The sequence below is a fragment of the Proteus penneri genome (assembly GCF_022369495.1).
GTDB classification, from domain to species: Bacteria; Pseudomonadota; Gammaproteobacteria; order Enterobacterales; family Enterobacteriaceae; genus Proteus; species Proteus penneri.
This window is the reverse complement of record NZ_CP059690.1, coordinates 1,153,115-1,210,785: the sequence shown is the minus strand read 5'-3', so window position 1 is coordinate 1,210,785 and position 57,671 is coordinate 1,153,115. Positions and strand designations below refer to the sequence as shown.

Annotated in this window: 58 protein-coding genes and 6 pseudogenes (2 of these 64 running past the window's edge); 27 read left to right on the top strand and 37 right to left on the bottom strand. The window is 33.8% G+C overall.

The genetic code is table 11. The features are described from left to right. Positions 1–1,513: the 5' portion of a threonine--tRNA ligase gene (gene thrS, locus H1225_RS05525; RefSeq protein ID WP_072062583.1), read on the bottom strand. 416 nt of this gene lie to the left of the window's left edge; 1,513 of the gene's 1,929 nt are visible here — the first part of the coding sequence; the start codon lies at positions 1,511–1,513; its stop codon lies off the left edge, out of view. Between the two features lie 368 nt (positions 1,514–1,881). Here thrS and H1225_RS05520 point away from each other — a divergent pair, with 368 nt between their 5' ends. Next, complete coding sequence (locus H1225_RS05520; RefSeq protein WP_006537118.1) at positions 1,882–2,322, top strand: PACE efflux transporter; 441 nt, start codon at positions 1,882–1,884, stop codon at positions 2,320–2,322. 4 nt (positions 2,323–2,326) lie between these two features. Here H1225_RS05520 and H1225_RS05515 read toward each other — a convergent pair whose 3' ends face one another. Both H1225_RS05515 and H1225_RS05510 read right to left on the bottom strand, forming a co-directional pair. Then, a complete protein-coding gene (locus tag H1225_RS05515) occupies positions 2,327–3,016 on the bottom strand; it encodes a helix-turn-helix transcriptional regulator (protein ID WP_109847628.1) in 690 nt (229 codons plus the stop codon). Between the two features lie 96 nt (positions 3,017–3,112). Next, entirely contained in the window at positions 3,113–3,451 is a 339-nt protein-coding gene (locus tag H1225_RS05510; protein ID WP_006537121.1) for a tRNA-binding protein, read from the bottom strand. A 252-nt stretch (positions 3,452–3,703) separates the two neighbouring features. Here H1225_RS05510 and H1225_RS05505 point away from each other — a divergent pair, with 252 nt between their 5' ends. After that, the gene (locus tag H1225_RS05505) at positions 3,704–4,300 is read left to right on the top strand and encodes a GNAT family N-acetyltransferase (protein WP_109847712.1); all 597 of its coding nucleotides are present in this window, start codon (positions 3,704–3,706) and stop codon (positions 4,298–4,300) included. 98 nt (positions 4,301–4,398) lie between these two features. Next, the gene (locus tag H1225_RS05500; RefSeq protein ID WP_072062586.1) at positions 4,399–5,112 is read left to right on the top strand and encodes a MarC family NAAT transporter; all 714 of its coding nucleotides are present in this window, start codon (positions 4,399–4,401) and stop codon (positions 5,110–5,112) included. On the opposite strand, the gene H1225_RS05495 is transcribed toward H1225_RS05500, so the two are convergent. After that, positions 5,109–5,780 carry a transglycosylase SLT domain-containing protein gene (locus H1225_RS05495; protein WP_161723873.1) on the bottom strand — a complete coding sequence of 224 codons (672 nt, stop codon included), beginning with the start codon at positions 5,778–5,780 and terminating at the stop codon, positions 5,109–5,111. The two genes, H1225_RS05500 and H1225_RS05495, sit on opposite strands and share 4 nt — an antisense overlap. Before the next feature lie 636 nt (positions 5,781–6,416). Here H1225_RS05495 and H1225_RS05490 point away from each other — a divergent pair. From H1225_RS05490 to H1225_RS05470, 5 genes are all read left to right on the top strand, one after another. After that, a complete protein-coding gene (locus H1225_RS05490) occupies positions 6,417–7,274 on the top strand; it encodes a metal ABC transporter substrate-binding protein (protein ID WP_229096578.1) in 858 nt (285 codons plus the stop codon). Then, positions 7,271–8,158: a manganese/iron ABC transporter ATP-binding protein gene (locus H1225_RS05485; protein WP_006537128.1), complete on the top strand. Its 888-nt coding sequence runs from the start codon at positions 7,271–7,273 to the stop codon at positions 8,156–8,158. The genes H1225_RS05490 and H1225_RS05485 overlap by 4 nt, the downstream gene beginning before the upstream one ends. Positions 8,159–8,160: 2 nt before the next feature. Next, positions 8,161–9,072 carry a metal ABC transporter permease gene (locus H1225_RS05480; protein WP_072062589.1) on the top strand — a complete coding sequence of 304 codons (912 nt, stop codon included), beginning with the start codon at positions 8,161–8,163 and terminating at the stop codon, positions 9,070–9,072. Next, positions 9,069–9,926, top strand: coding sequence for a metal ABC transporter permease (locus H1225_RS05475; RefSeq protein WP_006537131.1), 858 nt, complete (start codon positions 9,069–9,071; stop codon positions 9,924–9,926). The genes H1225_RS05480 and H1225_RS05475 overlap by 4 nt, the downstream gene beginning before the upstream one ends. A gap of 154 nt (positions 9,927–10,080) precedes the next feature. Continuing rightward, on the top strand, positions 10,081–10,953 hold the full coding sequence (locus tag H1225_RS05470) for a fructosamine kinase family protein (RefSeq protein WP_161723875.1): 873 nt from the start codon (positions 10,081–10,083) through the stop codon (positions 10,951–10,953). Positions 10,954–11,085: 132 nt separating this feature from the next. On the opposite strand, the gene H1225_RS05465 is transcribed toward H1225_RS05470, so the two are convergent. Continuing rightward, on the bottom strand, positions 11,086–11,625 hold the full coding sequence (locus tag H1225_RS05465; protein ID WP_006537133.1) for a YniB family protein: 540 nt from the start codon (positions 11,623–11,625) through the stop codon (positions 11,086–11,088). 199 nt (positions 11,626–11,824) lie between these two features. Between H1225_RS05465 and hxpB the strand changes: the two genes are divergently transcribed. From hxpB to H1225_RS05445, 4 genes are all read left to right on the top strand, one after another. Further along, positions 11,825–12,493: a hexitol phosphatase HxpB gene (gene hxpB / locus H1225_RS05460; protein WP_072062592.1), complete on the top strand. Its 669-nt coding sequence runs from the start codon at positions 11,825–11,827 to the stop codon at positions 12,491–12,493. A gap of 311 nt (positions 12,494–12,804) precedes the next feature. After that, on the top strand, positions 12,805–13,371 hold the full coding sequence (locus H1225_RS05455; RefSeq protein WP_006537135.1) for a metal-dependent hydrolase: 567 nt from the start codon (positions 12,805–12,807) through the stop codon (positions 13,369–13,371). A gap of 243 nt (positions 13,372–13,614) precedes the next feature. Beyond that, complete coding sequence (locus tag H1225_RS05450; protein ID WP_072062594.1) at positions 13,615–15,006, top strand: L-cystine transporter; 1,392 nt, start codon at positions 13,615–13,617, stop codon at positions 15,004–15,006. 138 nt (positions 15,007–15,144) lie between these two features. Further along, a complete protein-coding gene (locus tag H1225_RS05445) occupies positions 15,145–16,008 on the top strand; it encodes a hypothetical protein (RefSeq protein ID WP_239739543.1) in 864 nt (287 codons plus the stop codon). A gap of 85 nt (positions 16,009–16,093) precedes the next feature. On the opposite strand, the gene htpX is transcribed toward H1225_RS05445, so the two are convergent. From htpX to H1225_RS05420, 5 genes are all read right to left on the bottom strand, one after another. After that, on the bottom strand, positions 16,094–16,972 hold the full coding sequence (htpX, locus tag H1225_RS05440) for a protease HtpX (RefSeq protein WP_023582403.1): 879 nt from the start codon (positions 16,970–16,972) through the stop codon (positions 16,094–16,096). Between the two features lie 426 nt (positions 16,973–17,398). After that, positions 17,399–18,751: an OprD family outer membrane porin gene (locus tag H1225_RS05435; RefSeq protein WP_109847630.1), complete on the bottom strand. Its 1,353-nt coding sequence runs from the start codon at positions 18,749–18,751 to the stop codon at positions 17,399–17,401. 900 nt (positions 18,752–19,651) lie between these two features. Continuing rightward, complete coding sequence (gene prc, locus H1225_RS05430; protein ID WP_161671583.1) at positions 19,652–21,712, bottom strand: carboxy terminal-processing peptidase; 2,061 nt, start codon at positions 21,710–21,712, stop codon at positions 19,652–19,654. Positions 21,713–21,731: 19 nt separating this feature from the next. Then, on the bottom strand, positions 21,732–22,427 hold the full coding sequence (gene proQ, locus H1225_RS05425) for an RNA chaperone ProQ (RefSeq protein ID WP_006537148.1): 696 nt from the start codon (positions 22,425–22,427) through the stop codon (positions 21,732–21,734). A gap of 95 nt (positions 22,428–22,522) precedes the next feature. Further along, positions 22,523–23,020: a GAF domain-containing protein gene (locus H1225_RS05420; RefSeq protein ID WP_072062597.1), complete on the bottom strand. Its 498-nt coding sequence runs from the start codon at positions 23,018–23,020 to the stop codon at positions 22,523–22,525. Positions 23,021–23,298: 278 nt separating this feature from the next. Between H1225_RS05420 and yebS the strand changes: the two genes are divergently transcribed. From yebS to H1225_RS05405, 3 genes are all read left to right on the top strand, one after another. Then, positions 23,299–24,555 (top strand): membrane integrity lipid transport subunit YebS, encoded by a 1,257-nt coding sequence (gene yebS, locus H1225_RS05415; RefSeq protein ID WP_072062598.1) that lies wholly within the window; start codon positions 23,299–23,301, stop codon positions 24,553–24,555. Next, positions 24,497–26,815 (top strand): PqiB family protein, encoded by a 2,319-nt coding sequence (locus H1225_RS05410; RefSeq protein WP_109847633.1) that lies wholly within the window; start codon positions 24,497–24,499, stop codon positions 26,813–26,815. The genes yebS and H1225_RS05410 overlap by 59 nt, the downstream gene beginning before the upstream one ends. Positions 26,816–27,020: 205 nt before the next feature. After that, the gene (locus tag H1225_RS05405) at positions 27,021–27,263 is read left to right on the top strand and encodes a DUF1480 family protein (protein WP_006537154.1); all 243 of its coding nucleotides are present in this window, start codon (positions 27,021–27,023) and stop codon (positions 27,261–27,263) included. Between the two features lie 323 nt (positions 27,264–27,586). Here the strand turns inward: H1225_RS05405 and H1225_RS05400 are convergent, their stop codons facing one another. The 4 genes from H1225_RS05400 to ftnA all read right to left on the bottom strand — a co-directional run bounded on the left by H1225_RS05400 (position 27,587) and on the right by ftnA (position 30,208). Further along, a complete protein-coding gene (locus H1225_RS05400) occupies positions 27,587–27,931 on the bottom strand; it encodes a YebY family protein (RefSeq protein WP_072062600.1) in 345 nt (114 codons plus the stop codon). A gap of 47 nt (positions 27,932–27,978) precedes the next feature. Continuing rightward, the gene (gene copD / locus H1225_RS05395) at positions 27,979–28,875 is read right to left on the bottom strand and encodes a copper homeostasis membrane protein CopD (RefSeq protein ID WP_072062601.1); all 897 of its coding nucleotides are present in this window, start codon (positions 28,873–28,875) and stop codon (positions 27,979–27,981) included. Then, positions 28,875–29,267 (bottom strand): copper homeostasis periplasmic binding protein CopC, encoded by a 393-nt coding sequence (copC, locus tag H1225_RS05390; RefSeq protein WP_006537158.1) that lies wholly within the window; start codon positions 29,265–29,267, stop codon positions 28,875–28,877. Before copC ends, copD begins: the two co-directional genes overlap by 1 nt. A 437-nt stretch (positions 29,268–29,704) precedes the next feature. Further along, the gene (gene ftnA, locus H1225_RS05385) at positions 29,705–30,208 is read right to left on the bottom strand and encodes a non-heme ferritin (RefSeq protein WP_006537159.1); all 504 of its coding nucleotides are present in this window, start codon (positions 30,206–30,208) and stop codon (positions 29,705–29,707) included. A 684-nt stretch (positions 30,209–30,892) separates the two neighbouring features. On the opposite strand from ftnA, the gene H1225_RS05380 reads away from it, so the two are divergent. The 4 genes from H1225_RS05380 (at position 30,893) to H1225_RS05365 (ending at position 35,184) form a co-directional block, all read left to right on the top strand. After that, positions 30,893–31,327, top strand: a complete 435-nt coding sequence (locus H1225_RS05380; protein WP_072062602.1) for a universal stress protein — start codon at positions 30,893–30,895, stop codon at positions 31,325–31,327. 312 nt (positions 31,328–31,639) lie between these two features. Next, positions 31,640–32,020, top strand: a complete 381-nt coding sequence (locus tag H1225_RS05375; RefSeq protein WP_161727418.1) for a DUF2628 domain-containing protein — start codon at positions 31,640–31,642, stop codon at positions 32,018–32,020. Between the two features lie 232 nt (positions 32,021–32,252). After that, positions 32,253–32,804 carry a class IV adenylate cyclase gene (locus H1225_RS05370; protein ID WP_109847635.1) on the top strand — a complete coding sequence of 184 codons (552 nt, stop codon included), beginning with the start codon at positions 32,253–32,255 and terminating at the stop codon, positions 32,802–32,804. Between the two features lie 781 nt (positions 32,805–33,585). Beyond that, positions 33,586–35,184: a methyl-accepting chemotaxis protein gene (locus tag H1225_RS05365; protein WP_239739542.1), complete on the top strand. Its 1,599-nt coding sequence runs from the start codon at positions 33,586–33,588 to the stop codon at positions 35,182–35,184. A gap of 74 nt (positions 35,185–35,258) precedes the next feature. Here H1225_RS05365 and H1225_RS05360 read toward each other — a convergent pair whose 3' ends face one another. Beyond that, positions 35,259–35,996, bottom strand: coding sequence for a phosphatase (locus tag H1225_RS05360; protein ID WP_161723877.1), 738 nt, complete (start codon positions 35,994–35,996; stop codon positions 35,259–35,261). 314 nt (positions 35,997–36,310) lie between these two features. Between H1225_RS05360 and H1225_RS05355 the strand changes: the two genes are divergently transcribed. Continuing rightward, complete coding sequence (locus H1225_RS05355) at positions 36,311–36,748, top strand: type II toxin-antitoxin system HicB family antitoxin (protein WP_109400288.1); 438 nt, start codon at positions 36,311–36,313, stop codon at positions 36,746–36,748. 76 nt (positions 36,749–36,824) lie between these two features. On the opposite strand, the gene H1225_RS05350 is transcribed toward H1225_RS05355, so the two are convergent. From H1225_RS05350 to H1225_RS05340, 3 genes are all read right to left on the bottom strand, one after another. Beyond that, on the bottom strand, positions 36,825–37,688 hold the full coding sequence (locus tag H1225_RS05350) for a lipase family alpha/beta hydrolase (RefSeq protein ID WP_109400289.1): 864 nt from the start codon (positions 37,686–37,688) through the stop codon (positions 36,825–36,827). A gap of 318 nt (positions 37,689–38,006) precedes the next feature. Beyond that, positions 38,007–38,783, bottom strand: coding sequence for a type I methionyl aminopeptidase (gene map, locus H1225_RS05345; protein ID WP_109400290.1), 777 nt, complete (start codon positions 38,781–38,783; stop codon positions 38,007–38,009). Between the two features lie 13 nt (positions 38,784–38,796). Continuing rightward, on the bottom strand, positions 38,797–38,994 hold the full coding sequence (locus tag H1225_RS05340; RefSeq protein WP_036913277.1) for a ParD-like family protein: 198 nt from the start codon (positions 38,992–38,994) through the stop codon (positions 38,797–38,799). 396 nt (positions 38,995–39,390) lie between these two features. Between H1225_RS05340 and H1225_RS05335 the strand changes: the two genes are divergently transcribed. Further along, on the top strand, positions 39,391–39,930 hold the full coding sequence (locus tag H1225_RS05335) for an AAA family ATPase (RefSeq protein ID WP_161707056.1): 540 nt from the start codon (positions 39,391–39,393) through the stop codon (positions 39,928–39,930). 164 nt (positions 39,931–40,094) lie between these two features. Here H1225_RS05335 and H1225_RS05330 read toward each other — a convergent pair whose 3' ends face one another. From H1225_RS05330 to H1225_RS05315, 5 genes and pseudogenes are all read right to left on the bottom strand, one after another. Next, positions 40,095–40,316 (bottom strand): DUF465 domain-containing protein, encoded by a 222-nt coding sequence (locus tag H1225_RS05330; RefSeq protein WP_072062611.1) that lies wholly within the window; start codon positions 40,314–40,316, stop codon positions 40,095–40,097. A 222-nt stretch (positions 40,317–40,538) separates the two neighbouring features. Further along, positions 40,539–40,649, bottom strand: coding sequence for a hypothetical protein (locus H1225_RS18405; RefSeq protein WP_420910163.1), 111 nt, complete (start codon positions 40,647–40,649; stop codon positions 40,539–40,541). 689 nt (positions 40,650–41,338) lie between these two features. Continuing rightward, entirely contained in the window at positions 41,339–41,494 is a 156-nt protein-coding gene (locus H1225_RS05325) for a hypothetical protein (RefSeq protein ID WP_006537179.1), read from the bottom strand. Between the two features lie 520 nt (positions 41,495–42,014). Then, positions 42,015–42,473: pseudogene (locus H1225_RS05320) on the bottom strand (anti-virulence regulator CigR family protein). A gap of 523 nt (positions 42,474–42,996) precedes the next feature. Next, a complete protein-coding gene (locus H1225_RS05315) occupies positions 42,997–43,332 on the bottom strand; it encodes a c-type lysozyme inhibitor (protein WP_275585127.1) in 336 nt (111 codons plus the stop codon). A gap of 622 nt (positions 43,333–43,954) precedes the next feature. Here H1225_RS05315 and H1225_RS05310 point away from each other — a divergent pair. Then, a complete protein-coding gene (locus H1225_RS05310) occupies positions 43,955–44,947 on the top strand; it encodes an acetyltransferase (RefSeq protein WP_174704108.1) in 993 nt (330 codons plus the stop codon). Positions 44,948–45,131: 184 nt separating this feature from the next. Here H1225_RS05310 and H1225_RS05305 read toward each other — a convergent pair whose 3' ends face one another. The 3 genes from H1225_RS05305 to H1225_RS05295 form a co-directional block, all read right to left on the bottom strand. Further along, positions 45,132–45,281, bottom strand: coding sequence for a bacteriocin immunity protein (locus tag H1225_RS05305; protein WP_006537186.1), 150 nt, complete (start codon positions 45,279–45,281; stop codon positions 45,132–45,134). A gap of 215 nt (positions 45,282–45,496) precedes the next feature. After that, on the bottom strand, positions 45,497–46,006 hold the full coding sequence (locus tag H1225_RS05300; protein ID WP_161671587.1) for a lipocalin family protein: 510 nt from the start codon (positions 46,004–46,006) through the stop codon (positions 45,497–45,499). A gap of 24 nt (positions 46,007–46,030) precedes the next feature. After that, a complete protein-coding gene (locus tag H1225_RS05295; RefSeq protein ID WP_161723884.1) occupies positions 46,031–47,026 on the bottom strand; it encodes a YbgA family protein in 996 nt (331 codons plus the stop codon). A 69-nt stretch (positions 47,027–47,095) separates the two neighbouring features. Between H1225_RS05295 and H1225_RS05290 the strand changes: the two are divergent. Continuing rightward, a pseudogene (locus H1225_RS05290) lies at positions 47,096–47,348 on the top strand (integrase); the annotation flags it as partial. A gap of 278 nt (positions 47,349–47,626) precedes the next feature. Here H1225_RS05290 and H1225_RS05285 read toward each other — a convergent pair. The 3 genes from H1225_RS05285 to H1225_RS05275 form a co-directional block, all read right to left on the bottom strand. Beyond that, positions 47,627–47,785 carry a colicin E3-like toxin immunity protein gene (locus H1225_RS05285; protein WP_338051117.1) on the bottom strand — a complete coding sequence of 53 codons (159 nt, stop codon included), beginning with the start codon at positions 47,783–47,785 and terminating at the stop codon, positions 47,627–47,629. Between the two features lie 149 nt (positions 47,786–47,934). Continuing rightward, entirely contained in the window at positions 47,935–48,330 is a 396-nt protein-coding gene (locus H1225_RS05280; protein WP_147280389.1) for a subtilase family AB5 toxin binding subunit, read from the bottom strand. A gap of 62 nt (positions 48,331–48,392) precedes the next feature. Further along, positions 48,393–49,052 carry a class I SAM-dependent methyltransferase gene (locus H1225_RS05275; RefSeq protein ID WP_161723886.1) on the bottom strand — a complete coding sequence of 220 codons (660 nt, stop codon included), beginning with the start codon at positions 49,050–49,052 and terminating at the stop codon, positions 48,393–48,395. A 300-nt stretch (positions 49,053–49,352) separates the two neighbouring features. On the opposite strand from H1225_RS05275, the gene H1225_RS05270 reads away from it, so the two are divergent. Together H1225_RS05270 and H1225_RS05265 are read left to right on the top strand one after the other, a co-directional pair. After that, complete coding sequence (locus tag H1225_RS05270) at positions 49,353–50,579, top strand: phosphoadenosine phosphosulfate reductase (RefSeq protein WP_006537192.1); 1,227 nt, start codon at positions 49,353–49,355, stop codon at positions 50,577–50,579. A 12-nt stretch (positions 50,580–50,591) separates the two neighbouring features. Then, entirely contained in the window at positions 50,592–51,233 is a 642-nt protein-coding gene (locus H1225_RS05265) for an IbrB-like domain-containing protein (protein ID WP_006537193.1), read from the top strand. A gap of 130 nt (positions 51,234–51,363) precedes the next feature. Here the strand turns inward: H1225_RS05265 and H1225_RS05260 are convergent, their stop codons facing one another. From H1225_RS05260 to H1225_RS05240, 5 genes and pseudogenes are all read right to left on the bottom strand, one after another. After that, positions 51,364–51,822: an Hsp20 family protein gene (locus tag H1225_RS05260; RefSeq protein WP_161723888.1), complete on the bottom strand. Its 459-nt coding sequence runs from the start codon at positions 51,820–51,822 to the stop codon at positions 51,364–51,366. Between the two features lie 182 nt (positions 51,823–52,004). Next, positions 52,005–52,145, bottom strand: coding sequence for a cold shock small protein YmcF (gene ymcF, locus H1225_RS05255; RefSeq protein ID WP_374189502.1), 141 nt, complete (start codon positions 52,143–52,145; stop codon positions 52,005–52,007). Between the two features lie 7 nt (positions 52,146–52,152). Then, on the bottom strand, positions 52,153–52,365 hold the full coding sequence (gene cspE / locus H1225_RS05250; RefSeq protein ID WP_004244726.1) for a transcription antiterminator/RNA stability regulator CspE: 213 nt from the start codon (positions 52,363–52,365) through the stop codon (positions 52,153–52,155). 324 nt (positions 52,366–52,689) lie between these two features. Next, on the bottom strand, positions 52,690–53,211 hold the full coding sequence (locus H1225_RS05245; RefSeq protein ID WP_072062621.1) for a YagU family protein: 522 nt from the start codon (positions 53,209–53,211) through the stop codon (positions 52,690–52,692). A 310-nt stretch (positions 53,212–53,521) separates the two neighbouring features. Beyond that, positions 53,522–53,707, bottom strand: a pseudogene (locus tag H1225_RS05240) (antiterminator Q family protein); the annotation flags it as partial. 1 nt (position 53,708) lies between these two features. Here H1225_RS05240 and H1225_RS05235 point away from each other — a divergent pair. Both H1225_RS05235 and H1225_RS05230 read left to right on the top strand, forming a co-directional pair. After that, positions 53,709–54,026 (top strand): annotated as a pseudogene (locus H1225_RS05235) (HD family hydrolase); the annotation flags it as partial. Between the two features lie 2 nt (positions 54,027–54,028). Then, a pseudogene (locus H1225_RS05230) lies at positions 54,029–54,415 on the top strand (tyrosine-type recombinase/integrase); the annotation flags it as partial. Between the two features lie 109 nt (positions 54,416–54,524). On the opposite strand, the pseudogene H1225_RS05225 reads toward H1225_RS05230, so the two are convergent. The 3 genes and pseudogenes from H1225_RS05225 to H1225_RS05215 form a co-directional block, all read right to left on the bottom strand. Then, positions 54,525–54,692: pseudogene (locus tag H1225_RS05225) on the bottom strand (isocitrate/isopropylmalate family dehydrogenase); the annotation flags it as partial. A 452-nt stretch (positions 54,693–55,144) separates the two neighbouring features. Continuing rightward, on the bottom strand, positions 55,145–56,287 hold the full coding sequence (locus tag H1225_RS05220; protein ID WP_161748460.1) for a reverse transcriptase family protein: 1,143 nt from the start codon (positions 56,285–56,287) through the stop codon (positions 55,145–55,147). A gap of 236 nt (positions 56,288–56,523) precedes the next feature. Then, positions 56,524–57,671: the 3' portion of a phosphoribosyltransferase-like protein gene (locus tag H1225_RS05215; protein WP_161748461.1), read on the bottom strand. Its footprint extends 82 nt past the window's final position; the window shows 1,148 of its 1,230 coding nt (coding positions 83–1,230); its start codon lies off the right edge, out of view; the stop codon is at positions 56,524–56,526.

Here is a 57,671-nt window from a genome sequence, read left to right as displayed (position 1 = left end):
TACGCTCGTTGTTTTCGGCAACATAAGACGCGCCTAAACGACCTGGTAGTGAGAAGTCTAATTGTACTGTACCACACTGCCATGCACGATCTAAACAATCGTAAAGTGTAAATTCAATTTTAGGGCCATAAAACGCCCCTTCGCCTGGCTGATATTCAAATTCAATATTGTTATCAGTTAAGGCTTTTGCTAAGTCTGCTTCAGCAATATCCCATAATGCATCTTCACCGATACGTTTTTCTGGGCGAGTAGACAGCTTAACAACAATTTTTTCAAATCCAAAAGTAGAATATACATCATAAATCAATTTGATGCAGTCATTTACTTCACTTAAAATTTGTTCTTCTGTACAGAAGATATGCGCATCGTCTTGTGTAAAGCCACGAACACGCATTAAACCATGTAATGCACCTGATGGTTCATTACGATGGCAACTACCAAATTCAGCCATACGTAATGGCAAATCGCGGTAAGAACGTAAACCTTGTTTGAAGATTTGTACATGACCTGGGCAGTTCATTGGTTTGATACAATATTCACGATTCTCTGACGATGTTGTGAACATATTTTCTTTGTAGTTTTCCCAGTGACCTGTTTTTTCCCAAAGAACACGATCCATCATAAATGGACCTTTTACTTCTTGGTAATCATATTCTTTTAATTTACAACGTACAAATGTTTCTAACTCACGGAAAATAGTCCAACCATCATTATGCCAGAAAGCCATACCTGGTGCTTCTTCTTGCATATGATATAAGTCAAGCTGTTTACCAATTTTACGGTGGTCACGTTTTGCAGCTTCTTCTAAGCGATCTAAGTAAGCTTTTAACTGTTTTTTATCAGCCCAAGCTGTACCATAAATGCGTTGTAACATTTTATTATCGCTGTTACCACGCCAATATGCACCTGCGATTTTCTGTAACTTAAAGTTATGGCAGAAACGCATATTTGGAACATGTGGTCCACGGCACATATCAACATATTCTTGGTGATGATAAAGACCAGGTTGAGAATCTTGGCTAATATTTTCGTCAAGAATAGCAACTTTATAGTCTTCACCACGAGAAACAAAAGTTTCACGAGCTTCAGCCCAGCTTACGCGTTTTTTAATAACGTCATAATCTGTTTTCGCCAACTCTAGCATGCGTTTTTCTAGAGTTTCTAAATCTTCCTGTGTGAGAGAATGGTCTAAATCCACATCGTAGTAGAAACCATTTTCGATAACAGGACCAATCGCCATTTTGGTTTGTGGCCATAATTGTTTAATTGCATGTCCCAATAAGTGGGCACAAGAGTGACGAATAATTTCAAGACCTTCATCATCTTTTGCGGTGATAATCGCCAGATTTGCATCATGTTCGATTAATTCACAAGCATCCACTAGCTCACCATTAACACGGCCAGCAATACATGCTTTCGCAAGTCCTGGGCCGATATCTGCAGCGACATCCATGACAGAAACTGCATTTTCAAATTGACGTTGGCTTCCGTCAGGAAGAGTAATAATTGGCATTTAAAATCCTTATTTACAGTGGTGACCCATACGCAAGATCACTTGTAAGCTTTTTATTTCGTATGTATTCAGTACGTTACGACAATTTTCTCACTTTACCTCGCGAGGTTTGCACATAGAGATGAACACTTACTTATCAAGTAAATATCTATAATATCGCTGAGCCTTATCGTAACTCGGGGGGAATTTTATCACAGACAGCAAAGATTTATAGCTTTATCTCATAGGTAATTTTAACGTTTATTTTTAATACACAGAGAGATAGAAATTTTTATTTAATTTGTCTACCATAATAAATAAGCGGAAACCGCGGCTTTAAAAAAACTTATTCTGGGGCGGTCCAGATTTTTATTATAAAAGGTATATGCATGTTTTATCTAAAACCCCGCCCTCGTAAATTAGTTTATGCTATTACTTTTGAAACTCTCGCGATTTTATTAAGCACTGTTTTACTGACCATATTAAGCCAAAGTCAATCACATAATTCACTCCCTGTTGCAATTGCGGTTTCTGTTATTGCTTTGATTTGGAATTATATTTTTAATTCTTTCTTTGAATTAATTGAGTTAAAATTAACAATAAAAAAACGGACTGTCATAGTACGACTAATCCATGCAATAAGTTTTGAATTAGGTTTATTTTTCTTTACCATTCCACTTTATATGTGGTGGTATAATGTAGGTTTTATCAAAGCAATAAGTATGGAAATAACTATATTAATCTTCTTCTTTATCTATACTTATTTATTCACGCTTGCCTTCGATAAATTATGTCCACGAATTTATTCAGTAGGAAATAAAGTGGGATAATCGCTTAATCCTGTCTATACTCAGTAGGACTTTTATTAAAGTATTGGCGAAATGCCTGACTAAATGCAGAATGCGAGTCATATCCTACTGCTAAAGCAATATTTTCAATATTTAGTGGTGTGTATTTTAATAATTCAGCGGCTTTGCTAAGCCGCTGTTGAGTAACATATTGCATCACAGACACCCCAACCTCTGCTTTCATTTTTCGTTGTAGTGTACTCGCTGATGTATTAAAAGCGAAAGCGATATCATGTGTTGTTAATGGTATATGTAATTTATTCGCTAACCAAGCATCCAAACTATCGCGCCAACCTTTTTGTATTTTCATTTGGGCAAGTAAAAGCCGTGTTATGGTTGAATATTGATCTGGAAGTTGAGGATATTGATGTATCCACTCTAATAAACTAATGGCAGCCGGTGATAACGCAAATTGTCCACCTTTCTCACTTAATTGCCATTGCGAAGTTGCAGGAAGTTCTAGGATAAGATTTTTATTATCTATATTGCCTGAAAAGGCATGATGAATCGTTGGGGGGATAACCAAACAGTTTTGATTAGAAATCAGAAAATTTTCTCGATTAAAATTAACTTCCATTGAACCTGAAAGCCCGAAAATAATCTGCCATAAATTATCATGATGATGAGATACCGTCTCTTGTGTATAACAGCGCAAATGCAATTGAGGTAATAACAAAAGACACTCCTTTATATCCATCCTACTATTGAATAATTACTATATCAAAACTCAGCAGAACATCACTATTTAAGAGTGCCAGATAAAGATACTTATTTATGCTAGACGTGAACCATTTGGTAAAGGCAAGTTAAACTCAGCCAATACAATTGCTCCCGTTTCATCTGGTGCCCCTGTAATTAAGACTTCAGATTTTATACCTGCAATGCGTTTAACAGGGAAATTACATACACACAAAACACGACGTCCCACAAGCTCTTCAGGAGTGTAATTTACCGTAATTTGAGCACTTGAGCGCTTTATGCCTAATTCGCCCAAATCGACTTCCATAATATAAGCAGGTTTATTAGCTTTCTCATTTATTTTTGCGCTGATAATTGTTCCCACTCTCATTTCTACACGTAGAAAATCATCCCATTCAATTAAATCTGTCATTTTTTTACCAATCTATTTTAATTTACAGTGATACCTTGATTACTGAGTTATAGATTAGCACGCATTATGCTAGCTCACCTGTAGTGAGGCAGTCATTCTCTGTTGAGAAAGAATCACTCACACTCTTTTTTCTCTGATTCTCATTATTCTGAATTTTGCCTATTTTTAATAACATTTAAAATAATCATATCAATTCATAATTTTGTTATATATTAAAAACACTCCTATTGATAACCCCAGAGAATATTTATGATGAAAAAGATAACAGAGTGGACAACACTGGAAGGAAAACTTGTGCGTTTAGTCCCCCTAAGTATGGAACATTACTCAGAACTCTATGAACTAATTAAAAAAGATAGGCCAGATGAACTTTGGTATACCACTGTTCCTTCAGTAATAGAGTTACAACGAGATATTGAGCATAAACTTCAATTACAACAAAAAGGGTTAATGTTGCCTTTTACCATTATTTCTAAAACTAATAACCGTGTGGTTGGCATAACAACCTTTATGAATATCGATAACCAAACACCAAGGTTAGAAATAGGCTCAACGTGGTATGCAAAAGAAGTACAAAGAACAGGAATTAACACTGAAGCTAAATACCTATTACTTAAATATGCGCTAGAAGAGTTACAGTGTATTGCTGTTGAATTTCGTACTCACATATTAAACCAAACAAGTCGCAGAGCGATTGAACGCTTAGGTGCAAAACTCGATGGCATTTTACGTAACCACCGACTAACAATAGGCGGTCAAAAAAGAGATACCTGTGTTTATAGTATTACTGATTATGACTGGCTCTCAGTAAAAATACATTTAGAGTGGTTAATGAAGAAATACCAATAAACATTAAGATTATTATGCTTAAAAATAACTTTTTGCTGTTTAATTTGTTATCATAAATACTCCTTAATTACCTGTTATTATAGGAGCTTTTATATTCCATGCACTCTGCTTACCAGTTTTTTCAGGCTATTGGCCTTGGTCTTATTTTACTTTTACCTTTAACTAATCCATTAACGACTGTTGCTCTCTGGCTTGGTCTTTCAGGAAATATGACCAAAGAACAACGTAATCAACAATCTTTAATGGCATGTGTCTATATTTTTCTCATTATGACCATCGCGTTTTATGCGGGTCGCGTCATAATGACAACGTTTGGCATTTCGATACCCGGTCTTCGTATTGCTGGAGGGATGATAGTGGCCTTTATTGGCTTTAGTATGCTATTTCCTAATACACCTAATGTTGATGATCCTATTTCTGACGATAATAATCCTCACCACAATCCCAAAGAACCCAATATTGCCTTTGTTCCTTTAGCAATGCCAAGTACCGCAGGACCAGGAACCATTGCAATGATCATCAGTACCGCAGCATCAATACCTTCGCGTACTGATATTGCTCAATGGGTATTATATGTGGCTCCAGTAACGACCTTCTTTTTAATTAGCGTGATTGTTTGGCTGTCACTTCGTGGCTCCACCGGCATTATGAAATATTTAGGTCACAGTGGTATTGATGCTATTTCTCGTGTAATGGGATTTTTATTAATCTGTATGGGTGTTCAATTTATGATTAACGGTGTTCTTGAAATCATTGCAGATTTGCCTGCTTTATTAAAACAGGCTCAAGCCGCAGCTAATTTGCCAGATTAATTATCCCCTGCATGGTAAGCGGCTCTTACTTTAGCTAAATAACGTGGTGCTTGAGTTGCCGGATGGTTTTTTTCAACGTAACGATAAAAATCGTCCGCACTCATTGAATTAATTTTAGCTATCGCATTGTCTCTATTTTTATCAAATGTTCTCAATAAAGCGCCTGCGCCATTCACATAAGCAAGAATGGTGGCGTAATAAAGTGTTTCAGGATCAGCAATACCAACAAGGTGGCGCTCTCTTAATAATTGAATATAAGCCGTACCTAAATCAATATTAATAGCAGGATCTTTCAATTGAGCTGTTGTTGGTTGCCCCGCTTTTCCTCTATTTTGATAAACATCTCTTCCTGCTGTTGATGCTTTAATTTGCATTAATCCAACTGCATTTGATTTACTAATTACCTCTGGTCTAAAGTTAGACTCAACCTGGATGATCGCTTTAATTAATGTTTCATCAACATTATAACGGCTAGAGGCTTGCTGTATGTGATTATCAAAAGGGGTTGCTTTCCATTGTGCCGTGGAGATCGAAGCATTACTAATACGGCTATTTATCGGCTTTTGACTTAAAAATCGAGATGTGTCTTTTTGAATTGGTTGATGAGCATTATCAGCACAACCAGCAAGAAGCAAAATTGCCAAAGAAAAGATGATTTTTACTTTCACGTTTTATCCTTTTGCATAAAGGGTTGTACAACGATATGTTTATATATCAACAAGTTGGAGATATATTATTCTATTTCCACACAAAAATTCACGCTAAAATATGGCAAAGTACGAGAAATAAATCAATCTATTACTATTTCTAGCGTGTGTTTTATCTCAAATCTATCCCATTCACTATGATTGCCTCCCAAATGTATTAATCAGAATAGAATCTGCCATAACAAGTTTATATCGTGTTATTACTTATTTTTGAATAAATGGTATGCATTAGTGCAATGTAAAAAAGAGATTGAGAGATCGCGATAAAATCGTAGCGACATAACCCACATTGAATTAATAAGGAGAAAGTGCATTTTTATGCGTAATAAAAATCATCTCTTACACAAATAGTTAAGAACGATTGTTAATTTTTGTGACAAAACCCGACAATCTACTTAACATTTATTGGAATACATGTTGTTATCTTATTTCTAGTCGTTATCAAATGAAGCTTTTTACACAGAGATAACTTGACTTTTTTTGAAATGATATTGATAATCATTATCAATTAAGAAAATACCTCTGCAACTATAAGGCAATAATAATATGGATATATTTCGCTCTGTAAACAAATTTTCACTTACGGCTTTATGCCTTATGGCAACAGTCTTTTTAACCACACCTGCACAAGCAAAAGATAAACTTAAAGTCGTCACTACCTTTACTATTATTCAAGATATCGCACAGAATGTTGCTGGAGATGCAGCGATTGTTGAATCAATTACAAAACCTGGTGCCGAAATTCATGATTATCAGCCTACCCCAAAAGATATTGTAAAAGCCCAAAAAGCTGATTTGATCTTATGGAATGGTTTAAACCTTGAACGCTGGTTCGAACGTTTTTTTAATGAGTTACGTAATGTTCCTGCGGTTGTAGTAACTGAAGGCATCACTCCAATGGCAATTAGTGAAGGTGCTTACAAAAATAATCCGAATCCACACGCATGGATGTCACCAAATAACGCATTAATTTATATTGAAAATATTCGTAAAGCATTTGTTGAACACGATCCTGATAATGCAGCAATTTATAATCAAAATGCAGCAAATTACGCAGAAAAAATTAAACAGCTTGATGCACCATTAAGAGAACGGTTGTCTCGTATCCCACAAGAAGATCGTTGGTTAGTGACCAGTGAAGGCGCTTTCAGTTATTTAACTAATGATTATGGCTTTAAAGAAGTTTATTTATGGCCAATTAATGCAGAAGAACAAGGCACACCACAACAGGTTAAATATGTGATTGATACCGTTAGAGAACACAAGATCCCTGTTGTCTTTAGTGAAAGTACAATTTCAGATAAACCGGCTAAACAAGTCAGCAAAGAAACTGGCGCAAAATACGGTGGCGTTCTTTATGTTGACTCACTTTCCGCTGAAGGTGGTGAAGTTCCTACTTATATTGATTTAATTACTATTACAGTAGATACAATTGCGAAAGGATTTGGGCAATGAGCAATATAAAAGCTAATCCTACGTTGACTGTTGATAATGCCACAGTAACTTACAACAACGGTCATACAGCTATTTTTGATGCAAGCTTCTCTATCACTGGTGGCACTATTTGTGCCCTAGTGGGCATCAATGGCAGTGGTAAATCCACACTATTTAAAACCATTATGGGGCTAGTAAAGCCCTCTAAAGGTAAAGTGACATTAAACGGCAGCCCGATTCAGCAGGCGTTAAAACAAAATATGATCGCCTATGTACCACAAACAGAAGAAGTTGACTGGAATTTTCCTGTGCTTGTTTCTGATGTTGTAATGATGGGACGTTATGGAAAAATGGGTTTTTTTCGTATTCCTTCAAAACGCGATCATGAAGTTGTTGAAGCATCATTAGAACGTGTTGGTTTGTCAGGCTTAGGACATCGCCAAATTGGTGAACTTTCTGGTGGTCAGAAAAAACGTGTTTTCTTAGCACGAGCAATGGCTCAAGAAGGTACTGTTTTATTACTTGATGAACCTTTTACGGGTGTCGATGTTAAAACAGAAAATGCCATCATCGAGCTTTTACGCAATTTGCGCGAAGAAGGCCACTTAGTTTTAGTTTCAACGCATAACTTAGGAAGTGTACCTGAATTTTGTGACCACGTTATTTTAATCAATAGAACGGTGTTAGATAGTGGTCCAACTGAAACGACATTTACACAGAAAAACTTAGAACACGCATTTGGTGGTGTGTTACGTCACATTAGCCTCTCAGGTTCTGATCTTCATGATGATGACGATCCACGTTCACTTACTGTTATTACCGATGATGAACGTGCTGCTGTTTTCTATGGTCATCAAGAAGAACACACTCCAGCGCACCAAAGCCAGCGCAAACAAGGAGATTAGCCATGCTAGATTTACTCCTACAACCTTTTGAATATAACTATATGGTGAAAGCAATTTGGGTCAGTGCCTTAGTCGGTGCTGTCTGTGCGTTTCTTTCATCCTATCTTATTTTGAAAGGTTGGTCGTTAATGGGAGATGCCCTTTCCCACTCAGTTGTTCCCGGTGTTGCTGGAGCTTATATATTAGGTTTGCCCTATGCAGTTGGTGCTTTTTTTACGGGTTTGCTCGCGGCATTATCAATGACACTTATTCGTCATATCACACGCCTTCGTGAAGATGCCGTTATTGGCTTTATTTTCTCCACTTTTTTTGCCTTTGGTCTGTTACTAGTTTCGCTTAAACCAACAGCCGTCAACGTTCAGACCATCATTCTCGGGAATATCTTAGGTATTGCTGATGAAGATGTATGGCAAGTTGTGATTATTACGGGTGTTTCTTTTTTCGTCTTATTTTGTATTTGGAAAGACTTGCTGGTGGTTTTTTTTGATGAAGTTCATGCAAAATCAATCGGCTTATCACCATTAAAATTAAAAATTATCTTTTTCACTCTTTTGAGCGCTTGTACTGTTGCGGCTCTTCAAACTGTTGGCGCCATCCTTGTCATTGCTATGGTAGTTACCCCTGGCGCAACTGCTTATTTACTCACAGATCAATTTAAACGGCTGGCTATTATTGCTATCTGTATTGGCACAGTCACAAGTGCAGTAGGCGCTTATCTTAGCTACTTCTTTAATGGTGCAACAGGTGGCGTGATTGTCACAATGCAAACATCACTCTTTCTGTTGGCTTTCTTATTCGCCCCGAAACACGGTATGTTAGCCGCTCGCCGTCGTGCTCGTCAGAGTTCACAACAGTTGATCACACAATCTCATCAGCATAAAGGATCAACAAAACCAGAAGAGGTGAAACTATGAATGAGTTGATGGAATTTTTCATTGAGCCTTTTCAATATCCCTTTATGCAACGCGCTATTGTTGCGGCCATTATCATAGGTATCGCCTGCGCTATTTTATCTTGTTATATGGTATTAAAAGGCTGGTCTTTAATGGGAGATGCAATCTCTCACGCTGTTTTACCTGGCGTTGTTCTTGCTTATGTCACTGCTATCCCGTTAACAGTAGGTGCCTTCCTTTCTGGGCTATTTTGCTCTTTTGCCACCGGTTATTTAAAAGATCACAGTCGCATTAAAGAAGATACAGTGATGGGGATTGTATTCTCAGGCATGTTTGCGGTGGGTTTGGTTATTTTTGCCAGTGTCGATACAGACCAACATTTAATGCATATTTTATTTGGTAATATTTTAGGCATTACACCTGATGTATTAACTCAAATTAGTATTATCTGTGTAATCACCATCACTATTATGCTTATTAAGCAAAAAGATTTTATGCTTTATTGCTTCGACCCTAACCAAGCCAGAATTGTTGGCTTACCTGTCACATTATTGCACTATGGCTTACTATCCATTTTGGCATTAACCATTGTTGCTTCAATGCAGGCCGTTGGGATTATTTTAGTTGTCGCAATGCTTATTTCACCGGGGATCACTGCCTATTTATTAACACGCAGTTTTTCACGCATGATTATGTTAGCAATTATATTTTCTGTCGCATCTAGTGTTATAGGAACATTTATTAGTTTCCATATTGATGGAGCAACAGGTCCTTGTATTGTGCTAACGCAAGCTGTGTTCTTTATTATTGCGCTACTCTCTAATCAGATAAGTTTGGCAAAAATAAAGCGACAAACAAAACCCGCTAGCGCCTGAGCATCTTCTTTATCTTCGCAAAAACGGGATAATCATCCCGTTTTTTAGCTTTATACTTTATTGATTTAATTAAAGTGTTATTGTCATAGTATAAACATCGCTCGTTACTATTTTATTTGGGTCTACTAAGTAAACAACTTTGCGAGGTGTAAGTATGTGGCAGAATATAGGTCGTTTACTGGAATCAAACTTAGGATTTTCAGCAAAGATAAACGAAAAAATTCACCTTTCTAGTGGTGATATTCATCATACATGGAAAATTTATTATGGTGATACGCCTGTTTTTGTGAAATCTAATTTGCGTGAATTTCTGCCTAACTTTAAAAATGAGGCAGAACAACTCGAAATGCTGGCAAAAAGCCAAACAATTCGAACTCCCCGAGTTCTTGGTATCGGTAATAGTAAAGATGCCAGCTTTCTACTCCTTGAATTTTTGCCTATTCAACCATTTACACCTCATAGCGCCTACTGTTTTGGACAACAACTAGCAAGACTACATCAGTGGGAAGAACAACCTAGTTATGGCTTTGATTTCGATACCCAAATCGATACAACCCCTCAACTCAATAGCTGGGAAAAACGCTGGAATCACTTTTATTCTGAAAAACGTATTGGTTTTCAGCTACAACTAGCTTCTGAGAAAGGTATGGTTTTTGGAGATATCGATGAGGTCACTCAAATTATCACTCATCGCCTTGCTGATCATAATCCACAACCCTCTTTGCTTCACGGCAATCTATGGCCTAAAAACTGTGCTGCAATTGGTCAATCAGAAGGTACCGTGTTCGATCCAGCTTGTTATTGGGGTGATCGAGAGTGTGATATCGCAATGTTACCGCTTTGTACTGCAGTACCTGCAAATATTTTCGACGGTTATCAAAGTGTTTGGCCACTATCCGATAAGTTTTTATCTCGTCAGCCTATTTACCAACTCTATTTCTTCCTCAACCGTTGTAATTTATTTGGGGGCGAAGAAAATTATTTAGAAGTCAGAAAAATCATTGATGATCTATTAGCAACACCTTAATAGGAATAAAGTGAAATAGTATTGAGATAATAAAAAACTAAAAAATATAACCTCGCCAGATTCAGTGATGCGAGGTTTATTTTTCCTTTCAATTAATATAAGTGAACAGTCCTCGCTCACTTTAAAATAGTGTTACCATCCTAAAAATTTCATTAAGAAATAGCCAATTGCAATGACAATCAGAGGTGATAAATAAAGCACCATAATTTGAGTAAATATAGTATGTCGCGGTAATTTGATATTTTGTTGCAATTCTTCAGCCGTTACACCACTTTTCATTGCGCGTTCAATAATAAGCTGATCTTGTATATTTTCTTTCAAATATTTCACTTGACGATAAATTCGTAATCCTGATGCGCTGAATGCTAATCCTATGAACATAAAAAGAAAAATAACAAAAAAAGTGATATTTTCTTGGCTAAATCCCATTTGTGTATTGGGGATAGGTGAATTTCGCCAGAAAAAACCTAAAAAAGGTGTGTTAAATTGCACCATTTCCGCTAATACACGAAAAAAATCATTAATTACGGCATTTACACCATCACCACTTGGGCGTTGAATTGCAGCTAATCCTATCAATGATACAGCTGTCGAAATAAAGGCAGGAATAAAAATAAGCCAGCCAAGTACACGCTTTAAAATGGCATATAATCCCGCATATTGATAACTCATCACATCCTCACTAGTCGAATTCGTCAATATTTATCTGTTTATCGTAGTCTAATTAACGGCTAACACGACAATAAATTAATAGTAGCTATTCTCTCTATTTATTTTACAAAATAAATAAGAAACTGATTAAAAAGATTTTCCCTGTAACTCTTGCTACAATCGCCACTCGACAACATAGACCTTATTTATGGAGAGTAACATGTCTTTTAAATTCCCTATTGAAGCTGCAATATTTGATATGGATGGTTTATTAATCGACTCTGAACCATTTTGGCAGCAAGCAGAACATGAGGTCTTTGCTGAATTAGGCGTCGATCTATCCCTTGCATCGGCAATGCCCGATATGGTTGGGTTAAGAATAAACGAAGTCATTGATTTATGGTATAGAGCATCACCTTGGCAAGGCGTTTCAAAACAAGAAGCAAAACAAAAAATGGTTTCTCGTGTTGTCAAATTAGTTGAAGAAACAAAACCACTATTACCAGGTGTTGAGCATGCCTTAGAACTTTGCAAATCATCAGGGTTAAAAATTGCACTAGCATCAGCATCTCCTGATTTTATGCTTGAGCGTGTCCTGGAGTTGTTTAATATTCGTCATTACTTCTCAGCTGTCGTGTCTGCTGATGAGCTACCACACAGCAAACCACACCCTGAAGTTTATCTAAATGCAGCTAAAGCGCTTAATCTTGACCCTATTCACTGTGTTTCATTAGAAGATTCTCGCAATGGTATGATTGCTTGTAAAGGCGCCAGAATGCGCTCTATCGTTGTCCCTGCAATAGAACAATTTAATGATAAACAATGGGGCTTAGCTGATGTAAAAATTGCGTCACTCAATGAACTAACGCAACTACATTTATTAGGCTAATTTCCATAAATAAAAAGGATATTCTACTTTATAAGATATCCTTTTTATTCTGCTTTTAATAAACATAAGCTCATTAACCTCTTCTCTATTTTTAAGTATTCCTCTTGTATATTTCTTTTGCTTCCTCTCGCCGTGATCTTACTTTTTGGTTCCTTATCCTAAATTCGATCATTTTTAAATCAATCAAATAAAATATTCCTGTTATTGCTTAATATTTAAGACAATTTTTATCTTTTTTGTCTGTTAGTTATCGTCAAAACCTTTTATACTTTAATTACTGTATAAATGAACAGCAAATAAACAGACATGGAATGACAGCAGAAGGACATCTACTTTTTTCTGTGGCGACACTTGTGTTAGCGCAGAAACTTGAAATAACGCCAGCTCTTGCTCATGGTGATTGGTTTCACATGATCCCTGCTGTCTTATTAGGCTCACTTCTACCTGACTTAGACCACCCTGGCTCTATTCTCGGGCGATTATTCCGTATTATCTCACTGCCTCTATCAAAACTCTGTGGTCATCGAGGTTTTACGCATAGTTTACTTGCGTTTTGTGGTTTAGCTATTTTATGGGAAACACAAGTTTCACCACAGTGGGATATTTCCGCCGATATCTTTCATGCCCTTTTATTCGGTTATCTTAGCCACCTTATTGCAGATATGTTAACTCCCGCTGGCGTTCCTTTCCTGTGGCCTTTAAAAATACGCTTTGCATTACCCATTTTAGGCAAAAAGAACAATAAAAAAGGCGAGAGATTTATCTCTGTTTTGATCCTTGTTGGCGCACTTTTTTTACCTCCTCACCTTACTGTTACCCTGCCTTCACAAATCAATAACTGGTTACAGATGTACCACGATAAGCGTACTAATTTTTAACACAGCCTGACAAAAACCTACGTTTCTCTATTTATTTATAAATTCTTACTTCTTTTTATACCAACTTTCCTTGTTTTTATAACCAAATGATTATATAAAATAATAATTAATTATAAAAAGTTATTAACAGTTCTGTTACCCTATATCGCATTGGTGCTGTTATATCCTTTCTTATTGCCTAAGAACTCATATCGCATACAATCGTCGAAATTATATAAATAAAGATCTCGTTGGAGAGTTAAGATGAATTTTCCGTTAATCATTAACGTACTCGTCTTTGTTGTGCTATTACTCATCTTGGCTAAATTAAGTCAACGTCAGTGGAGCCTTTCAAAGAAAGTTCTTGTTGGTTTAGTTTTTGGTGTTGCTTTTGGGCTAGCACTACACGCATTCTATGACTCACACGATCCTATTATTAAAGAATCTATTCTTTGGTTTAATATCGTGGGTAATGGCTATGTACAGCTGTTACAAATGATCATTATGCCATTAGTATTTGCCTCTATTCTTAGTGCCGTAGCTCGATTACACCAAGCATCATCACTAGGAAAAATTAGTGGACTCACTATTGGCACACTATTATTCACCACAGCTATTTCTGCATTAATAGGTATTGTTATTGCTAATTTATTTGGCTTAACAGCAGAAGGCCTAGTACAAGGTGAACAAGAAGCACAGCGCTTAATTGCACTTGAGCAAAATTACATGGGCAAAGTTTCTGACTTAACGATGCCACAGCTTATTTTGTCATTTATTCCTAAAAATCCATTTGCTGATTTAACAGGTGCAAGCTCAACATCAATTATTAGCGTCGTTATCTTTGCTACTTTCTTAGGTATGGCTGCACTGAAACTGCTCAAAGAAGACCAACCTCGTGGTGAGAAAGTTTTAGTTGCAATTGATTGCTTACAATCATGGATCATGAAACTGGTTCGTATTGTTATGATGTTAACACCTTATGGTGTAATGGCGCTGATGACTAAGGTTGTTGCAAGCTCAAATATGCACGACATCATTCAATTAGGAAGCTTTGTTGTTGCCTCCTATGTTGCTATTGGCTTAATGTTTGTGGTTCATGGATTACTAGTCAGCTTTACGGGTTTGAATCCTATTAAATTCTTCAAAAAAGCGGGGCCTTTATTAGCATTCGCATTTACAAGTCGTTCAAGTGCTGCAAGTATTCCATTAAATATTGAAACTCAAATTAAGCGTGTGGGTGTGCCAGAATCTATCGCAAGCTTCTCATCATCTTTTGGTACAACAATTGGTCAAAATGGTTGTGCGGGTATTTACCCTGCGATGTTGGCCGTTATGGTTGCGCCTACAGTGGGAATTAACCCATTAGATCCAATGTGGATTGCCACTTTAGTTGCTATCGTAACCGTCAGCTCTGCAGGTGTTGCGGGCGTTGGTGGTGGTGCTACATTTGCAGCTCTTATCGTTCTGCCTGCAATGGGTTTACCTGTGACATTAGTTGCCCTATTAATCTCTGTAGAGCCATTAATTGATATGGGACGTACCGCATTAAACGTCAGTGGCTCAATGACAGCGGGTACAATCACGAGTCAAATTATGGGACAAACGGATAAAACTGTCTTTAACCAAGATGAAGAAACTGAACTTACAGTAAAATAAACTTTATCTGCCTCTATTAATAAAGTCAGTTCATCATTTGAACTGGCTTTTTTTTGTATCTGTATTAAGTTACATATCTTCTATTTATGTTACCCACCAATATCAATTAAAAACCTATAAACATAACAAGGTAAAATCGTGCAAAAAATTATGCGAATTTTGCGAAAACTCTATAAGTATGAAAACAGTCAGTATGATCCTGAACGCCAAGTTTCATTGTATCAGCTTGATACTCTTTCAGAAAAAGAACGAGTCTTGTTATCAGAAGTCAATTGGCGACCTAATGTTATAGAAAGATTTGCTGATCATTCTGATGTTATTTCAAAATTAAATAGCTTAAAAAATAATCCATCACTCACCCAAAAGCGTTGCTTAGATGGATTTGTGGCTGGTGTGGGTGGCAGCTATCTTAGAGGTCGTTCTGTTTTAGGTGCTTTTCATAAACTACAAAATTTGCCACTACATAATTATGAAGAAAAACCTCAATATGCCTGTTGTTGGATTTGTAGTGATAGAAATCAACAAAAATATATTAATGACAGCTATTTTCAATATTGCCTCTATTACGGTAATTCTTATACGAGCAATCCCACTTATGCTTATTTGAATTTAAAGCACTTACTAACAGCCCCTCCCGTTAGTCCAACGCAGGGAGATAAAGAGATCTTTAAGCAATTACTTCATTTATTACGTAGCGCTCCTGAAGGTGAAACTCCGGGTAAATTTGAAAAACGGTTAAATGAGGCTAAATTAATTTCGGGTGATAGATATACCAAACGAGGTATTTTGCACTCACTTGCCTTAGTGGGGGTTATTCCTAATGCCTATATTCCATTATCTTTAAATAGCTGGGCTAATTTTGGCGATATTACCATTGCAGAAAATCAACTTAATAACACCAAAGGTCGCTCTGATATGGAAATGCCATGGGCAGGCTGGAAAGGCAACCTAAAAATTGATGAAGAAAAAATGGCAACATACTTTGATGAATATTTAAATTAATCCCCCTATTCTTCATACATAGAAAGCGCCCAATACTTTCATATTGAGCGCTTTTATTTGAGTGTTCGCGATTAAACTCTCAACCTTATTTCAGGTACTCACCATTGCGCAGTGCTTCAATACGCTTATCTAATGGTGGGTGAGATAAAAATAACTCACTAAATGACTTATTACGGCCATTAATACAAAAAGCCATCATGCTACTTTCTTCTTGTGGCTCATAGCTCGTTTTCAAACGTTGTAATGCAGCTATCATTTTCTCACGACCAACAAGCTTTGCAGAACCTGCATCCGCATGGAATTCACGATAACGTGAAAACCACATTGTTATAATGCTGGCAAGAATACCGAATACAATTTCCAGAACCATTGAAACCCCCATATAGACCCATGGGTTTCCATTGCTATTTTCACTCTCTTCATCATTAGAGACAAAATTAGCAACAAATTGAGCGATAATACGAGAAATAAAGATAACGAAGGTATTCACAACACCTTGCAGTAAAGTCATGGTTACCATGTCACCATTAGCAACATGGCTAATCTCATGGGCAATAACGGCTTCTGCTTCATCACGACTCATACTGGCTAACAAACCAGTACTGACAGCCACCAGCGAAGCATCACGACGAGCACCTGTTGCAAACGCATTAATATCAGGCGCATCATAAATTGCCACTTGTGGCATTTTGATACCAACTTGTTCAGACTGGCGTCTTACCGTATCTAATAACCAACGTTCTACTTCTGAAGTTGGGTTTTCAATAACTTGGCCACCCACTGAACGTAATGCCATCCATTTGGACATTAATAGTGAGATAAATGCACCACCAAAGCCAAATAAGCCCGCCATGATCATCAAGCCTTGAACACTACGACCTTGTATGCCTGTTAAAGATAAGATGATCCCAAAAACAAACATAACAGCTAAGTTTGTTAACAGGAATAAAGCAATTCTCATCATATTGATATTGTTCCTATTTTATCTAATTATCACATTGCTAAAACTGTCTTATAAATAAGGCTTTTTTAGATTTTATCAAGCCTTTTAACTTATTTAATATTAAAAACGATATAACTTTACATTTTGATAAAAAAATAGTCAGTGAACGCCTAATATTAAGCATCATTTAGAACTTAAGTATAAAGTAAGATTGATAATAGATGATATGAATTTTCTATTTTTTCAAACGGAAGGGATTTATTTAGGAAAGACTGGTATCGTTTAATATTGTGACAACAAGTTTATCATAAAAAGCACCGTAATATGTAGATGCTACCATTTACCGTGCTCGATAGAGCAACTATCTCTGCTTTTTATGCACGACTCACAACATATGCAAGCCGTGCATTTTATACCAGTAATAATGGACTCAATTACCGCTATAAATTACATTTTGAAGCGATATGTGGTTGTCATCGAGCCAGATAATGAATGAGCTCGTTGTGAGTGACCATCATAAAGTTTTGGTGTGGTATAGTCGTTTTCTTGCTGGTGGTGCCAACCGATCCCACCGCTTAAAGAAACAGAAAGATTTGCGGTTGGTTTCCAGTAGCTAAATAAACCAAACTGTCCTTGTTTTAATCTTTCACCAGAATAGCTGAATTCACTATAGTTGGTACGCGCACCAACAGACAGCTCTTTACTAACTCTGTATTCAGCTTCTAATGCGCCCATAACCTCACCATCACGGACATAGTCGATATCTGCGTAAGCTGGTGAGTTAAAACGCCCACGGGTATTACCAATTGGATTACGAGCAAATTGACCAACACCATTAGCTTTTTCTGCATCGGTATATGTCACACCTGTACGTAGTGTCCATGGTGACTCTGGAATGCGCCACTCCAAGGTACCTGCAACGTGCCATGCGTCATGATCAAAGTTACGCTTACCCTTATTAGCATCACTTAATGTACGTTTACCATCACTACCATAATCATGATAATAAAAGACGCCACCCATGGTCACATCTGAAGTTAATTTATATTTTGCTTCTAAACCATGTTGACGAAATACATCATCCGCTTGACCATAGAAATAAAATACTTTTAACGGTTTAGTGTTGTAGTTAATGCCACCGGTAAGAACATGATCGATATTATGTCTAACACCATTACCATCACTGAAATACATTCTGTCGATATTTGGGCTATCACGACGCATTACTTTACCGTCAAGGAACAATAAATCTAAGCTCCAATCACCCATTGCTGTATTAGTCGCATAACCATTATAACTGTTTAATGATAAGCGCTGTGAGTTCGTAAAAATACCGGTATTTTTTAATGTAAACCAACCTGCTTTACCGTTAATTAACACAGGATCTAAATCAAATTTAACTTTTGCGAAACGTTGACCAATTTTGTTATAGCCTTTTGCTTCACCATCATCATTGTATAAAATTGCACGAGAGGCGAAGTCTTTACTTGCGCCTAATTTGATACCACCATAATAAGAAACATCAAATCCTAGAATGCCACCTAAATAACCTGATTTGAAATCAGCTTGGAAGTTTTGCCCCCAAGCATTAGCAACTTGCTTTCTATAACGTTGCTCTTGTTTATCAAAACGGTTTTCAGTTTTCAAATACTTCCACATATTAATTGTAGAAAGCTCAAGTTCTGAATCTGAAATAAATGCACTTTCTTTAATTGAATTTTCCCAATTCGCAGCATTAGCAACGCTTACTGCTAAGAAACAAGGAGACAGCATAAACAATACTAATTTTGTTACTTTCATCTTAATGCAACCTGGTTAATAAATATTTAAATTATGCTGATTTATACTCAGCAAGTTTAATAAAGCACCATTCTTTATTTAGCTAAAAAATAACCTTTGATTAATTTAAAGTTGCACTAACTTCAAGCAATAGAGTCATTTTTTGGCGCAGGAAACGAATATGGATATCTCACCATATTTATATTTACGTATTTTTCTTAATAAAATTCGATAAGAAAATTATAAATCAATTTCCTTTAATCATCATTCCTTACGTAGAGATCCTTAATCTGAAAATATAATATTTTAGTTATGATTATTTCTCTAAAAATACATTTTTGACTCATAGAATAAAAATGAGTCATTATTTAGGTAGTGATTTTAGCTAATGCGTCAATATTCCAAAGTGACGCGAGATCTTCATAATCTGTATGTTATAGTAATTTTTTGTCAATTTAAGAGATCGTTGTCACAATATGTTACATTTATTACAATTCAAGCACCATTAAATGAGATATTAATCACAATTAAAAGTCGCTTTATCTCTTTATTCAACTTATCAAATAAGAAACTCACTTCTTATCTAAAAATTAGCCTAACATTCTCTTTTATAGCTTACAAAATTTACTCAAAATGTATTTCGAATTAAAAATAAAGTGACATAAAGCTAAATTTAACTATCCTTTTATTAAAAAAATTTATATTACTGGTAACTTAATATAGTGAATAACTAAAAATATGAATGCTCCCATCCAAAAACATACTATTGGTTTTCTTAAACAATTTTTAATAGAAAACTTGATAAATATTGATTAGCAATAACAAATTTATATCTTGATTAAAATAAATATAAAAAACCCCAACAATTGGTTATCCAACTATTGGGGCTGATTTTAAGTATCAGTTGTTATAAAAGATAACTTAATTTAATAATTTCTTAGGTTTAAGCACTTTTGAGAGATCAACCGCAATTTTAGCCGTCTCATCTAAATAAGGATCTGGACCTTCATAATCCTTAGGTAAATCATCGAGTGACTTCAATGCTGGTTTACCTTCTAATTTAAAACGCTCATTAATACGATTTAATTTTATGGTTTCTAACTCTTTGTTTTCTTTCTCTCTTTCAGAGAAGTTTAAAACAACAAATTTGTCTTCACCTTTTGCTTTAGCATCGTTATAACGCTGAATATCTGCAAAGATGTATGAAAATTCTCTATCATTTGCAATACGCTTAGTATGTTGTTCAGTTAACGGTACTAACGCCGCCTTTAATTTGTCTGAATATTCAGATAGCTGATAGCTTGCTGGAGAGATACTATCCCAAGGCAACGCGTTATCTTCAAAACTCTCCCCCATTTCAGCACTATCAAAGCTTGGTAACAGCAAATCTGGTGTTACTCCTTTAAGCTGAGTACTACCACCGTTAATTCGATAGAATTTTTGAATAGTATATTGCACTGAACCTAAACCCGGCCAATCAGGACTTAGCATTTGATCGTAGACTCGAGTTAATGGGCGATATTGCTGAACCGTTCCTTTACCGAACGTTTGCTCACCGACAATTAATGCACGTCCGTAGTCTTGCATTGCTGCTGCAAAAATTTCAGAAGCAGAAGCACTAAAGCGATTTACGATAACAACCAGTGGCCCTTTATAATACACGACATCATCTTTATCAAAATCTTGTCGAACACGACCATTGTTATCTCTGACTTGCACAACAGGACCACTTGGAATAAATAATCCTGAAAGTGAAATCGCCTCTGTTAAAGCACCACCACCGTTACCACGCAAATCAATGACTAAAGATGAAACATTATCTTTCGCCACTCTTTGTAACTGCGTTTTTACGTCATTAGTTAAACCAACATAAAAACTTGGAATATCCAAAATTGCGACTTTATCACCGTTAATTACTTTTTCAGTTAGCTTAACAGCTCTGTCTTCTAAACGGATTTGCTCTCTGACTAAAGTAATTGTTCTTGGTTTAGCGCCTTTCTCATCAGAAATAACTTCTAATTTTACTTGGCTACCTTTCGGCCCTTTAATCAAAGCAACGATATCATCAAGTCGCCAACCGACAACATCAACCATCGGTTTATTTTGTTGCCCTACTGCAATAATTTTATCACCCACTTTCAACTCTTTACTTTTTGCAGCCGGCCCCCCGGTTACCATAGAGTTGATCATAGGATAATCATCATCCATCTGTAATACAGCGCCAATTCCTTCTAAGGATAGACTCATTTCAGAATCAAAGGCTTCAGTATTTCTTGGTGATAGATAACTTGTATGAGGGTCGATTTCGCGGGCGAATGCCGACATAATGATTTGGAAAACATCTTCACTTTGGCTTTGCGTTTGACGACGTAGCGCAGCTTTATAACGCTTAGTTAATGTCTCTTTAATTTCGCTATCTGTTTTGTCAGATAATTTCAGCGTTAACCAATCATATTTTACTTTTTCATCCCAAAGTTTATCTAGCTCAGCTTGAGTCTGTGGCCATGGTGCTTTTGTTCTATCTAACTCAAATTTATCTTGACCAGTTAAATCCATGGGTTTATCTAGGCGGTTTAAGGCGTATTGAAAACGTTCAAAACGTCTTTTTTGCGCTAAATTAAAGAGATCATAAAGGGGCTGAAGCTCTCCTTTTTTCAGATATTCACCTACTTTGGTTTTTTCTTTATCAAATTGGGCAATATCTGATGCTAACAATACATTGTGGCTATAATCTAATAAATTAAGATAGCGATTAAAAATTTTTTCAGAAAAGTTCGCATCTAGCGAAAATTGGCGGTAATGGGAACGTTCAAAACGAGAGGTTACTCGCTCGCTCACAGTAGAATGCTGCGGCTCTTGCTTTAATTCGGGTAACTGATCAATAGTTACCATTGCTGGAGTGGCTGGTTTCTCAGCCATTACAACAGAAGTGCCTATTAACGTTAATCCGATAGCAAAAGCCACATTTAGAAGTTTGTTCATGCTCTGGTTGGCCTCCGTATCAGAACTTTAAATGTTCCGTGCGTACATTCATTGCCAAACCGTTAGGCAATTGTACACGTACACCCTCTTTTGCTATCTCTAGCACTGTCGCGTCCATTACGCTACTACCAACGTTAACTTTCAACGATTGACCAACAGTAAGAACTGATGTGTCTTTCACTGGAATTAACTTTTCAGTATTTTTGCGTGGTGGTGCTTTGCGAGGTGCTTGAGTCGCTTTTTGAGGACGAGGCTGTCGTTTTTCACCATCTTTAGGTGGCTGACGACGCGTATTATTTGGCTTTTTCGCTGCCGGACGTTTACTGGTCTCTTTATCACCCTCAGCTTCACGCTTCTTAGCACGTTGCTCTGCTCTCTGAGCTTGAACACGCGCCTTAGCTTCTGCTAATTGTGTACGAGCATGTTCAATATGCTCAGCTTCCAGTTCGCCGCAGTCATTACCATTCAAATCGACACGTTTTGCTCCTTCTTTAACTCCATAAAGGTAGCGCCAACTTGAGGTATACAAGCGTAATGCCGAACGTAACTGTGTTTTGCTCAGTTGAGTTTCATCTTTTAGATCTTCAACAAGATCTTGAAAAATGCCAACTTTCAAAGGGCGAGCTTCACCCTCAGCAATAAAACACTTAGGAAAACGTTCAGCTAAAAAAGCGATGATTTCTTTACTACTATTCAACTTAGGTTGATTTTCCATGAAATTTCCTGATTACAACGGTTTTGCCAACCAGCGCAGGCATGAACAAGCGACATTATAATAGTGTTGCCAACAATTTCTATGGCAAACGCCTGTTAACTTACATAAAATTCACAATATTTTGCTGTATGACAAGTTTTTAAATGCTCGCAGAGCACGTCACACAACGCTTTAAGCCCAATTTCATCTTTTTTATCAAAACGATCAAAAATAGGACTATCAATATCGAGAACGCCGATAATTTGTCCATTTACTTTTAAAGGTAAAACAATTTCAGACTGACTTGCACTGTCACAAGCAATATGTCCACTAAATTGATGAACGTCATCCACTCTTAAAATTCTGTTTTCGGAGTATGCAGTTCCACAAACTCCTTTCCCAAAACCTATTCTGACACAAGCAATTTTGCCTTGAAATGGGCCAAGAACTAATGAATCACCATCATTAAGATAAAATCCAACCCAATTTATCGTATCTAACTTCTCGTAAAGAAGTGCGCTGGTATTAGCAAGTGATGCGATAAGATCATTTTCACCAGACAACAAGGCTGACAAATTATCAGTGAGCTCCTGATAAAAAAGCGATTTTGGCATCATTAAACCTTATTTACGTAACTAAAATAGATAACAAACTCGTAATTTAGCCTATTTTATCTTGGGGTTGAATACTCTATCTTCAAGAATTGGGCAAAAAAACGATAATATCTCCTTAACACCCACAAAAAAAATCAGACATTTTGTATTGTAAAATGAAAGGCATAAATATAATAAAAATGATAACTTGTGAACCATTGAGTATAGGTACTTTTTTTTAACTTAATCAAACGATAACTCTTGAAAAAACCAACTTAGGCGAATTAACGAGCAACATAGTGAACAATATTGCAACAAAGGAAAAGAAATCAATACGCTGTCAAGAGTGTGATCACCTCGTGACACTACCTCTTGCATTAAAGCGTGGGGAGGATGCTTATTGCCCTCGTTGCCAAGCCAAACTCGCATCTTATCGATATTGGTCATTAACTCGTCTACTTATTCTCTCTATTACAATGCTCATTTTGGCATCAATAGCATTTACTCAGCCATTAATTAAAATTCACCTATTAGGTACAATGATAACGGCGAATGTGGTTGATGGCATTCGCATAATGTCAGAGCAAGGTTCTCCTCTTACTGCAACAATGGTCGCCTTTTGTGCTATCGTAGCCCCTCTTAGCCTCCCTATCGCTATTTTATATCTCCATTTAGGAACACGCTTACGCCTTAATCTTCGCCCAGTCTTATTAATGTTAGGAAAATTAAAAGAATGGGTAATGCTAGATGTCTATTTAATTGGGCTTGCTGTTGCAACAATAAAATTAGGCGATTATGCAACCGTCTATATTGGCAATGGTCTAATTGCTTTTGTTTCTTTAATGATACTTAGCTTATTAATGCTAATTAACATTAATATGGACCAGCTTTGGCAACGCTTTTATCCGCAAAAAGAAATAGAAAAAAGTCCTGCAACTTGCCATTCTTGCCATTATCATTTTAAAAGAACACCATCAACACACTGCCCACGTTGTAAATCTTGCTATACCCCAAGACAGCCAATGAGTTTACAAAAAACATGGGCAGCATTAATTTCAGCAATAATTCTGCTAATACCTGCAAATTTATTGCCTATTTCTATTTTCTATTTAAATGGTCAACGTAGTGAAGATACTATTTTTTCAGGTGTACTTTCGTTAGTGAATTCAGGCAATACCCCAATTGCGATTATTGTTTTTATTGCCAGTATTTTTGTACCTTTTTTTAAGATTATAATTATGCTGGGCTTATTATTAAGCATTCATTTTAATTCTAGTATTGATCCCCTACTTCGAATGAAATTATACCGTTTCGTCTCTTGGATAGGGCGATGGTCAATGCTTGATCTCTTTGTGATTGGGCTGATGATGTCATTGATTAATCGAGATCAATTGATGACTTTTACAATGGGGCCAGCGGCTTTTTATTTTGGTACTGCGGTTATTCTTACTATCCTTGCCGTTGAATGGTTGGATAGTCGTTTATTATGGGATACTTATGCAACAAGAAGAAAACGACATTCAGGACACACAAGCCCAAATACGCCGCAAGCGTAAAATTTCGACATTTTGGCTGCTCCCTGTTATCGCCATGTTTATTGCTAGTTGGTTGCTTTTCCAACATTGGCAAGATAAAGGTATACAAATCACGATTGATTTTCAATCTGCTTCAGGGATTGTCTCTGGTAGAACACCAATCCGCTATCAAGGCGTTGATGTAGGAATAGTTAAAGATGTCACTCTAAGCGATGACTTACGCAGAGTTATTGTTACAGCTGATGTACGAAAAAACCTTGCCACCGCATTACGGAAAAATACACAATTTTGGCTTGTTACACCTAAAGCGAGCCTATCAGGTGTATCAGGGCTAGATGCTTTAGTAGGTGGTAACTACATCAATATGCTACCCGGTGATGGTGAAAAGCAGTTTAAATTTATTGCTCAAGAAGTTCGCCCTCAAGCAAATATTGATAAAAACCAGCAATTAATTACCTTAACAGCAGATAAACTAGGATCACTCAATGTTGACTCTCAAGTTTATTACCGCCAAGTTCCCGTAGGGAAAGTTTATAGCTACGCAATTCGTCCTGACAACCAAGGCGTTTTTATTGAATTAAGTATTGATAAACAATATGCGCACTTAATTCGTCAAGACAGCCATTTTTGGAATGTATCTGGATTCCAAGGTAATTTTAATTTAAAAAGTGGTGTATCCATTAAAATGGAAAGCGTTTCTGCTTTAATTAACGGTGCGATAGCCTTTGACTCCCCAGAAAACAGTCAACCCGCACAAGAAAACCAGCAGTTTGTTTTACAATCGGCTACCTCTGTTGAGGCGGGTAAAGCAATATATGGTGAAGATGGGTTAATTATTTCTTTAACCAGTGAAGAAAGTTGGGGCGTCGATGCAGGACAACCTATTCTCTTTAGAGGCATAACTATTGGCCAAGTCATACAACGTAATATAAGTGATGATGGTGTTATCTTCGATGCTATTATCGCCCCTGAATATAAACATTATATTTATGAAAACAGCAAGTTTGTTGCCAATAGCCGAATAAACGTCAATATGGGTTTAAATGGTATTGATATTCAAGGTGCTTCTCCTCAAGAATGGCTTGAAGGCGGTATTCATCTTATTCAAGGTAACAAAGGTACCCCTAAAGAGCAGTACCGTCTGTATCGCAATGATTTTTTTGCTAAAGCAAGCATCAATGGTAATGAATTACCAGTGACATTAACGTTAAAAGCCTCCAGCCTTCCAGGTATTCAAAAAGGCTCTGTTGTGCTTTACCATCAATTTCAAGTTGGTGAAATCACTGATGTCAGGCCATTAATTGATGAGTTTGATATTGATATTTATATTTCCAAACAATATCGCCACCTTCTTACTGAAAAAAGTGTTTTCTGGACTGAAGGTGCGGCAAAAGTTTCCGTCAATGGTTCAGGATTAACCGTTGAAGCGACACCATTAAATCGAGCCTTAAAAGGGGCTATTAGCTTCGATAACTTTGAAAATATCAATAATAACGCCTCACGTTACAAACTCTATTCATCAGAAACTAGTGCTAGGGCTATTGGTGCTCAAATCACTTTAAAAACTTACGATGCGAGTAAGCTTTCTGAAGGGATGCCTATTCGTTATTTAGGCATTGATATTGGACAAGTCGAATCATTAATTCTTTCACCTGATAGAAAAGCCGTGACTGTTTCAGCAGTACTCTACCCTGATTATGTCAAAACCTTTGCGAGATCAGGCAGTCGCTTCGCTGTTGTTACTCCTGAATTAACAGCATCGGGATTAGATAACTTAGATTCACTTATTCAACCTTATATTAAAGCAGAGCCCGGCAATGGGGGCGTATATCGTAAATTTGAATTACAAACATCCAATATTACAGACTCTCGCTATCTTGATGGATTAAATCTTGTTTTAAATGCTACAGAAGCCGGCTCAGTACAAATTGGTACGCCTATTTATTATCGAGGTCTTGAAGTTGGTGCTGTGACAGGCCTTGAATTAGGAAACATGTCTGATAGAGTCTTAATTCACATTCGAATCAGTAAAAAATATCAATATCTTGTTAGAAATAATACCGAATTCTGGCTTTCCTCTGGATATAACTTTTCCTTTGGTTTAACGGGTGGTGTTATACGAAGTGGAACATTTAAACAATTTATACGTGGAGGCATTACATTTGCAACACCACCTTCCACGCCATTACAATCAAAAGCGAAACAGGAACAGAATTTCATTTTAAATGCTAAAGAGCCTAAAGATTGGAATGAATGGGGAACGGCAATACCTAAACCTTAAAAATTAGATAATTCTACCCTATTTCAGAAGATTTATTTAAAGCGGATCACAAAAAATGATCCGCTTTTTTATTTTCAAAAAAAATTTTGGAAATCAATTCCATTTATACTATGCTTAATTCTGTTTGGTCAAAAAGCATTCTTTGAAATAAATGCCTCTAACAAAACATAACAGAACACAACATCGCTTAAACCGGAGTTTTATTATGAAAAAGATAACGTTGAAAATTGCTTGCTATGAAATTGAAGATATTACTTTAAAACACTCTGTCGATAATCAATTAGCTTATATTCATATACCATGTGATTATGACAAAGAATTTTGCATGCAATTAGATGGATGGGATGAAAACACCAGCATTCCAGCCCAATTGAAAGATCAAAATATTCTGCTTTATCGTCATGCTTATGACAAAGAAAACCACCATTGGATCTTAAAAGTGGCATAAGAGATGCTAAAGCGAAATAAAAAAAGCCAGATAAATCATTTATCTGGCTTAGGGAAATGGCTCATTTTGAGCCGTGCGCTAAAAAGTAAAATGTTGCTTACGGCATAAACAAAAATCGAGAACTCACTCAGACTTTCTCAGACTTTCTCAGACTTTTCTATCTCACAACCTACTGTTAAATATTAGCTAACAATATGTAAAGATCCAGTAAACAACCTAGTAGCACACTATTTTCTACTCAAAAAATCGTTGTTATTTATTTTTATTATTTAAATCAACATGATAAAAATAAAAAATTCTTATCTATATTATCAATCAATTGATTAATTGTTCTCACAAAGCGACTTAATCGCGTTCTGTATCACTTCTACTGATTTTTTCTTTTCAGGTGAATGAGGATCTGGTAGCAAAATAACATCAATTAGCTGCGCTTTTACTTTGCCACTTTCCATTTGTTTCATTGCAATTTCATTAAGAGGATACTGCATCAGTGTTGCTGGATTAATCACAAACCAAGCTCCATCAGCACGACAATTAAGCATCACTTCTTCACGTGTAAATGGCCAATCGTCACCAAATTGAAGCTTACTGACCGTTGAAATAGGTGCCGCCGAGAATGCTTGAAAAGTAAAGAGCATTAACATTCCCGCGAATAAGAAACGTTTCATGTAGATATCTCACTTAAGAAATTAGGTTTTTTAAATTATATCGCAATCTATACAGGTGAGTTAATCGCAAAGATGGCTACGGTAAAAATAACCATTGTTCCAAATAATAGTTCAAGCCAACTATTTACTAGCAGCCATTGAAAGTTATTTTTCTTACGAATATGAGGAACTAAGACATAACGATTGATTACAGCTAAACCAAGCATTAACAACACTAAACTAATTTTAAGCCATAACATGCTTTGGTATTCAGATGATAATTGTACTGCCGGCCATCCAGGAATTAACATAATAGCACTGATAATACCGGTAATTGTCACCAATAAAACAGCAAGATGACCAAAAAGTGAAAACTTCTTCATTGTACCAATGATAGGCTTGATCATCCCATCTGCAAGCTCATCTTTATTCCGTAAAAACTGCAAACAAGCGACAAATGGCCATAGACCACCAAACCAATACGCAGCACTAATAAGATGAACACTTTGATTAACTTTATAGAATACGGCTTCTGATCCTGTAAACATGGCACCATGACCAATTGATGCATGTAAGATCAACATAACTGAAGAAATAATTAATAAAGAAAAGTTGCGAATATAGCGTTGGTGTATAAATAAAATAGCCAATGCAACGGTTGCTAATACCAATTGCCATTGCCAAACTTGACCAAATGAAGTATCTAAGATCGCTCGCCATATTATAATTGACCAGGCATCTTCCCAACCCTCTCCCATAATACCAGATTGCACAATCATCCATAAATAAGTCGTAATAAAGACGATAACTGTGCTAATAGCTAATGCGGGGCGCAAACGAACCTGAATAAGAGGAATGAACTTATCTTTAGCAAGAATGGCAGCCGAGAAGCTCAGTCCGAACATAAACATGACTGCCACGAAATGGGAAAAGCGACATAAAATATAAACGTCTTCAGGTGTCATTATTTTACACTAAATTGATAAGAACCTTTTGTCTTGTGCCCATCAACAGAAACAACGTTCCAATTAACTAAATAATCACCTTCTGATAAATCACTTTCTAAAGGCAATAATAATTTCGTATTGTTAACAGGATCTAAACTCAGCTTTCCTACGGTGATTTCTTTACCATCACTATTAGTGACTTTGATTTTACTAAAGGCTAATTCAATACCTTCAGAGAAGTCTAGCGTGATAACTTTAGGCGCTTGCGCTTGTTCAATCGCAGCACCTTCAGCAGGTAACTGTGATTTTAAGTGTGCATGTGCTAATGCTTGTTGGTATGACATACCAAGGAATAAAACAGCAATAGCCGATAATTTACCCCAAGATGTCTTAAGTGTATTTAATGACATAATAACCTCTTAAATTACAGGTGATTTTTTTATTTATGAAAATATTTTATAGCAATTTTACGTCAAGATCTTTGCTTCTTGATATTAGAAATAAAAGGTTGTGAACTAGCACTCAAAATATATGTTATTTAGAGCAGTTTCTGTTTCAAATATCACCCATTTTTACACTTTGAAAAAATATAATACCCATATTGACAGTCTAAACAGTTCAATACATAACCAAATAAAACTAAAAGTAAAATAATCCCCCTGTATAAATAGCATTCAATAAGTATTTTTTTAGGGGCAAGAACAAACAATATAAGTAAGGAAAAAAATAAAAGATAAGAATCGTAAAGAAGGCAATACAAAAGAATAAAAAACGCCCTGCTATTCATTCACAGCAGAGCGTAATAAGTTATTTAGTAATTTAAGCTATCTAAAAGCTTTACTAATAATTAAACATGTGCAGATGCTGATAATGTGTTCAGATCTTTATCTAATAAGAATAAAGCTTTGCCACTATCACCGACCATTGCTAATTTATCTAGGATTGATTTGAATAATTTTTCTTCTTCATGCTGCTCTGCAACATACCATTGTAAGAAGTTAAATGTTGAATAATCCTGAGTTGTCATTGCAACATGTGCTAATTTATTAATCTCAGATGTAATATGTTTTTCATGTTTGTAAGTTTTATCGAACAACTCAGCTAATGATGAAAACTCAGCAGGTGGAGCTTCAATCGCTCCAAGTAAAGGCATTGCACCTGTATCACTTAAGTAATCAAATAAACGGTGCATATGTTCCATTTCTTCACGAGAGTGAGCTTTTAAAAATTTAGCAGCGCCATCAAATCCTTTATCGTCGCACCAAGCACTCATTTGCAAATACAGATTTGCCGAGTAAAACTCTAAATTTAGCTGTTCATTCAATTTATTGATCATATCTTGATGTAACATATTTTACGTCCTTTGCGATGAAAATTAACATTATGGGTATTATGCACGGTTAAAAATAAAAATATAGCGATTTAGGTGTGATTTATTTATTTTTTCAATTAATTCCTTGTAATAAAAATAAAAACCAATCTCATTTGTAATATGTTTTAAATACTCTTATAAAGCTAAATAACACTTATTATCATTAAGAGTAAACTTGTATTTAACTGTTAAGGTAAATATAGCAACCAATTGAAATATATAAATATTATTTTTAGCTTTGATTTTTTACATTTATTAAACTTTTCTTTATAATCCAAGAAATTCAGATTAACATTAAATAAAAATCATATTTTATCCATGATAAAATATAAAAATAAGCTTTGTCATATATCAATAAGTATATATAAAACAATATCTACAACAATCGTTATTAGAAAAATAAAACATTCATCCATTAGCTATTATTATTCTCTATTTTTTATAATTTCTATTTGATATTGCGACACATTTATTTTTTCAGCCAGCAATTCTTTTTCATTTTTTTCATATAAAAAATACATAACTCTCAAAAAATAAAAATAATTTCAAATTTTGTGCAGTTTTTCGTTTTGACTGATAAGATTAGTAGGTAACTCATATTTGTATGTACAAAAAATTAATATTAAAGCCCTAATCATAATAAAAGGTTAATTAGGAGCCACTATGACAAAAACAGTGTTAGTACCCGTTGATTTTACAGAGCTTGGTTTATTAGACAAGGTTGTGTCTCATCTAAAAGCATTGTCTGTCGCTGACAAATTAAATATTCATTTTTTATCAGTCATCCCAAGTTATGAGTCTTTTGTCGGATTTGCATTCGCAGGACAAGACAGACTAGCAAGTGATAAACAACGGATTGAAATTGCATTATCCACACTAAAAGAAAATTTATCGCACATTGATATTCCAAATAGTACAACTCAATTTTATGTGTCTATAGGTAATCCTCGCGATAAAATTTTAGAAACCGCAAAAAAAATTCAAGCAGAGCTGATTGTCATTGGTTCTCGTAACCCTGGTATGAAAACTTATCTTCTAGGTTCTACCGCATCTTCTGTGGTCAGTTACGCAGAATCATCTGTATTAGTCGTGCGCTAATCGCCCACTTCCATCTTCCATAAGAAATCTGGTATTTTTCATAAGCCAGATTTCTTATTCTTTTCACCATAAAATCAATTTAAAATGGTATTTTATTTTATCGTTATTATCTTTAAGAGTAATGATTAAAAATATATTCTGAAGCAATAAGATAATTATTAAAAAAACAAAATACATTCACTTTAATGCTTTTTATATAAACCAATAAATTCATCATCTCATAATAAATTTATATTGTTCATAATGTTAAATTATGTAAAGATACTTTTTCTATTAAAGCTAATTTTAATCAACAGGGTAAAAGGAATTAAAATGAGTAAAGAAATTTCTGAAAAATGGCAAGAACGTTTTTCATTTTTTGATAAATATGGTTCACCTAAAACACCAGAATTTAAAGCTGCGTATAAAGAGCTTACCTTTGGTAAACGTATTCTTATTGGAATGAATATCTGGGCATTTTTCTTTGGTTTTATTTATTTTCTTATTTTAGGTTTATGGCGCAAAGCATTAACATTATTTGCTATTAATATTGCTATTTTCACAATTATTGGCTTTTTACCTGTAAATAATGGTGTTATCAATGCGGTGGGTATTGCAGTTAACATTTTATGGGCCATAACAGCCAACTATGCCTATTATTTAAAAGAAACTAAAAATGATCAAAGTTGGAACCCATTTGAAGGTGTTCTGTAATAATAAAGGGGGCAATGCCCCTTTTATTTTCTCTTACTCTTTTTTTATTAAAAACACTATATCCCCTACCTCTTATTTGATAGTAATGTTATCTATTGTTCTATTTAAATATTTTTATCTAATTTACAAAAAATATAAATACAATAATGAAATAACATTAAAAGTTCTTTTTTATCCCAAAAGGATACATTGTTAATGCTATAATTCATTAACGCTAATTTGGGGAAAACGTATGTCTGAACATTTTCAAGGAAAATTTGAAGCTGAACTAAAATATCACCTTCAAAATCCACAAAAATTTATTAATGAGTTAAAAAAAGCAGGTGCCACATTATTTACGCCTGAGAATAAAGAAACAGATTGGTATATGGAACATAAAAATACTGAATTTTCAGCTCCAACTATCAGTTTATGTGTAAGAAAAATGCTTCCCGCAGGAATAAATCTTCTTATCGTTAAAGGCCCTGATTTATCGCAATGTGAAGCTGTTCGTATCGAAGATGCAGGAAAAACAGTCTCCATGTTTACGACTCTTGGCTACCATTGTATTCTCAATTATACAAAATCAAGAGAAATTTATTTTCTAGATAAGTTTCATATTACTATTGATAAGTTAGATAAATTAGGCTCATTTGCTGAATTTGCTATCATGACGGACGACCAAAGTAAACTCCCACTCTATATTGACCAACTAAGGCATTTAGCCGCAAATTTTGGCTTTACAGATAAAGATCTTGAGGAAAATAACTATAAAACACTAATGTTAAATACTCTAAAATTATAAATAAATTTATCCTTTCACATTATCATCCTTTAGGGATCACAATAAGATTAATGTAACTTGGTTTTATGTCATTCTCTAGCATCGCTTTAATATCTTGTTTTTATTTTATGTGAAATTTTCGTACATTATTAGGATCATTATTAATGTGATCCTTATTCACAAATGGAAGGGTTATATACCTTTCGTTTATAGCGATTTAATCTACTTTCTTACTTTTCTACTGCTATCTTTTTGTTTTTATCTCATTTATAACGTTAGCCACTCTTATTTGTTCTATTAAATAAACAAAAAATAATTTAATTTATTGCTGTTTAAATCATTATTACTTTTTTATTTTATAAATAGAAACACTGACACTATTTAAATCTAATTGTTTAAAAATAAATGAGTTAATCACATAAAATTAATAATAGATCAACAAGTTAACCACTATCTCCTAAGGAAATATCTTTTATATCATTTTTATTTTTATCTTTAATTTTTAATATTTAAGAAAAATTAATTAAAAATCAAAGCATTACAAAGAGAGAAAATACATTTGATAAATTTATCAATTAGAACAATAAATAATCATAAAGAATATTTATAAAATGCCGATACTATTTTTTAGTATTTGAAAAAATCAAAAGGATATATGGCATTAAATCAAAGAGTGACCTAAAAACATATTTTTATGTATTTTTTAACTCTTTGTTTATGTCAGTTACAGGAAGTAAAAATAAAACTTAAAAAATCAATAGATTACACGGTTATATTTTTATGAAAAAGGAAATAACATTACATGTTTAAGAACTTAAAACAACGTTATTTGCCAAACGTCTCTTTTAATATGTCACGTTTAAAAACAACCACATTAGTTTGGCTTATTACAGGCTCTTTAATCTTACTTCTTGCTCTAGCTTGTGTTTTATTCCTCTCTTCAGTTAATGATTATAAGAGAAATTTAAACACACTAAATAATATCTATCATGAACAATCACTATTAAATAATACTTGGAAAAATTTACTACAAACACGTAATACTTTAAATAGAGCCAGCTCTCGCCACTTATTAATTATAAATAAAATGGCTACAGCCAATACTGACATCTCTTCATTATTACAACAAACTAAAGAAAAACTTCAGCACGTTGAGAATGGATGGAAAAGTTTCAAGAATTTGCCTCATAACGTTAAAGATCAAAGTTATGTGCAACAATTAGAGCAAAAATATACTGAACTTAATGCAGCACTCATTGAATTTTTAGCCTTCCTAGAACAAGGCAAAACATACGAGTATTTAAATCAACCAACACAAACCTATCAAGACAATTTTGAGCAAGCCTATACTACCTATCATCAACAATTAGAAAACTACTACACAGCTTCATTGGATGAAGGTGAGTTTTTGTACCAGAAAATTATTTATAGCTTAATCGTTATTTCAGTTTTAATAGTTATTTTTTCTTTCTTAGTCCAAGTTGTACTACGAAAAAACTTTATTTCACCTTTAAACGTAATAATGAAAAATATCGAAGATATTAGTAATGGAGAATTAACAACCGACGTCACCACAAAAGGTCTATATGAAATAAATATTCTCACTACCAATATTCAAAAAATGCGAGATCAGATAAAACGGATCGTCAATAATATCAATCACAGCTCAGGCCTTATTAATTCAGAATTAAGTGATATTGCTGTTATGAATAATAATCTTGCTATTCGTGTTGAACAACAATCAGCAGCCGTGCTCGAAACTTCTGCAGGAATACGACAATTAAGTGTTACATCAAAACAGCATGCAGAAAATACACAAACATCATGTGAACTAGTCACAAAAACAGATACGATGATCCACCAAAGCAATGAAATGCTCGCTAACGTTGTTGAAAATATGCATGAGGTTGTCACGTTTTCCGAGCAAATTAATGATATTACTTCTACGATCGACAATATCGCCTTTCAAACAAACCTATTGGCTTTAAATGCTGCCGTAGAAGCGGCAAGAGTGGGTGAACACGGAAAAGGTTTTGCTGTTGTTGCTAAAGAAGTAAGAGAATTATCCATTAGCTGTAATTTAGCATCAAAAGAGATAAAGATACTTGTCGCTAATTCAAGTAAAAAAATAAATCAGTGCTTTCAACTAGCTGCTGACGCTAACGACAATATGGTAGATATTTCTAAGCACACTGAAAATATTAATGAAATGATCCACGATATTTCTATTTCTACAAATGAACAAAGTAATGGTATTGCTCAAATTGAAGATGCAATTAATCAATTAGATCAAACCACACAAGCTAACGCAACAATGACCCGAGAATTAGTCAGTTCATTAGATTCATTGCAAACACAGTCAGATAGACTGAAGCAAGAACTGACTGTTTTTCATCAGTAAGTGCTAAGTCAACCCACATCATAAAAGCTATCTTAATCTTAGGATAGCTTTCTTATTACTTATTTAACCCAACATTAAAAATGGCTAAATTCAGGGATCTCTTTTTTACCGTGTGATTTTAGAAAATCTAACACTCTTCTTGGGGTTACATTTAATATGCGCTCTTGTGGAAAGTCTATTTGAGCTAATACTTTTAATACTCGATCAAATTTTCCCAACGAAGAAGCTATGTGTGAGTCAGAGCCTAATGCAATTAATCCTCCCGCATCACGTACTGCTTTCGCAATTTCTATACAGTTTTTCTCACTTCCTACTCTAGAATGAATAAATGATGAATTATTCATTTCTAAAGCAACGTTGTAAGTGGCAGCGGCTTTTGCAACTTCAGCAATTTCTATTGGATATTTTGGATTTCCAGGATGCGTAATCATTTGAACACAACCACTTGCTATTGTTGCAATTAATGCATTTGTATTATCAACTAGCCCTAATGAACCCATGACAGGATCGTGAAAACCAGCAAGCACAATATCTAATTTCTTGCTCATTTTCTCACTACAATCTGTTTCACCTTTAATATTTTTAATATTCGCTTCTATACCGTAAAGAATACCCACACCATCAATAATACGAGGGATCACCGGTAAGTTAGAAAAATGCCATTCATGAGGAGCATCATCCATATCTGGGCCATGATCAGTAATTGCAAATAATTGAATTCCCTGTTTTTTAGCTTGTTGGAAATATTCACTAACTGTACTGTAAGCATGTGTACTAGCAATAGTATGAGCATGTAAATCAACGGGATACATAAACAACTCCTTCCTAAAAACACCTTATGAATATCAATAAGATAGTTTTTCTTAACTATAAGATCTACCTAAAATTAATTATCAATTCCAGTAAAGTATGTAATAACCAACAAACAAGATACTATCTACTTCATTCTTTCTCACATTAGAAAGAAATGAAGATAAATTTTGATAAATATGCTTTAATCTTTAACATACTATTTAATATCAAATAGATAAATTTCACTTTAGTACTATACACAAGAATTTTGAAAGCACATTATATTATGTAATTTCGTTTTAAATCCGACTTTCAACTATATAAAAGGTTATTTATGTTCAACTATCCAGCAATCGCTCATTTTGATGAAGAAAGTGAAACTTACGAAATTACCTACCGTGATTTTGATAATATACACGCTGTTGCTTATACAGAAGATGATATTGAACTAGAAGCCTCTGATATTTTACATGTAGGTCTTGAAGAATTTATTGCGAGTAAATTGCCTATTCCTGCTCCATCTAAAGCGCAATCTGGTGATTTTATTGTCTACTTACCTCTTATCAGCTGTTTAAAAATTGCATTACATAATGCGATGTTAGAAACAAAAACAAAAAAATCCGATCTTGCAAGAAAAATGAATTTAACGAGCGCACAAATAGAACGTTTACTTGAAATTAATCAAACCTCAAAAGTAGATAGCTTGGAGCAAGCACTTTATTTATTAGGTTATGCTATTTCAATCAGCGTTAACAAAGATATTAAACAATAGTAATTAAAAATAAAAATGGCTCTAAATCGATTAGAGCCATTCGTGCTAGATTATTTCACAACAAGTATGCAGGATATTAAAGCCTTTTACTTGCCAAAAACTCTGCATGGTTTGTATAAATAGCAACAATATCTTCACCACGCCCCACTAACCCAGCAACCTGATTTACCATATCTAGATGATCTTCGGCGTAATCATCTTTAACCAATTTACCTAACCGCATACTTGTACGACCTACCAAACCATCATTTTCACGCTCAGTAAAGAATGCATTTAATATTCGCATTGCTGCATGAGTAGGATCCAGTAAATTGCCTTTTTCACCAACAATCGAACCTTGGATATAACTACCAAATGAATAATAGTAGACGCCATTTACAACTTCTTTCCCTTCACCACCACGAACGGCAGGTAATCCTTGTGGGTACTTTTTATTAAACTCAGTTACATTTTCAGTTGTTAATGCTTCCAATGCGGCAACGGCATCTTGTGGGTTACTGCGATTACCTGAAAAGGTAGAGATTATAGTACCAATGGCTTTCATTACTGCATCAGCAATATATTCTGGCACGCTATCCTTACGCACAATACGTCGTACCAAATCTGCAATCTCTGACCCATGGTTTACACCATTAATAGAAGTAACAGAAGCAATACTCTTTGCATGTTTTGCAGCAACATAACGGCAAGCTAATGGACCTTGGCTATGGCCAATTAAATTTACTTTTTTTGCTTTCGTTTCTTTGAGAACTTTTTGCACAAATTCCCAAAGTTGTTCACCACGAACTTCATTTGCGTTAAATGCCGAAAGAGATGCAGTGAAAACTTTATGGCCATTCTTTTCTAAGGCATCCGCAATACCATAAAAATAAGGATAACCGACGACATCATCAAAACCAGATAAACCATGAACTAAAACAATTGGATATGTAGTTGACATATTTTCCATTCCTTGGGCTTAAATTAATTTATTTAATTTGCTAAACATCCTATTAGCAATTTCTAGAACAATATTCAGAGTACAAAATTTAAAACATAATATTTGAAGTGCAAGATTATAGTAAATATCGATTTTTAATGCCTTAATTGTTTTAAGTATTATTAGTATAATCTCTATTTTACGGTTGTAACGCACTATTTTAATTTATTATTTATTATTTATTATTTATTAGTAGCCACTTTAATTAAAAACTAAATCATTTTGAAACTATAAAGAATATTTTCTCTTAAAATGGCTATAAATATAAAAGAGTAACAATTATGGTAATACTTCTTCAGGACGCAAAGTGAGTACTTCATACCCTGTTGCTGTTACTAAAATAGTATGTTCTGATTGAGCAGATAATTTTTTATCTCTTGTCACAACTGTCCAACCATCTTTTTTGGTTTTTATTTTAGCACCGCCTTGATTTATCATTGGCTCAATAGTAAAAGTCATACCTTCTTTTAATTCAACACCTTGTCCTTTAATACCATAATGTAGTACTTGTGGTGCTTCATGCATCTCTCTTCCTATTCCATGCCCACAGTATTCTCTCACTACACTATATCCATGACTCTGCGCAAAACTTTGAATAGCATGACCAATATCGCCTAATGTCGCACCTGGTTTTACTTCCTTAATACCTTCCCACATTGCTTGATACGTTATTTTTGCTAATTTGCGCGCAATAGGGGATGCATCTGGCATAATATACATTTTACTAGAGTCAGCAATAAATCCATTTTTTTCTAGTGTAATATCAACATTAACAATATCTTTGCTTTTAAGGCGTTCATCTGCTTTTGGCACACCATGGCAAACAACTTCATTGATAGATGTATTTAGCACATACTCATAACCATATTGACCTTTACTTGCTGGTCTCGATTGGAGTTCATTGACAATAAAATCATCAACTTTATCGTTAATCTCTAGTGTAGAAACACCAGGTACAATAAAATCATCAAGCATTGTAAAAACTTTTGCCAATAAACGTCCTGACTCACGCATTAATTCAATTTCGTCAGCTGTTTTAATCGTTATTTTTTCCACTCTTCTTCCCTCTTTATTCTACTTCTTGCTTGATGGCTTCTTTTTCTAGCATTTCATTGATAATCATTGGAAACGTTTTATCTGGATTTAATTCTGCTTGAATGCCAATTTTTATCCAAAACTCGGCTTGAGCATTAACAGAGCGTGACATCACATTACTTGCTTTTCGCAAGTACTCATGTAACTCATCAGAAATTTTTACAATACCCACACCAATCCTTATATACAGATCATAATAAAACATATGCGTTCTATAATAAAATCAAATTCTTCTTCTTTCAATTGCTATTCGATACCATCATAGGCATAAAATGCCTAAATTAAGAAAAAAGGAGAAACAGGAAAAAATAGAACCCAAAATGATAATATTGTCTTTTTTATTTCCATATAATTAATTATCTATGCTCATAAGTTCATAATATTTGACTTCAAACTATCGGTTCTTATCAAAATAAAAGTTACTTAAAATTTATATTAGCATTTAATGCTAGCACACTTTTTCTAATTCCCTTTTTAAGTATACTTAATCTCTAACAACTCCATCTTAACGCCTTCTATACATCATCACCATTCTCTTAATTAATTATATAAACTTATAGGAGTTATCATGCCTGTAAAATCACATCGTATTATATTAACTGGAGGCCCCGGCTCTGGAAAAACCACACTAATAAATGAACTTGAAAATAGAGGTTATCTTTGTTCTTTAGAAGCAGGAAGAGCCATCATTCAAGACCAAATTGTAATTGAAGGAAATGCATTACCATGGGAAGATCCGAACGCTTTTGCACAAGCAATGTTAATTTGGGAGTTACGGTCATGGCATGAAGCAAACAACAATAAAAGGCTTTATTTCTATGATAGAGGCCTCCCAGATATTGCAGGGTATTTACTACTATGTGGTTTAGCTATCCCAAAACACCTTAATAAGGCAATTAACTTATTTCGTTATTCCACAAATGTGTTTATAGCACCACCATGGGCCGAAATTTATACTCAAGATCAAGAAAGAAAACAAACAAAAAAAGAAGCAGAAGAAACCTATTTAGCTATGATAGCTGTTTATAAAAGATATAATTATAATTTAATAGAGCTACCTAAAATAGGTATAACTGATAGAGCTAATTTTATTATTAATAAAATATAATTTATCTCGATGTACTTTGGAAAGGTGAATTTTGACATAGTACATAACTAATTAATCATTTTTAGATCCTAGGTAGTAAAAAGGCTACATCAGTAGCCTTTTCTTTATAAATAAATTGTGTAATTTATATGATTTCTTAATCAAGAATAAATTATTTTTACTACTTACTCTTCTTTTGGTGGATTTTTGAGGATCTGATGAATTTTTTCTTTCAGTTTCAATTTTTGTTTTTTTAGCTCAACAACTTCTTCACCATAACCTCTTCTATCTTTATGCTCTAATCTAACAATTCTATGGTCAAGTTCGTTATGTTGTTCAAATAGAGCACGAAAATCAGGATCAGTCTGACGAAGTTTTGAAATTAAATCACGATATTCTGGAAACATAAAAAGTTACCTTCCTTATTAATTGTGAATTAAATACTCTTATAATATTTACTCAAACTGATTAGGCTGTCATTGGCTTTATGTTAAAAATAAGACCAACATCAATTAATATTTTTATTTTTTGAAATAACTCATTATTCTTATATTTTACATTTTTAAACATAGTTATAAAATTCAACGCATAAAAGCACATAAAAAATATAAATATAACTAAGCTAAAAATTATAACATAATGAAAAACACGTGTTTATTTATCTCTTCAAGCCAAACATCATCATATCCGTCTCTATTAATAATAAAATGATATCCCTCTGTTAAATAAAGATAATTTATTACTTCAAGTAGCCATTTTTCCAGATATTCCTCACAATAGGAAAATCAACTTATCGTTATCTACTAAGTATTGCCAAAAGAGAACATAGAGCCATCTATTCACATAGCAAAAAAATAAAAATAAGTAAATCCACGTAACATCATATGCCCACAGGGAATGAAAAAACATCAATTTGCCTTAAAACTAGACAAGATAAAGCATAAAAACACTTTTTTACTAAAAAAAGCATTTATTGTTAATTTATAAAATGAAAATTCACTACATTTATATTGATCTCTAATAGTTTTTTATACCCATCTATTCGAGTCACTAAGCCCAATGCCGCCACATTGGGCTTTTTTATTAGCAATGTTTATTAATATCATGCCTCATTATAACTAGCTTATATCTCTTTCACTTTACTCTAATACTTTTTTAAACAATTAAATCATTTGATTTTATGTAGCTTAATCAATATCAACTACTGCATTAAGCAATTTTTTGATTTCATTTATATATCTTACTCTCTCTTTTTTAAGATATAAGAATATAATAAATAACTGACAGTAACAGTACAACTTTCGTCATCTAAATAACAATATTTAGATAGTAATCCTACAAAAATAAAAACAGATAAAACGATAAACTCCAGCAACAAAAACCATAAAATAGCAATGCCGACTCAATTCCCTCTTGTCGGCATTAGTAATTATTTATTAGATAAAATATCTTGCTCTTGTAATTTAGAAAGAGCTAATTCTTTCATCCAATCTGCAAGTAATGGTACTGTTTTTATTGAATCCAATAAAGCACGTTCTTTTTTTGTTAAACGAATAACAATAACTTCTGTTTTCATTGTAGACATAATATTTCCCCATTTGTAAAAAAGAAAATATTGACACAAAATAGTAACAGAACGGTCTGACTTACACGGTTTTACAAAATGATCATTTAACGATGACTAGCAATACATTATGTGTGGTATTTATTTAACTTGGCTTAATCATTCTATTTTTTATGTAAACGCTTTATTTAAGATTGCTCATCTTCATAATGAGATCCATACAAATATAAATAAAGGTAAAAAAGTTAAAAGAAATTGCTAATATGCTGAAAAATATTACGTTAAGTCGTTGCGTGACCAGCAAATATGATCTATGACGATAGAATGGAAACACCAACGAAACCAGCACCAACATCAAATCACACTAGATATTTAATCAATGTCCGCAACCAATCTGCTCCGGAAGCAGAAAGTCCTTTCTCGTAAGAAAAAAGGAAGTCTCAACAGGCCTAAAGCTCTGAAGGTTGCTAAACTCACAAGACTATGTGTTATAGATTATAAATCTCAGCCACTGTATCAAATATATTTAATTCGTTATATTTTAATCAAAAACATTATTAATGATTGAAGTCACTATTGCTGTGCTTAATGCAATTAACACCAAATCATTTCCGACAATACGCTATTCATAGCCAGGATAGTAAGGCAATTGGTTAAGCATTTTTTCAGGAACCATTTTCTTCGCAATACCAGGCGGCAATGGTTTTCCTCTTACTAAATTTTTAGCAATACCAGGTGGTAACGATGAGTATCCAGTAAATCCACCATTTAGCGCAATTGCTCTAGCCTCATTATAAGATAACGAAATTGAGAAAGATGTTTCATTATCAAAGTGGTTATTTTGTGATTTATTATGCCATTTATTTGGTTTTTCTCCTTGATATCCTTTATTTTGACCTCTTCCGTGCCCATTATTTGGATCAGCATAAGAAGAGACTGATATCACCGACAATCCTATAATTATCAATAACAAGTTACTTATTCTAGAAAGAATTCTCATATCTATGACCTCAAAAATTAATTTTTACAGAGTATCCTTCAAGCTACACAACTACCATAAGTAATACTCCTAGAAAAAAAATAATTGACAATATAATGGGTGTTGATTCCGTAGTCAGCGCAGACAAAAAAGTCTCACTAAATAACTTATTATAATAAGTAATTGATTTAATTAAACTTGATTGCTCTACACTACCAGAACTTTTAAGCGATATATTCTGCTGTTAGATTATTCCAAGCATGTTGAATGAGTAATAAACTGATTCACAACACTTAAGATAAAATATATTGATATTTTTATATTACAAAAAATCTTTATTACGATATAGCTATTGAGTTTTTATTTTATTTTGTTTATTAATAATGTCATTAACGCCGTAGAGTTATAGGTTCTAAGTTATTTATTTAGTTAACAGTTTTGCCAAGCTCAAATTGCAACGTAAATTTCTCTTGAGAATACAATAAAGGCCACCAAAGTGACCTTTATAAAAATGCCAAATAATTTTCACCAAAACTCGTGATTATTAGCTAGCTTTGCAACCACTTAATACTGGTTTATCTTTTCCTTCAACTAAATCGGCATTAGCACCTTTAGTATAAAGCTTATAGGTGTAATTTTTATTTATTGCCTCATAGTTTGCTCCTGAAGCCATTTTCATAATCTTCATTGGTATCATTTCGTTCATTTGATTAATAATTGCATAGCTATCCTTTTCCGTATTTATATAAATAACTTCCATTGTTTGATTGTTTTCACATGTATAAGATACTTTCGTTATATCATCTGCATTATCTGCCATAGCAAAACCTGCAGATAAAAAGCTAACCGTAAAAGCAATACTTTTTAATAATAGTTTCATATAATCTCCTAATACTATTTGACACACACTTCTAATACATCACTAACTAATTCCTTATAGTTAATCGAATCCTATATTATTTTCTATGAGATTTATCTAATTATAAAAAGGTAACATTGACTTATTGAATAATAAGGAGCTTATTTTAATCTTTTCTTAATTTATTATTAGAGATATAAACATGATTAGGTAAGCATTCAAAACATTAGCTTTCGAAATGAAAGTTAGCTCTGAATTAAGGCATATTGTACAAAATCACAAAAAACTAGGAGTTCCTCAAAAATATTATGACAAATATAATTTTTTAAGAAAAAGCGAAGTTCGCCTAATAAATAGAGTAAAAAGCCATTCTCACTTAAAGATTTGTAACATTTTATCTATACCCAATATAATGAGCTTTGAACACATAAAAAACTTCCGTTAAGAGGCCTTTATTAATTTAACAAGGACAGTAGTTAGCTTTTCAAATTCAGCTTTTTCATTGTGAATATCGATGTTACGTTTCGGGGTAGCGACTCAAATATTATCTATATCATAAACCGCTCTACCTTGACTAATAAATTTATTTCAAATAAGTGTATCAATACAGTACAATAAAGTAATTTCTATATAGGGCGCTCATATGAAACAACAAATTAAGCCTGAGTCAAATAATATGGCCCAACCATATTGGCCTACCTTGAAACTCATATTGAGTTCTTTTATTGTTTTTAATTTCTACTTAAATTTAGCTGATAAAAACAAGATCTTACTTCTTATTGATATTTTTAACTTAACACTAATTCCTATGTTTGTATTTATAGTTGCATTTGTAACGAAAAATATCACGTGGAAGTCTTTAAAGCTTAGTTTACTTTCATCTATTATCATTTACTTAACATTTCAAACAGTTGATGCAATCCCACTATACTTCTCAGGCGAATTAAGTTTAAATACTTATATCTTTGAACCTCAAAATGGAGTATGGTTTTTTTTAGCTACACCTGTTTGGCAAACTTTTTTTTTATTATTACCAAAAAAATTAAAATCTAATAAATTAATATTATTTTCTATTTTGATAGCATCATTGGTGCTTTCTTATTTAGCCAAAAATTATTTAATTAATTCATCCCAATTCTTCTCTATTATTATATATTTCCCATTCTTTATAATGGCTTATTTTATTAATAATGAAAATATATCCTCATTAAGAAAAAAACCTTTTTTGATAATTGTAATCACTACAACTTTAGCTATAGCTACACTCTATCATGAGGACAGTATCAATAGCGTAATTATAAACTTTACTAAAACTGATTTTTTATCATCTTTTTTTGTTATGTATATTTTAAAGTTCTTGATAAGTGTTGTTTTAGGTTCCAGTATAATTTATTTCGCTTTATCAACTGATAAATATGCTAGAGTATCAAACAATGCTTTAGGTGTTTATTTAATCCATCCTATTATTTGTTTTATTTTCTTACAAATATTAACTTATTTCCATGTGGAATATACTTTTTTAGTCATAATATTACTAACACTATCAACGATTAGCCTCTCTCTTTTATTAGCTTTTAACTCAACTATTCACTGGTTTATTGAGCCTAAATTAAACTTTAACAAGTCGCCACATTAAAACTGCTTAAAAATCATAAGTAACGGTCTTAGCAGCAATTGCCTCTCCATATCTTTAATGATTAAATCGGTAACTTCTGTGCAAACCATAAAAGACTTGGTGTTTTTCAAAAGCATTATGACAGATATGATTTTTTAAGAAAAAATGGGGATCACTTAATGTGTGGAGTGAAACACTTTTGTTACTAGAAGATGAGCAACACTTTATCTACATTCTTGAACTCTAAAATATGCTTAACATCTTCTTTTGTAGTGTTTTCTACATTAAAAATTTGTTTAACAAATGATAAAAATTCAGCTTCCGTATAATCACTAATATTTTGCTTTTGACTCATTATTATTTCTCTCTATGAATATCAATGAGCCGCTTAGGATTGCTCAGAACCTGCATAAAGTCACCGTTTACGGACACTGCAATAGCTTTTTAAGCCCGAGCATGTTAACGCCATCCCGATAACAAATCCCCATTCATATTACGAATAGACACCTTCAAGTCATAATTAAATACTACCAAATTAGATAGTATTTAAATTCAGCTATATACCTTTTGTTAAAATATTATGATCCTGCTACTATCAAATCCATATGATGTTGCAAAATTAATATATTCATTCAACAAATTTGATGGCATGGTCGGTGTACGTGATAAAATCCATAAATAATCTTTATCTGGCCCTACAACCAAAGAATATTGATAATACTTATCCAATTTGATGATATTATATCCACCATAGAATGGACCAAAAAATGATACTTTTAATGCACCTTTATTAGATGAATCAACAAAATAAGCCTTACCGATACTTTCTTTCCAGCGATGTTTATTTTGACTCCAACCTCGATTAATAACCTTAACACCACCATCATTTCGTAATGAATAATTTGCGGTAACTTTCGTTAAGCCTTTTTCAAAACGATTATCTATTCTAGCGACCTCATACCACAGCCCAAGATAACGTGATAGATCAAAATTATTAACAGGCTCAATGTCACTCGGAGGAATAACATTACATCCAGTAAGAATCAATGAGCTTAAAAAAGTGACAAAAGAACGTATCATATTTTCCTCCTATCAATAAGTTTATTATAATCCATAACGTAATCTTAAGGATTGGGGATAAGGATGAAAATATCTCTGTTTACTCAAATAATTATCAGGATACTCTGATAGATAATAATTAATTAATGTTAAAGGTGCTAATAAAGGCTGTATTCCTTGACGATATTCTAAAATTAATTGACTTAATGTTTGTCGCTGATTTGGTGTTAAATAACGCTTAAAATACCCCTGTACATGCATAAGAACATTAGTATGATTACGTCGTGTTGCTTGGTGCTGTAATAATGTCATAAATCTATTTCGATATTCATCAAAAAAAGCTTCCAATGAATGCCATTCTTTATTATTAGCAACAAAGCGACCTAACTCTCTATAAAGAGGTTGTGAATGAGCCAATAAGAGCAATTTATATCTTGTATGGAAATCGATTAAAGACTGACGAGTAAATGCGTTCATTCTCAATTCATTCAACTCATCCAGTGCAAATACACGTATAACAAAATTTTCTCTTATATGAGGATCATTCAATCGTCCATCTTCTTCTACTGGTAACCAAGGCATCTTTTTTTTCAGATTTTCTGTAAAAATACCCGTCCCTGCCTTCCGATTACCATTACCAATAGGATCGTATACACGAACACGCTCTAATCCACAACTTGGTGATTTTGCACAAACAATATACCCACTAAACTGATTAAATTTCTCTAAATACTCAACAGAATACCGATTCATCTTTTCAGTTAAATCACCTTCACTCCCGTTACTAAATTTTAATGCAATTTCTCCTGAATTTGATTTAACTAATCTTAGTGCGGGTCTTGGTGTAGGTAAACCAATAGCCATCTCAGGACAAGCCGATTGATATTCAAAATAATTAGATAATTCATCTACGGCAAGATGAAAGCACTTATGACCACCATCAAATCTAACATTATTGCCTAATAAACAAGTGCTAATCCCTACAATAATTTTTTTACTAACAAATTTATTTTTGTGAATATCTGTAACAGAGTTAAGCATTCTTACTACCTCATATGAAACATTCATATAATCTGATTATAGTAGATCATAACTGTATTCATATTAGTAAGATTAGATATCAGTGAATTAAAAATTAATTCTTATCGAAAAAAAATGAAACCTATTAATTTATTCCGTCAGTATTGTGGTACGAAAATATAAAAAGAGATAACCGCATTAGATATCGCTGAAATAATCGATTCTGTCAAAGTATTAGGATATTCAAAAATGGCGCACTATTTATCAGCAAGCTAAAAATCCCCCTCCTTACCTGCAATGTGGCATGTTATTGGCCTTAACCACAGGTCAACGGATCGGTGATGATGGATTATTAGAAAAGGTATCTAGCTATGAGAGACGATAAAACAAACCCGAAGGCTTAAGTAGTTCTCCTGATGTTCGCTGTGTCGTTAGTCGGTATGGTCTGCCTGGGAGGTGCCATATTGTAAAATGCGAAAATGACGGAGAGGACTTTATTGAAGGTGAGTGTGTTAAGATTGATTAACTTACTGATTTTTTCTAGATCGTCATTTGGAACAAAAAAGCCTTCGTTAAGAGGCTTTTAAAACGATACGAATAAATATTATATACGTTTGTTCATTACCACTTATCACGATAATCAAAAGCTACCTGATAATCGTATTTATTTAGTTCAATTTTATGTTTGATATATTTCTGTAGGTAAGGAACCCATGCGGAAATAACATCGAAGCTACCTGCATTTATGATATTTTCTGTCGGATTAACAGTCTGTTCAATAACCGTGTCGTCATCTCCCAGATCGACCGAATATTTTAGTTATAGGAGCAGACACACAGCTCTTGTGTAAAGTGATTAGGGTATGATGAGTACTGTGGTCTGCGTATTAGGAAAGGATAATGCAAGTTATAAAATATACTATTATTCAATTAGTTATCTTTTGTTGGTCCCATGCAACGACTATTATGACAACTAGCGAACCCTGCTATCGCTTTATTTGAATATACTCGAGTAAATTTGGGATGAGTCCAAACATTAGGTTGAACATATAACCTAAAGCTTTTACCTGTTGTGTAGTAATAATGTGCTTGCTGAAAAAAGTGCTCATAAGAAGAAGCCCAATCTGACTTATTAGATACAGCACAGGCGATAAATTGACCACCATGATTCATGGCCTTAACACAAAAATACCGACCATCTTCAATTTTGCCCGAATTAAAATCCGTTAACGTAACATTAGAATAATATTCAATATTATGACTTAATGTATCTGTGGCAAATGCCGCTGGTGTTAAGAATAAAAAGGCAAAAAACAGGCTACGCATTAACATATCATTCCTTAAGAAAATAAAGATAAAAGACCTCTAATCCAGAATAATATTTCTTATTATTTTTTATTCTTCGCTATGAACAAAGCTACAGTACCTTGTACATGTATAGAGATGTCATGAAATAAAGAGGAAAGCATTTCTTCCAAAGAGCCTACCGAATCAGAATAATTACAAAAAATACCTTTTTTGTTATAAATAGACATTAATTTTTTACCAAAGAAATTATGTTTAACTCCCTGCCCTAAAATCGTTGCGCCATATAAAACCCCTTTTTCTGTCAGTAAATAGCTTATATTTTCTATTGCTTTTTTCTTATCATCCATTGTTCCTGGTAAGCAATGTAGTAAATAAAACAAGGAGATAGAATTATAAGATCCATTTAATTTATTAGAAAAAGGCTGAAAAACATCATGCTGGAGGCAATTTATTAATTTATCATCAGATAAATACTTTTTAGTATGTTCCAGACTGTGCAAATTAAGATCAGTTAATGAGATTTCTTTTATATAACTTATTGATTTTTTCAAATAAAATCCCGTTCCAACACCAATATCCATATGGCGATCACCGAGATGATTTTTAAAATGTGGAATTAAATATTTATTCGTATCACACTGCCATGCATAGCTATTAGAAATATTAAGCACCCACCAATCATATAGCTTCAATGACACTGGTGTATATACTTTAACTCCATCATGTGTACTTAATGTCATACAATACCTATCATAAAATGACTATTTTATTTTTTATTTATTGTATGAATAGTTGAAAATACCGAATAATAAATCAGGAAATATCTTTAAAATATTATCTACTAACTAAATCACTTTCTTTATTTCCCTTCATTATAAAAATCTTTCATTACTAGAGACTATCAATAATAACAATGACATATGATTTATTATTCTATTTTTCAAGTAAATCTCAGTAACAATCAGCAACCATCACTTACCCTTATGGTCTAAATATGATTAAGTAATAATACTATTAACTAACTTATTCTGGTGATAGTTATGTCTTGCAAACACAAAATTCCTCTTGGAATAAATGTGCTAGATGCTACTCGAACACGAATTGAATGGTTGTTTGATACTTTTGAACAAATCTCTCTCTCCTTTTCTGGAGGTAAAGATTCTACTGTTCTGTTTCATCTTGTTGCTGCAGAAGCAAGAAAGCGGCATCGAAAACTCAATGTCATGTTTCTTGACTGGGAAGTGCAATATTCCGCTACCATTAACCATGTTGCAAAAATGAAATTTTTGTATGAAGACTGTACGGAGCGATTTTACTGGATAGCATTACCTATAACCACGGAAAGCGGTATCTCACAATATGAACCGACTTGGACAGCTTGGGAACCAGGAAAAAAATGGGTAAGGCAACCGCCAGAAGACGCAATAATTGATCCAGACTTTTTCCCTTTTTATCATCCAAATATGATTTTTGAAGACTTCACACCTGCATTTAATCAGTGGATCACGGGAAATCATCGTAGTTCAGTTATTTTATTAGGGATCAGAGCCGATGAATCATTAAATCGCTTTATTGCTATCAATAACAACCAAAAACTACGTTATGCCGATGATATCCCATGGACAACGGCATCACCCGAAGGTTTTTATTATATGGCCTATCCTATTTATGACTGGCATGTAAAAGATATTTGGTCATACATTTCACGTTTTAACCTACCCTATAATTCTATTTATGATCTAATGCACCAAGCTGGGGTTAGTTTAAGTCAAATGCGTATTTGTGAGCCATTTGGCCCTGAACAACGTAAAGGGCTATGGTTATACCATGTTTTAGAACCTGAGACGTGGAGTCTCGCCTGTGAACGAGTGAGTGGTGCTGATGCAGGTATGTTATACACTCACCCTCATAATAAATCAGGTTTTTTTGGGCAACGTAAAATTAGTAAACCAGCCCATCATACATGGAAATCTTACGCCCACTTTTTACTAGCGAGCTTACCGGAACAAACAGCCGAACATTACCGAAATAAAATCGCAGTTTACCTTCATTGGTATGTTGAGCGAGATTACCCAAATGGAATACCCGATGAACAAGATGGTGATACTAGCAGTAAACAAATCCCGTCTTGGCGACGGATCTGTAAAACTATTTTACGTAATGATTTTTGGTGTAGAACATTAGCATTTAGTCCTACTAAATCACACTGTTATGACCGATATTGCAAACGGATACAGGAAAAACGTAAAAATTGGCAGTTGATTTAACAAGAGGTAAATATGACTATTGAAACAGTGTTTTCTTCGCTAAAAGATTATCTACTAAAACTAAATGATGAGCAAAAAATCGAAGCTATCAATAAAATCAAACTATTTGTTCATCAAATTAGTCCATTCAAAAATGAACCTATAGACTGTGTTCTTTGGATAAAGCAAAATCAAGTCATAGCAAATGACTACAATCCTAATGTTATGTCTCCTACAGAAAAGAGATTACTCAAAACCTCATTGATAAAAGACGGTTATACTCAACCCGTTGTTGTAGTATCTGCACCACAAAATAAAACTAAACAATTGCAATGGCAAATCGTTGATGGCTATCATCGTTATTTATTAAGTAAAGAAAACGCCTTAAAAAAACGAATTAATAATTATTTACCAGTCACCATCCTTGATGTTAAAAACAACACAATGTCAGATCAAATAGCAACAACTATTCGTCATAATCGAGCAAGAGGACAACATCAAGTCGCAGCTATGTCAGATATAGTTAGAGATCTATCCCGATTAGGATGGAGCGATAAACGGATTGGTGATGAACTAGGTATGTCACAAGATGAAGTATTACGCTTAAAACAAATCTGTGGGTTAGCTGAATTATTTTCAAAGCGCCTTTTCTCAGAGGCTTGGACAGTAAAATAAGAAATAATTATTTTCTATCTATAAAACTAATCAACTCAAGTTTGAATTAATCCAATTTAAAGCCCTGACAAAAACAATTAAGGCTACACATTATGTGTAGCCTTAATCTTATTCACATTATCTAACTCAATTAGCTTTTATCTTTATTTTCTATCGCTATTGTTTGCCGTTTTTCTTCTTCAGGTAACTCATACTCAATAGCGATGGTCAGAAGCCCACTTGATAAATCGGCTTTTTCTATTTTAACATTTTTACCGAGGTCAAACTGCAACGTAAATTGTCCTTGAGATATGCCCCGGTGGATCCATTTATCATTGTCTTCTTCTGATTTTTCTTCTTTTTTCCCTTCAATCAATAAACGGCTTCCTTTCAATGAAACTGATAAGTCATCTTCTTGATATCCAGGCACACTCACTGTCAGTTCATAATGGTTATCATCAATCTGTTTCAGGTTATAAGTCTGAATTGGTGATGCAATGGGCTTACTGCCTGTTAACTGACTAAACAGGCGATCTATCTGATCAAAACGGTTTGAAAGTAAGTTGTCAGATAATGTTGGGAATAATGAAAAAGGTTTAATGTTAGGCATATAACTCCTCCTTCAGTATTTCGTGAATTATGGGCGGTATCTTATTTACCCAAAATATAAATATGAACTAATAAACATTTTTCAAGCCCTAAAACCTAAATTTTTTATCTTTAATTAATATGGGATTGCAGATAGCAAAAACCCCGCCGAAGCGAGGTTTTATATATTCAACTATTTAATGCTTAACTCATTTGAGCTGTCATCACACTTTTGCAAAAGATACATTTTGCGCCGTGTGGATTGTTCACTGTGACATCAAATTGTGATGTTCTATATTGTGAACCGCAACAACTTGGGCATTTAAAATAGAGGCGAATAGTAATAGCGCCTTTAGAGAGCCACCACGTTGCCTGCTGCGGGGCCTTTCATACCATTTTCCATGGTGAATGAAACTTGTTGGCCTTCAGCTAATGTTTTGAAGCTATCACTTTGGATTGCAGAGAAATGTACGAAGACATCTTTGCTGCCATCAGCTGGAGTAATAAAACCAAAACCTTTACCTTCATCGAACCATTTTACTGTACCAGTCATTGTATTAGACATAGAATTTCCTTTAATTTATTTAATTTGCCATAAGGCATATGTGGTTTGTTTTGTATTTTTACTTATGGGAATTAATTAGAAGGAATTCACAATGAAGAGGTATCGAGGATAACGCTAAACGGGAACAACTTTAAACTTACTAACATAAATAGGTCTGTACTTCCAAACCAGTGACGCTATTAAGCCATAGAAAAATTCAGATAGCAAACTTTATTTTTAGCGGTAAATCACCTGTGTGTACTATCAAAAATAAAAGCTTAATAAAAAAGACCGCCTAGGCGATCTTTAAGAGATTTATAACAGATTAAGGCTGAACTTTCTTATCTACTCAGCATCTTTTTCTTTAGTTAAACAATAACGCAAATTTTGTCTAATCGCTTCAATTGACCAGATCCAAAAAGCGGTTCCGACAAACTCAGAAACTAATGCTTGATAACCTGCTGTCCAAAGCCAGCTAGATAGCCCTAATAATGGTACAACTAAACCATGAGCAAAAACAGAAACACCAATACCAAAACAAATACCGTGTAATAATTTAACCTTTGGTAAGTATTCAGCAATAACACAATATATCACAGCGATAACTATTGAGAATAATATATGAACACCATTACCGCCCCAATTAATACTATATCCCATCCAATGATAAGTCATAGTATCTATATTTAATCCTAGCTTTTCTAATAAGACAACTGGAGGAGGTGTCGTTTCAAGTGTTCTCGGTGGAATTAGGTCTTCAAAACCAGACTTTACTAAAGCTGAAAAGATACCCGCTATAATACCTACGTATATTGCTATACCAATATGCCTAGAACTTTTTTTCGTTAATTTAAACAAATCAATCATTATATATACTCGCTCTATAAATTGAATATTATGAGTATAGTAGAGATAAGAATACCTGTTTATTATTTTAATTATTAGTTAAACACTACAGATTTATTCTTATAGCATAACAATAAATTTCATCTTAAATATAAACAAATAATCAATGAAAACAAAAAACTCTCAACAAATTTTTTGATTAATAATCATATATCTAAAAATAAAACCCTGCAAAAAGCCAAGCTAATAAGCTAATTGACCTTGATGCCACTCTTATCTCAACCTCATTATTTTTACGTACGTAAAGTTTTTATATGATTTTTTCCACATATCAAACCATCTCTAATGGAACATTTGGCATCTTTAACATATCTTCTATTATTCCTTCTGCCTTTTGTAATTTTTTACCTATATGCCCATCAGAGCAATTGTGCTTGTTAGTAAGTTGCATAAATGTCATTCCGAATAAATAGTAATCAAGCAATAGGTCATGCATATCACTATTCTTTTTATTTAATGCGACAGGTTTAGCTAATGAATGCCGATTTAATGGGCAGATTGATAATTTCTATTCTGTTGCTCAACACTCGGTATATGTCAGCTATTTAGTTGTTCCTGAATATGCTTTAGAAGCCTTACTTCATGATGCCAGTGAAGCTTATGTAAAAGATCTGCCATCATCACTTAAAAAGCTATTACCTGAATATAAGGAAATAGAAAAAAGAATTGATGCTGTTATTCGTCAAAAATATAACTTGCCACCCGTTATATCGGCCGCCGTTCATTTAGCCGACTTAATGATGTTAGCAACCGAAAAACGAGATTTAGAAATTGATAAGAGAAGACAGGCAGTAAGTTAGCCATCCCTCTCTCGCTAAAATGTGAAGCTATCAATCTCTCCTTAAGGGATGTCGTTGCTCAATGTCGTGACGCGGTTGTGAGTAAATACCTCGTGCATTATCGACATACCACCGCACAAGCGAAACGCGGTGAGCAAGTCACGCCAAATACGTTAACCACAACATTTAAAAAAGCGCGAGATAAATGTGGGTTAACTTGGGAAAAAGGTACGGCACCTACTTTCCATGAACAGCGATCTTTATCTGAGCGACTTTATCGAGAACAAGGAATTAATACACAAAAATTATTGGGTCATAAAACACAAAATATGACTGATAAATACCACGATGATAGAGGCAAAGAATGGCAAATTATTGCTGTTTAATTGAACAGTTTTGGGGAAGAGTTTTGGGGATATTTTGGGGAAGAATTTTATAGTACAAAAAATAAACGGGAACTAATAAGCTCCCGTTAACTATTTATCAAATCAACAATTACATATGTTTGATAATCGCGTCACCAAACTCGCTACATTTCAGCAGTTTAGCACCTTCTAACTGACGTTCGAAATCATAAGTGACAGTCTTAGCGGCAATCGCACCTTCCATACCTTTAATGATTAAGTCAGCGGCCTCTGTCCAACCCATGTGGCGTAGCATTACACCCATAATAATTAAGTAACTTATTAAATAAATTATAATTATTTGGGTAGTAATTGGTTTTTTATGTAAGCTTGGTTTGTATGTAACTGGTTGATTTTTAGTTTGGGCTGGAGTGGTTTTGGGGAAGATATTTTACATGATTGAGGGCTTATCAAGCATTCAAACCTATTAGTTATATTAAATAATAAAAATTAATAGCTTAGTTATAAAAAATTACCTTAATAAATTAAGGAGTAGAGCATTATTATCCTTTTTTAATTAAAACCTTCATATTATCAAAATACCTAAATAATTTTTACAATATTTGATTGTATCCAGCTCTACATTTACATATGTGTTGAAAAGCTTTATTCATTCTTCATACATATCCCCTACACTAGGCTAAACCATAAGGTAATACCTACTGAAATTGAACAAAAAATCTTTGATCTACATATTTTCATTAAAAATGATTAGTTAAAACCGTGGATACCTAAAGCATTATAGAATTCATTTAATTTTTTATCGCCATATTCTCGAGAAATCGAACGTGCAAAAAAAATTTTTCCTTTTATGTGCTCCAACATGCCAAATACGCTTTGAAACCTTCTTTCTGATGCATGAAGCTTGGGACCATGCTTTGCCAAAGCATAAATATGTGAATCAATACTTCGTTTAAATTCTTTGGATAATTTTGGTACTTCTGAATTTACATTTAACCCAAGAACTATTTTTCTAGAACCCGGTGGTGATAATTTAATTTTTGTTTTGTTTAACTTGTACCCTTCATTTTTGAGGTAATTAATAAGCCGCCCAACTAACTTGCTGATTAATAGTCTATTAACATCAGTGCTAGAAAAAGAAATGAATATATCATCTGCATATCTCGAGTAAAGCCCACCATAAGATTTTACTAGCAAATTTATTTTTTCATCTAAATTATAAAATGCCATATTTGATAGCATAGGACTTGTTGGTGAGCCCTGTGGTAGCCTTCCGATATAATTAATTCTATCTCGAGGGAAAGGTTCTTTTCTATTTACTTGCGTATGTAATTTCCAGTATTTTTGGTGTACTGTTAACTTATTTGGTTGGTAAGTACAAATTCGTGCAAGAGCAAAAGAAACTATAGGAGAATAGCCAATAGAGGTAAATTGCTTGTAAACATTTACTTCAGAGGTCATATCAAAAAAAGTTTCAATATCTAACTTCAAAAGCCATTTAGATGAACAGTGAATTACTGCACATTTATATATTGATGCTTTTTTATGATATGAATAGCAACAAGGATGTGGAGTTAAATTTTTCAGAACATTGAAATTAATCCAATGTTGTATTTTTTTTAGTTCATCATGCGGCGCACTTATAAATCGACTCCCACCAGATTTTTTAGGGATTGAGTAGTGAGAATAATCACTAACTTTCCTTAAGATTACTTCATTGAGATAACTTTCGTCTGTGGTTATTAACTTACTAAGATGCTGTATGCTATGAATATAAATTAAGCCATGGTCATGAAATTTACTTGATTTTACCATGAGACTTTTTAAAACAGAGGGTTCTCTTTTTGCTTTAACTCCACCGATGAAATAAAGGTGGGAAGGAACAATGGTCATTTGCTACCTTAATGGTTTTGATTTGCACAGCCACTTCAGCGAAAACGAACGAGACCGACGAGTCGGAGAGCTGAAGTGGCACATTGCGGATTAAAGCGAATCATCTTTCGAAGTTAACAATTAACAATCATCAACCTAGAGTATGACTCTCACAGTATGTTACTACTGCCCGATCCTCGTTAAGAGGGTCAATTGTAGACCAATTGACTGACACTAGCTTAATGACCAGAGCCCCATCACCACTTTCGAGGATAATAGAATTCTGGGTTTGTTGCAATAAATTTTAGACCTTTAGATTGAATACCTACTTCAATATTACCTAATTCAGTTAAAGTATATACCCCATTATTTGAATTTACCCATCCCATTTTTTCTAAATTTTTTAATATAAACCTAATTTCATACTGTGGTAAATTCAAAATCCTACTTAACTTTTTTATGTGTAGTGAATTAGCTGATAGATTATTAATGATAAGTTTAATTTTATTAATTTTAGATAGTGATTTCATTTTACTTTCTATTTCATATATATAATCGCTATTTACATACCGACTAGGAAATAAAGCATCCCATTTATTTAATTTAGTTATTCCTTCAATCTTAGATCTATATTTATTTTTACTTCTATATAAAATAGTAGGTATATTGTTGGGTGCTGAGTGTGAAAATATTACTCTGACTGCTGAATTACCATAACCTAATGGGTTTTTTTCTCTTTTATCACAATATGCTTCACATAATTCTTTAATATCACTAAAATTCACTAAATCATATATTGTTGGTGCTGAATATAAGATATTAAGATTAATTCCCTTCTTGTTTTTAATATATTTCTTTACTACATTTTCACCTTGAAGTGTAGACATATATGCTAAAACCTCAATATTTAAGGTTCCAAAAGAAAGCCAACTTTTAATCGTTGGGTGATTGTATAACGTTTCTAAATATATTTTTGTTCTATCCCCAGATCCAATTAAATCATCAACTAAGATTAATTTTTTAATAGATAACTTTTGCATTTCATCGAGAGAGTTTGAAATTATAATTGATTTTCGACCCATTTTAATATTACTTAACGGAAAATTAATCTTATTCTTTCTATTAAGTTGAGTGTATAAATTTGAAATGAATGCTTCACTACCTAAAGGCTGATTTGAAGTTTGTAATTTAGGAGGGATAGTTTTATCAGTTAAATCAAATATCTGTTCATTTTTTTCGAGTTCTCTAATTGGTAATATTGATACTATTTCTTTATTCTCATTTTCTAAAATAGCTTCCTTTAAGTCCATTATTAAAGATGATGATTTGATATACACAAGACTATTCAGAAGAGACTCTGCAATTATTCTGTGAGTTTTAGAAAACTGTTTTAACCAATACTGTA

Coding starts and splice junctions, on each gene's coding strand:
- H1225_RS05520 (WP_006537118.1), top strand. CDS start 1,882: ATGTTTTATCTAAAACCCCGCCCTCGTAAATTAGTTTATGCTATTACT.
- H1225_RS05510 (WP_006537121.1), bottom strand. CDS start 3,451: ATGACAGATTTAATTGAATGGGATGATTTTCTACGTGTAGAAATGAGA.
- H1225_RS05505 (WP_109847712.1), top strand. CDS start 3,704: ATGAAAAAGATAACAGAGTGGACAACACTGGAAGGAAAACTTGTGCGT.
- H1225_RS05500 (WP_072062586.1), top strand. CDS start 4,399: ATGCACTCTGCTTACCAGTTTTTTCAGGCTATTGGCCTTGGTCTTATT.
- H1225_RS05490 (WP_229096578.1), top strand. CDS start 6,417: ATGGCAACAGTCTTTTTAACCACACCTGCACAAGCAAAAGATAAACTT.
- H1225_RS05485 (WP_006537128.1), top strand. CDS start 7,271: ATGAGCAATATAAAAGCTAATCCTACGTTGACTGTTGATAATGCCACA.
- H1225_RS05480 (WP_072062589.1), top strand. CDS start 8,161: ATGCTAGATTTACTCCTACAACCTTTTGAATATAACTATATGGTGAAA.
- H1225_RS05475 (WP_006537131.1), top strand. CDS start 9,069: ATGAATGAGTTGATGGAATTTTTCATTGAGCCTTTTCAATATCCCTTT.
- H1225_RS05470 (WP_161723875.1), top strand. CDS start 10,081: ATGTGGCAGAATATAGGTCGTTTACTGGAATCAAACTTAGGATTTTCA.
- H1225_RS05465 (WP_006537133.1), bottom strand. CDS start 11,625: ATGAGTTATCAATATGCGGGATTATATGCCATTTTAAAGCGTGTACTT.
- hxpB (WP_072062592.1), top strand. CDS start 11,825: ATGTCTTTTAAATTCCCTATTGAAGCTGCAATATTTGATATGGATGGT.
- H1225_RS05455 (WP_006537135.1), top strand. CDS start 12,805: ATGACAGCAGAAGGACATCTACTTTTTTCTGTGGCGACACTTGTGTTA.
- H1225_RS05450 (WP_072062594.1), top strand. CDS start 13,615: ATGAATTTTCCGTTAATCATTAACGTACTCGTCTTTGTTGTGCTATTA.
- htpX (WP_023582403.1), bottom strand. CDS start 16,972: ATGATGAGAATTGCTTTATTCCTGTTAACAAACTTAGCTGTTATGTTT.
- H1225_RS05435 (WP_109847630.1), bottom strand. CDS start 18,751: ATGAAAGTAACAAAATTAGTATTGTTTATGCTGTCTCCTTGTTTCTTA.
- prc (WP_161671583.1), bottom strand. CDS start 21,712: ATGAACAAACTTCTAAATGTGGCTTTTGCTATCGGATTAACGTTAATA.
- proQ (WP_006537148.1), bottom strand. CDS start 22,427: ATGGAAAATCAACCTAAGTTGAATAGTAGTAAAGAAATCATCGCTTTT.
- H1225_RS05420 (WP_072062597.1), bottom strand. CDS start 23,020: ATGCCAAAATCGCTTTTTTATCAGGAGCTCACTGATAATTTGTCAGCC.
- H1225_RS05410 (WP_109847633.1), top strand. CDS start 24,497: ATGCAACAAGAAGAAAACGACATTCAGGACACACAAGCCCAAATACGC.
- H1225_RS05405 (WP_006537154.1), top strand. CDS start 27,021: ATGAAAAAGATAACGTTGAAAATTGCTTGCTATGAAATTGAAGATATT.
- H1225_RS05400 (WP_072062600.1), bottom strand. CDS start 27,931: ATGAAACGTTTCTTATTCGCGGGAATGTTAATGCTCTTTACTTTTCAA.
- copD (WP_072062601.1), bottom strand. CDS start 28,875: ATGACACCTGAAGACGTTTATATTTTATGTCGCTTTTCCCATTTCGTG.
- copC (WP_006537158.1), bottom strand. CDS start 29,267: ATGTCATTAAATACACTTAAGACATCTTGGGGTAAATTATCGGCTATT.
- ftnA (WP_006537159.1), bottom strand. CDS start 30,208: ATGTTACATCAAGATATGATCAATAAATTGAATGAACAGCTAAATTTA.
- H1225_RS05380 (WP_072062602.1), top strand. CDS start 30,893: ATGACAAAAACAGTGTTAGTACCCGTTGATTTTACAGAGCTTGGTTTA.
- H1225_RS05375 (WP_161727418.1), top strand. CDS start 31,640: ATGAGTAAAGAAATTTCTGAAAAATGGCAAGAACGTTTTTCATTTTTT.
- H1225_RS05370 (WP_109847635.1), top strand. CDS start 32,253: ATGTCTGAACATTTTCAAGGAAAATTTGAAGCTGAACTAAAATATCAC.
- H1225_RS05365 (WP_239739542.1), top strand. CDS start 33,586: ATGTTTAAGAACTTAAAACAACGTTATTTGCCAAACGTCTCTTTTAAT.
- H1225_RS05360 (WP_161723877.1), bottom strand. CDS start 35,996: ATGTATCCCGTTGATTTACATGCTCATACTATTGCTAGTACACATGCT.
- H1225_RS05355 (WP_109400288.1), top strand. CDS start 36,311: ATGTTCAACTATCCAGCAATCGCTCATTTTGATGAAGAAAGTGAAACT.
- H1225_RS05350 (WP_109400289.1), bottom strand. CDS start 37,688: ATGTCAACTACATATCCAATTGTTTTAGTTCATGGTTTATCTGGTTTT.
- H1225_RS05335 (WP_161707056.1), top strand. CDS start 39,391: ATGCCTGTAAAATCACATCGTATTATATTAACTGGAGGCCCCGGCTCT.
- H1225_RS05330 (WP_072062611.1), bottom strand. CDS start 40,316: ATGTTTCCAGAATATCGTGATTTAATTTCAAAACTTCGTCAGACTGAT.
- H1225_RS05325 (WP_006537179.1), bottom strand. CDS start 41,494: ATGTCTACAATGAAAACAGAAGTTATTGTTATTCGTTTAACAAAAAAA.
- H1225_RS05315 (WP_275585127.1), bottom strand. CDS start 43,332: ATGAAACTATTATTAAAAAGTATTGCTTTTACGGTTAGCTTTTTATCT.
- H1225_RS05310 (WP_174704108.1), top strand. CDS start 43,955: ATGAAACAACAAATTAAGCCTGAGTCAAATAATATGGCCCAACCATAT.
- H1225_RS05305 (WP_006537186.1), bottom strand. CDS start 45,281: ATGAGTCAAAAGCAAAATATTAGTGATTATACGGAAGCTGAATTTTTA.
- H1225_RS05300 (WP_161671587.1), bottom strand. CDS start 46,006: ATGATACGTTCTTTTGTCACTTTTTTAAGCTCATTGATTCTTACTGGA.
- H1225_RS05295 (WP_161723884.1), bottom strand. CDS start 47,026: ATGCTTAACTCTGTTACAGATATTCACAAAAATAAATTTGTTAGTAAA.
- H1225_RS05280 (WP_147280389.1), bottom strand. CDS start 48,330: ATGCGTAGCCTGTTTTTTGCCTTTTTATTCTTAACACCAGCGGCATTT.
- H1225_RS05275 (WP_161723886.1), bottom strand. CDS start 49,052: ATGACATTAAGTACACATGATGGAGTTAAAGTATATACACCAGTGTCA.
- H1225_RS05270 (WP_006537192.1), top strand. CDS start 49,353: ATGTCTTGCAAACACAAAATTCCTCTTGGAATAAATGTGCTAGATGCT.
- H1225_RS05265 (WP_006537193.1), top strand. CDS start 50,592: ATGACTATTGAAACAGTGTTTTCTTCGCTAAAAGATTATCTACTAAAA.
- H1225_RS05260 (WP_161723888.1), bottom strand. CDS start 51,822: ATGCCTAACATTAAACCTTTTTCATTATTCCCAACATTATCTGACAAC.
- cspE (WP_004244726.1), bottom strand. CDS start 52,365: ATGTCTAATACAATGACTGGTACAGTAAAATGGTTCGATGAAGGTAAA.
- H1225_RS05245 (WP_072062621.1), bottom strand. CDS start 53,211: ATGATTGATTTGTTTAAATTAACGAAAAAAAGTTCTAGGCATATTGGT.
- H1225_RS05220 (WP_161748460.1), bottom strand. CDS start 56,287: ATGACCATTGTTCCTTCCCACCTTTATTTCATCGGTGGAGTTAAAGCA.